Annotated in this window: 56 protein-coding genes (2 of these 56 running past the window's edge); 27 read left to right on the top strand and 29 right to left on the bottom strand. The window is 67.6% G+C overall.

Translation table 11 applies throughout. The annotated features are described in order from the left end of the window. The 6 genes from C6A86_RS26500 to C6A86_RS26475 all read right to left on the bottom strand — a co-directional run. Positions 1–614, bottom strand: partial view of an FAD-binding oxidoreductase gene (locus tag C6A86_RS26500; protein ID WP_105364103.1) — the 5' portion only. It extends 583 nt beyond the left edge of the window; only the first 614 of its 1197 coding nucleotides appear in the window; its start codon is at positions 612–614; its stop codon lies off the left edge, out of view. Beyond that, complete coding sequence (locus tag C6A86_RS26495) at positions 611–1954, bottom strand: FMN-binding glutamate synthase family protein (RefSeq protein ID WP_105364102.1); 1344 nt, start codon at positions 1952–1954, stop codon at positions 611–613. The genes C6A86_RS26500 and C6A86_RS26495 overlap by 4 nt, the downstream gene beginning before the upstream one ends. A 1-nt stretch (position 1955) precedes the next feature. Next, a complete protein-coding gene (locus C6A86_RS26490) occupies positions 1956–2639 on the bottom strand; it encodes a protein glxC (protein WP_105364101.1) in 684 nt (227 codons plus the stop codon). Next, complete coding sequence (locus tag C6A86_RS26485; RefSeq protein ID WP_105364100.1) at positions 2627–3496, bottom strand: glutamine amidotransferase; 870 nt, start codon at positions 3494–3496, stop codon at positions 2627–2629. Before C6A86_RS26485 ends, C6A86_RS26490 begins: the two co-directional genes overlap by 13 nt. 11 nt (positions 3497–3507) lie before the next feature. Beyond that, positions 3508–4812 carry a type III glutamate--ammonia ligase gene (gene glnT, locus C6A86_RS26480; protein WP_105364099.1) on the bottom strand — a complete coding sequence of 435 codons (1305 nt, stop codon included), beginning with the start codon at positions 4810–4812 and terminating at the stop codon, positions 3508–3510. Positions 4813–4939: 127 nt separating this feature from the next. Next, entirely contained in the window at positions 4940–6193 is a 1254-nt protein-coding gene (locus C6A86_RS26475) for an ammonium transporter (protein WP_105364098.1), read from the bottom strand. 201 nt (positions 6194–6394) lie between these two features. Here C6A86_RS26475 and C6A86_RS26470 point away from each other — a divergent pair, with 201 nt between their 5' ends. From C6A86_RS26470 to egtE, 11 genes are all read left to right on the top strand, one after another. After that, positions 6395–7660: an aspartate kinase gene (locus tag C6A86_RS26470; RefSeq protein WP_105364097.1), complete on the top strand. Its 1266-nt coding sequence runs from the start codon at positions 6395–6397 to the stop codon at positions 7658–7660. Between the two features lie 2 nt (positions 7661–7662). After that, positions 7663–8697: an aspartate-semialdehyde dehydrogenase gene (locus C6A86_RS26465; RefSeq protein WP_105364096.1), complete on the top strand. Its 1035-nt coding sequence runs from the start codon at positions 7663–7665 to the stop codon at positions 8695–8697. 70 nt (positions 8698–8767) lie between these two features. Further along, the gene (locus C6A86_RS26460) at positions 8768–9823 is read left to right on the top strand and encodes a DUF4185 domain-containing protein (RefSeq protein WP_105364095.1); all 1056 of its coding nucleotides are present in this window, start codon (positions 8768–8770) and stop codon (positions 9821–9823) included. Between the two features lie 52 nt (positions 9824–9875). Further along, positions 9876–10313, top strand: a complete 438-nt coding sequence (locus tag C6A86_RS26455) for a hypothetical protein (protein ID WP_158263278.1) — start codon at positions 9876–9878, stop codon at positions 10311–10313. A gap of 85 nt (positions 10314–10398) precedes the next feature. Further along, positions 10399–10929, top strand: a complete 531-nt coding sequence (locus C6A86_RS26450) for a hypothetical protein (RefSeq protein WP_233213061.1) — start codon at positions 10399–10401, stop codon at positions 10927–10929. 18 nt (positions 10930–10947) lie between these two features. After that, a complete protein-coding gene (locus C6A86_RS26445; RefSeq protein ID WP_105364094.1) occupies positions 10948–11586 on the top strand; it encodes a sensor domain-containing protein in 639 nt (212 codons plus the stop codon). A gap of 111 nt (positions 11587–11697) precedes the next feature. Next, positions 11698–12948 carry an ergothioneine biosynthesis glutamate--cysteine ligase EgtA gene (egtA, locus tag C6A86_RS26440; protein WP_311100932.1) on the top strand — a complete coding sequence of 417 codons (1251 nt, stop codon included), beginning with the start codon at positions 11698–11700 and terminating at the stop codon, positions 12946–12948. Next, positions 12945–14234, top strand: coding sequence for an ergothioneine biosynthesis protein EgtB (gene egtB / locus C6A86_RS26435; RefSeq protein ID WP_105363432.1), 1290 nt, complete (start codon positions 12945–12947; stop codon positions 14232–14234). Before egtA ends, egtB begins: the two co-directional genes overlap by 4 nt. Further along, positions 14234–14923, top strand: a complete 690-nt coding sequence (gene egtC / locus C6A86_RS26430) for an ergothioneine biosynthesis protein EgtC (protein WP_105363433.1) — start codon at positions 14234–14236, stop codon at positions 14921–14923. Before egtB ends, egtC begins: the two co-directional genes overlap by 1 nt. Then, positions 14920–15870 (top strand): L-histidine N(alpha)-methyltransferase, encoded by a 951-nt coding sequence (egtD, locus tag C6A86_RS26425; protein ID WP_105363434.1) that lies wholly within the window; start codon positions 14920–14922, stop codon positions 15868–15870. Before egtC ends, egtD begins: the two co-directional genes overlap by 4 nt. Next, positions 15867–16946 carry an ergothioneine biosynthesis PLP-dependent enzyme EgtE gene (gene egtE / locus C6A86_RS26420; protein WP_105363435.1) on the top strand — a complete coding sequence of 360 codons (1080 nt, stop codon included), beginning with the start codon at positions 15867–15869 and terminating at the stop codon, positions 16944–16946. The genes egtD and egtE overlap by 4 nt, the downstream gene beginning before the upstream one ends. Here the strand turns inward: egtE and xylB are convergent. Together xylB and C6A86_RS26410 are read right to left on the bottom strand one after the other, a co-directional pair. Then, entirely contained in the window at positions 16939–18333 is a 1395-nt protein-coding gene (gene xylB, locus C6A86_RS26415; RefSeq protein WP_105363436.1) for a xylulokinase, read from the bottom strand. The two genes, egtE and xylB, sit on opposite strands and share 8 nt — an antisense overlap. Positions 18334–18335: 2 nt before the next feature. Next, the gene (locus C6A86_RS26410; protein ID WP_105363446.1) at positions 18336–19511 is read right to left on the bottom strand and encodes an ROK family transcriptional regulator; all 1176 of its coding nucleotides are present in this window, start codon (positions 19509–19511) and stop codon (positions 18336–18338) included. Between the two features lie 131 nt (positions 19512–19642). On the opposite strand from C6A86_RS26410, the gene xylA reads away from it, so the two are divergent. From xylA to C6A86_RS26355, 11 genes are all read left to right on the top strand, one after another. Next, complete coding sequence (gene xylA, locus C6A86_RS26405; RefSeq protein ID WP_105363447.1) at positions 19643–20866, top strand: xylose isomerase; 1224 nt, start codon at positions 19643–19645, stop codon at positions 20864–20866. A gap of 103 nt (positions 20867–20969) precedes the next feature. After that, positions 20970–22040 (top strand): sugar ABC transporter substrate-binding protein, encoded by a 1071-nt coding sequence (locus C6A86_RS26400; RefSeq protein ID WP_105363437.1) that lies wholly within the window; start codon positions 20970–20972, stop codon positions 22038–22040. A gap of 5 nt (positions 22041–22045) precedes the next feature. Continuing rightward, entirely contained in the window at positions 22046–22840 is a 795-nt protein-coding gene (locus C6A86_RS26395; RefSeq protein ID WP_105363438.1) for an ATP-binding cassette domain-containing protein, read from the top strand. Between the two features lie 44 nt (positions 22841–22884). Further along, complete coding sequence (locus C6A86_RS26390) at positions 22885–24171, top strand: sugar ABC transporter permease (protein WP_105363448.1); 1287 nt, start codon at positions 22885–22887, stop codon at positions 24169–24171. 9 nt (positions 24172–24180) lie between these two features. Continuing rightward, positions 24181–25332, top strand: coding sequence for an acyl-CoA dehydrogenase family protein (locus C6A86_RS26385; protein WP_105363439.1), 1152 nt, complete (start codon positions 24181–24183; stop codon positions 25330–25332). A gap of 135 nt (positions 25333–25467) precedes the next feature. After that, positions 25468–26739, top strand: coding sequence for an NDMA-dependent methanol dehydrogenase (gene mdo, locus C6A86_RS26380; protein WP_105363440.1), 1272 nt, complete (start codon positions 25468–25470; stop codon positions 26737–26739). Positions 26740–26782: 43 nt separating this feature from the next. Next, complete coding sequence (locus tag C6A86_RS26375; protein ID WP_199196195.1) at positions 26783–27733, top strand: MoxR family ATPase; 951 nt, start codon at positions 26783–26785, stop codon at positions 27731–27733. Beyond that, positions 27730–29226 carry a MadC family VWA domain-containing protein gene (locus tag C6A86_RS26370; RefSeq protein ID WP_105363442.1) on the top strand — a complete coding sequence of 499 codons (1497 nt, stop codon included), beginning with the start codon at positions 27730–27732 and terminating at the stop codon, positions 29224–29226. The genes C6A86_RS26375 and C6A86_RS26370 overlap by 4 nt, the downstream gene beginning before the upstream one ends. Positions 29227–29402: 176 nt before the next feature. Beyond that, positions 29403–30500 (top strand): iron-containing alcohol dehydrogenase, encoded by a 1098-nt coding sequence (locus C6A86_RS26365; RefSeq protein ID WP_396835405.1) that lies wholly within the window; start codon positions 29403–29405, stop codon positions 30498–30500. Next, the gene (locus C6A86_RS26360; RefSeq protein WP_304466012.1) at positions 30497–31822 is read left to right on the top strand and encodes a MadS family sensor histidine kinase; all 1326 of its coding nucleotides are present in this window, start codon (positions 30497–30499) and stop codon (positions 31820–31822) included. The genes C6A86_RS26365 and C6A86_RS26360 overlap by 4 nt, the downstream gene beginning before the upstream one ends. Then, a complete protein-coding gene (locus C6A86_RS26355) occupies positions 31819–32454 on the top strand; it encodes a MadR family response regulator transcription factor (RefSeq protein ID WP_105363444.1) in 636 nt (211 codons plus the stop codon). The genes C6A86_RS26360 and C6A86_RS26355 overlap by 4 nt, the downstream gene beginning before the upstream one ends. Here the strand turns inward: C6A86_RS26355 and mftM are convergent. From mftM to C6A86_RS26315, 8 genes are all read right to left on the bottom strand, one after another. After that, entirely contained in the window at positions 32451–33311 is an 861-nt protein-coding gene (mftM, locus tag C6A86_RS26350; RefSeq protein ID WP_105363445.1) for a mycofactocin oligosaccharide methyltransferase MftM, read from the bottom strand. The two genes, C6A86_RS26355 and mftM, sit on opposite strands and share 4 nt — an antisense overlap. A gap of 91 nt (positions 33312–33402) precedes the next feature. After that, on the bottom strand, positions 33403–34074 hold the full coding sequence (locus C6A86_RS26345) for a class I SAM-dependent methyltransferase (protein WP_105363450.1): 672 nt from the start codon (positions 34072–34074) through the stop codon (positions 33403–33405). A gap of 20 nt (positions 34075–34094) precedes the next feature. Next, on the bottom strand, positions 34095–35576 hold the full coding sequence (locus C6A86_RS26340) for a glutamate--cysteine ligase (RefSeq protein WP_311100930.1): 1482 nt from the start codon (positions 35574–35576) through the stop codon (positions 34095–34097). 10 nt (positions 35577–35586) lie between these two features. Further along, positions 35587–36303: a class I SAM-dependent methyltransferase gene (locus C6A86_RS26335; RefSeq protein WP_105364823.1), complete on the bottom strand. Its 717-nt coding sequence runs from the start codon at positions 36301–36303 to the stop codon at positions 35587–35589. Between the two features lie 28 nt (positions 36304–36331). After that, positions 36332–37657 carry an MFS transporter gene (locus C6A86_RS26330; RefSeq protein WP_105364796.1) on the bottom strand — a complete coding sequence of 442 codons (1326 nt, stop codon included), beginning with the start codon at positions 37655–37657 and terminating at the stop codon, positions 36332–36334. A 61-nt stretch (positions 37658–37718) separates the two neighbouring features. After that, positions 37719–38279 carry a hypothetical protein gene (locus C6A86_RS26325; protein WP_311100929.1) on the bottom strand — a complete coding sequence of 187 codons (561 nt, stop codon included), beginning with the start codon at positions 38277–38279 and terminating at the stop codon, positions 37719–37721. A 143-nt stretch (positions 38280–38422) separates the two neighbouring features. Next, positions 38423–39097 carry a PadR family transcriptional regulator gene (locus C6A86_RS26320; RefSeq protein WP_105364798.1) on the bottom strand — a complete coding sequence of 225 codons (675 nt, stop codon included), beginning with the start codon at positions 39095–39097 and terminating at the stop codon, positions 38423–38425. 80 nt (positions 39098–39177) lie between these two features. Next, on the bottom strand, positions 39178–39705 hold the full coding sequence (locus C6A86_RS26315; protein WP_105364824.1) for a PadR family transcriptional regulator: 528 nt from the start codon (positions 39703–39705) through the stop codon (positions 39178–39180). A 58-nt stretch (positions 39706–39763) separates the two neighbouring features. On the opposite strand from C6A86_RS26315, the gene C6A86_RS26310 reads away from it, so the two are divergent. After that, positions 39764–41077, top strand: coding sequence for a carotenoid oxygenase family protein (locus C6A86_RS26310; RefSeq protein WP_105364799.1), 1314 nt, complete (start codon positions 39764–39766; stop codon positions 41075–41077). A gap of 502 nt (positions 41078–41579) precedes the next feature. Further along, positions 41580–42719, top strand: a complete 1140-nt coding sequence (locus tag C6A86_RS26305) for a hypothetical protein (protein WP_142407037.1) — start codon at positions 41580–41582, stop codon at positions 42717–42719. Between the two features lie 62 nt (positions 42720–42781). On the opposite strand, the gene lfrA is transcribed toward C6A86_RS26305, so the two are convergent. From lfrA to C6A86_RS26290, 3 genes are read right to left on the bottom strand one after another with little or no spacing between them, the layout of a single operon-like run. Next, positions 42782–44305 (bottom strand): efflux MFS transporter LfrA, encoded by a 1524-nt coding sequence (gene lfrA / locus C6A86_RS26300; protein WP_105364801.1) that lies wholly within the window; start codon positions 44303–44305, stop codon positions 42782–42784. Further along, positions 44302–44865, bottom strand: a complete 564-nt coding sequence (locus tag C6A86_RS26295; RefSeq protein WP_105364802.1) for a TetR/AcrR family transcriptional regulator — start codon at positions 44863–44865, stop codon at positions 44302–44304. Before C6A86_RS26295 ends, lfrA begins: the two co-directional genes overlap by 4 nt. 55 nt (positions 44866–44920) lie before the next feature. Further along, on the bottom strand, positions 44921–45685 hold the full coding sequence (locus C6A86_RS26290; RefSeq protein ID WP_105364803.1) for an RDD family protein: 765 nt from the start codon (positions 45683–45685) through the stop codon (positions 44921–44923). 27 nt (positions 45686–45712) lie between these two features. Here C6A86_RS26290 and C6A86_RS26285 point away from each other — a divergent pair, with 27 nt between their 5' ends. Beyond that, positions 45713–46705 carry a stage II sporulation protein M gene (locus C6A86_RS26285; protein ID WP_105364804.1) on the top strand — a complete coding sequence of 331 codons (993 nt, stop codon included), beginning with the start codon at positions 45713–45715 and terminating at the stop codon, positions 46703–46705. Here C6A86_RS26285 and C6A86_RS26280 read toward each other — a convergent pair. Genes C6A86_RS26280 through C6A86_RS26260 form a run of 5 tightly spaced genes read right to left on the bottom strand, consistent with a single transcriptional unit; the run spans position 46702 to position 51769 of the window. Continuing rightward, complete coding sequence (locus C6A86_RS26280; RefSeq protein WP_105364805.1) at positions 46702–48024, bottom strand: DUF58 domain-containing protein; 1323 nt, start codon at positions 48022–48024, stop codon at positions 46702–46704. The genes C6A86_RS26285 and C6A86_RS26280 overlap by 4 nt on opposite strands. Then, positions 48021–48986, bottom strand: a complete 966-nt coding sequence (locus C6A86_RS26275; protein ID WP_105364806.1) for a MoxR family ATPase — start codon at positions 48984–48986, stop codon at positions 48021–48023. Before C6A86_RS26275 ends, C6A86_RS26280 begins: the two co-directional genes overlap by 4 nt. After that, complete coding sequence (locus tag C6A86_RS26270; protein ID WP_105364807.1) at positions 48983–50086, bottom strand: DUF4350 domain-containing protein; 1104 nt, start codon at positions 50084–50086, stop codon at positions 48983–48985. Before C6A86_RS26270 ends, C6A86_RS26275 begins: the two co-directional genes overlap by 4 nt. Next, positions 50083–50682 (bottom strand): DUF4129 domain-containing protein, encoded by a 600-nt coding sequence (locus tag C6A86_RS26265; protein ID WP_105364808.1) that lies wholly within the window; start codon positions 50680–50682, stop codon positions 50083–50085. The genes C6A86_RS26270 and C6A86_RS26265 overlap by 4 nt, the downstream gene beginning before the upstream one ends. Before the next feature lies 1 nt (position 50683). After that, on the bottom strand, positions 50684–51769 hold the full coding sequence (locus C6A86_RS26260) for a hypothetical protein (protein WP_105364809.1): 1086 nt from the start codon (positions 51767–51769) through the stop codon (positions 50684–50686). A 34-nt stretch (positions 51770–51803) separates the two neighbouring features. On the opposite strand from C6A86_RS26260, the gene C6A86_RS26255 reads away from it, so the two are divergent. Further along, a complete protein-coding gene (locus tag C6A86_RS26255; protein WP_105364810.1) occupies positions 51804–52268 on the top strand; it encodes a GatB/YqeY domain-containing protein in 465 nt (154 codons plus the stop codon). Here C6A86_RS26255 and C6A86_RS26250 read toward each other — a convergent pair. The 4 genes from C6A86_RS26250 to C6A86_RS26235 all read right to left on the bottom strand — a co-directional run bounded on the left by C6A86_RS26250 (position 52239) and on the right by C6A86_RS26235 (position 55951). Beyond that, the gene (locus tag C6A86_RS26250) at positions 52239–52448 is read right to left on the bottom strand and encodes a three-helix bundle dimerization domain-containing protein (RefSeq protein WP_311100928.1); all 210 of its coding nucleotides are present in this window, start codon (positions 52446–52448) and stop codon (positions 52239–52241) included. The genes C6A86_RS26255 and C6A86_RS26250 overlap by 30 nt on opposite strands. A 57-nt stretch (positions 52449–52505) precedes the next feature. Further along, positions 52506–53336: an acyl-CoA thioesterase II gene (locus C6A86_RS26245; protein WP_105364812.1), complete on the bottom strand. Its 831-nt coding sequence runs from the start codon at positions 53334–53336 to the stop codon at positions 52506–52508. A gap of 45 nt (positions 53337–53381) precedes the next feature. Continuing rightward, positions 53382–54869, bottom strand: a complete 1488-nt coding sequence (locus tag C6A86_RS26240) for an amino acid permease (RefSeq protein ID WP_105364813.1) — start codon at positions 54867–54869, stop codon at positions 53382–53384. Positions 54870–55069: 200 nt separating this feature from the next. After that, a complete protein-coding gene (locus C6A86_RS26235; protein WP_105364814.1) occupies positions 55070–55951 on the bottom strand; it encodes a serine/threonine-protein kinase in 882 nt (293 codons plus the stop codon). A gap of 174 nt (positions 55952–56125) precedes the next feature. On the opposite strand from C6A86_RS26235, the gene C6A86_RS26230 reads away from it, so the two are divergent. Then, on the top strand, positions 56126–56806 hold the full coding sequence (locus C6A86_RS26230; RefSeq protein ID WP_105364825.1) for a DUF305 domain-containing protein: 681 nt from the start codon (positions 56126–56128) through the stop codon (positions 56804–56806). A 13-nt stretch (positions 56807–56819) separates the two neighbouring features. Here C6A86_RS26230 and C6A86_RS26225 read toward each other — a convergent pair whose 3' ends face one another. Then, on the bottom strand, positions 56820–57136 hold the end of the coding sequence (locus C6A86_RS26225; RefSeq protein ID WP_105364815.1) for a cell wall metabolism sensor histidine kinase WalK. Its footprint extends 832 nt past the window's final position; 317 of the gene's 1149 nt are visible here — the last part of the coding sequence; its start codon lies beyond the right edge, outside the window — the gene reads right to left on this strand; its stop codon occupies positions 56820–56822.

Below are 57136 nucleotides of genomic sequence, written 5' to 3'. Positions count from 1 at the left end.
GCGACCACGACGGTCCCGGCCGAGACCTCGGTGCCGTCGGCCAGCCGGATGCCGGTGACGCGATCACCGTCGGTGAGCAGATCGGTGACGTTGGCGCCCTGCCGGATTCGCACCCCGGCGGCACGCGCCGACACCGCGAACGCCTGTGCGGTCTGGTAGGCGTCCCCGTATCCACCGCGCGCCTCCCAACCGAACGCCGCGAACGGGCTCAGATCGGCGGTCGGCCACATCTTGGCGACCTCGTCGACACCGATCTCCTCGGTCTGCACCCCGACGGCGCGTTGCGCAGCAAGGCTTTTGCGCATCGACTCGACGTTGGGGGCGCCGACACCGACGACATAGCCGGTCTGCCGGAAGCCGATATCGGTGGCGTGATCACCCATGAACTGCTGAGGCTTCTCGAACACCTCCAGGCTGGACGCCGCCATCGCGGCCAGTGAGCTGACCCCGTAATGGCACCGCACGATGCCGCTGGACTTTCCGGTCATCCCCGAGCCGACGGTATTGCGCTCGGCGACAAAAACATCGGTGACACCGCGTTGACTCAATGCCCAGGCCGCCGCGGCACCCTCCAGGCCGCCACCGACGATGGCGACGTCCGCGGTCTCGTTCACAATCCGGCCCCGGGGCCCCGGCCAGGAATCCACTCAGTGCCGGCCAACGGCACCCGGGCCATGGCGGCCGCTTCGATGGTGACCGCGACCAGGTCCTCGGGCTCCAGATGGGTGACGTGGGCCTTGCCGCAGGCCCGGGCGATGGTCTGGGCCTCCATGGTGAGCACACGCAGATAGTTGGCCAGCCGGCGCCCACCCTCGACGGGGTCGAAGCGGGCGGCCAGTTCCGGGTCCTGGGTGCTGATCCCGGCGGGGTCACGCCCGTCCTGGAAATCGTCGTAGAAACCGGCTGCGCTGCCCAGCTTTTGGTACTCGGCCTCATAGCGGGGGTGATTGTCGCCGAGCGCGATCAGCGCCGCGGTGCCGATCGCGACGGCGTCGGCGCCCAGGGCGAGCGCCTTGGCCACATCGGCACCGTTGCGGATACCGCCGCTGACAATGAGTTGGACTTTTCTATGGACGTCGAGCTCCTGCAACGCCTGCACGGCCTGCGGCACCGCGGCCAGGGTGGGGATGCCGACGTGTTCGATGAACACGTCCTGGGTGGCGGCGGTGCCGCCCTGCATCCCGTCGACCACCACGACGTCGGCACCGGCGTGCACCGCGAGTTTCACGTCGTAGTAGGTGCGGGTGGCGCCGACCTTGACGTAGATCGGCTTTTCCCAGTCGGTGATCTCACGCAGCTCGTTGATCTTGATGGTCAGGTCATCGGGTCCGGTCCAGTCCGGGTGCCGGCAGGCGCTGCGCTGGTCGATGCCCTCGGGCAGGGTGCGCATCCCGGCGACGCGTGGGGAGATCTTCTGTCCCAGCAGCATTCCGCCGCCACCGGGCTTGGCGCCCTGTCCGAGCACGATCTCGATGGCGTCCGCCTTGCGCAGGTCGTCGGGGTTCATCCCGTAGCGCGACGGAAGATACTGGTAGACAAGGTGCTTGCTCTGGCCGCGTTCCTCGGGGGTCATGCCGCCGTCACCGGTGGTGGTCGAGGTGCCCGCCTCGCTCGCGCCGCGGCCCAGGGCCTCCTTGGCGGGCCCGGACAGCGCGCCGAAGCTCATCCCCGCGATCGTGACCGGAATATCCAGGTGCAGCGGATGTTTGGCGTGCCGGTCACCGAGCACCACATCGGTGCCGCAGCGCTCGCGGTAGCCCTCCAGCGGATACCGCGACATCGACGCGCCCAGGAACAGCAGATCGTCGAAGTGCGGCAGCGGCCGCTTGGCGCCCCAGCCGCGGATGTCGTATATGCCGGTCTCGGCGGCGCGCTGGATGGCGGCGATGGTGGGCCGGTCGAACGTGGCGGATTCGCGCAGGCCCAGCCGGGCCCGGTCATCGGTAGCAGACATTTCAGTAGCTCGCAGAGTTGTCGACGTGGAAGTGGTACAGGTTGCGGGCCGAGCCGTAGCGGGTGTACTCCGCGGTCTCATCGGTGAACCCGGCAGCGGCGAGAAGTTCGGCCAGCTCGGCGTGATGTTCGGGCCGCATCTCCTTCTTGACGCAGTCCGCGCCCAGCGAGGCGACCGCGCCACGCACGTAGATGCGAGCCTCGTAGATCGAGTCACCCAGTGCCTCACCGGCGTTGCCCCGCACCACCAGTCGCCCGGCCTGGGCCATGAATGCGCTCATGTGGCCGATATCGCCGCCCACCACGATGTCGACACCCTTCATGGAGATCCCGCAGCGCGCGGCCGCGTCTCCCTGAATGACCAGCAGGCCGCCGTGCGCGGTGGCCCCAGCGGATTGAGAGGCGTTGCCGTTGACCCGCACGGTGCCGCTCATCATGTTCTCGGCGACGCCGGTTCCGGCGTTGCCGTTGATGACGATCTCGGCGTGCTGGTTCATGCCGGCCGCGTAGTAGCCGACGTGACCGTTGACAGTGACGCGCACCGATGCGTTCACGCCGACCGCGACGTTGTGCGCGCCGTCGGGATGGTCGATGACGTATTCGCCGGTGATGCCGGTCTTGTGCAGCGCCGAGTTGACCTCGCGCAGGGGCGTTGTGGCCAAGTCGTATTGGACTAGCGGGTCCATGCGTACACCACCTCCGGTTCGGGTTCCCAGATCTTGGCCGATTCGACACCGGGCAACTCGGAGAGCGCGCGGTACTCGCTGGCCATGGCCACCCAGTCGGCGGTCTCGGCGATGACGGCCGGCTTGCAGGCGATGGCGTCGCGCACCACGGCGAACGAATCGTGGTTGGAGACCAGCAGGGTGTAGAAACCGTCGAAGGTGGCGCAGAGTTCCTTCAGCGCGGTTTCCACATCACGGCCGGCGGCCAGCTGCTGCGCGACGAACCGCGCACCCACCTCCGTGTCGTTCTCGCTGTCGAAGACCACCCCGGCCCGGCGCAGGTCGCGGCGGATGGTGGCGTGGTTGGCGAAGGACCCGTTGTGCACAAGGCACTGTTGCGGGCCGACGGTATAGGGATGGCAGCCCGACGGTGTCACCGCCGATTCGGTGGCCATCCGGGTGTGCCCGACGCCCTGCCATCCCTGAGCCTTGGCCAGGCCCCATGCGTCGGTCAGCGCCCGCGGATGCCCGACCCCCTTGAGCACCGCCAGGTCGGCGCCGAAACCGGCGATCAGCGCCTCCGGATAGGACAGCCGCACCCGTTCCAACAATTCCTCGGAGGACACGTCGGACGACAGCAGGTAGCTCGAATCCACCTGCACCACATCGACATCGGTTCCGAGATCCGGCACCACCTCGATATCGGTCACCGACACGCAACCCCGTCCCGGCGGCGACCACAGCGGGTCCCCGTAGACCGCAACCCCGGCAGAATCAGCCCCCCGGTCCGACATCTCACCGAGCATCCCGCTGAGCAGTTCCCCCAGCCGGGGATAGAGCTCAGGTGTGCGCAGGTGCAAACCCACGATCCCGCACATAGCGTTCCTTTCTAGAAGGCTGTCAGGTACTGGTCGACTTCCCACGGCGTGACGGTGCCGTGGTAGGCGAAGAACTCCTCGCGTTTGATGCCGGCGAAGTAGGTGGCCACACCGTCGCCGGCGGCGTCGAGCACCCCGGCCACCACCGGATCGGCGTCCAACTCATCGACCGCATGCAGCAGCGTGGGCGGCAGATTCGCGGGGCCTTGGGCGCCGACCGCGCCGGGGTCCAGGCTGCGTTTGATCCCGTCCAACCCGGCGCCCAGCGCGGCGGCGATTGCCAGATACGGGTTGGCCGATCCGTCCCCGCCGCGGAGCTCGATCCGCTGGTTGTCCGGAACCCGGATGTAGTGGGTGCGATCATTGCCGCCGTAGCTGGGCTTGCGGGGCGCCCAGGATGCGCCCGACGCCGTGGTGGTGGCACCGGTTCGCTTGTAGGAGTTGACGGTCGGGGCGATGACGGACTGCAGCGCGCAGGCATGCTCGAGGATCCCGGCGATGAAGGCGTACGCGGTGTCGGACAGTCCCAGGCCGCGGTCATCGGTGTCGGCGGGAAAGACCGGGTTGCCGGCGCTGGTGAGCGAGAGGTGGAAGTGCAGTCCGCTGCCGGTGCGGTCGGCGAACGGCTTGGGCATGAAGGTGGCCACCATGTCGCGTTCGGCGGCGATCATCGACAGCAGGTAGCGCAGCGTGATCACCCGGTCGGCGGTCACCAGTGCCTCGTCGAACTGAAAGTTCTGCTCGAACTGCCCGTTGCCGTCCTCGTGGTCGTTGGCGTAGTTGGACCAGCCCAACGTGTTCATCGCCGTGGAGATCGCGGTGAGGTGCTCATACATCCGGGTGACGCCGCGGGCGTCATAGCAGGGTTGGGCGGCGGTGTCAGCCGCATCGGCGGTGACCAGGGCGCCATCTTCGTTGCGGCGCAACAGGAAATACTCCACCTCGGCGCCGACCCACGGTTCGAAGCCGGCATCGGCGGCCTGGGCCACGAGGTTCTTGAGAATGACCCGCGGGGCGTACGGCCACGGCTTGCCCTCTACGTGCGGGTCGCAGTGCACCAGCGCCAGACCCTCTTTGATGAACGGGATGGGGGTGAACGAGGCCGGATCCGGCACGGCGATCAGGTCGGGGTCCTTGGGCTCCTGGCCCATGGCGCCCACTGCGTAGCCGGCGAAGCCGACGCCTTCGGTGGCCAGCTGGTCGACGGCTTCGACGGGAACCAGCTTGGCGCAGGGCTTTCCGCGCAGGTCGACGAACAGCGCGAGGATGAAACGGGTGCTGGACTTCTCGGCGAGGGTGGCGAGATCGGTGGTCATGGTTACCAGAACTTTCGTCATCTTGTTATGACTCGTCTCTTTGTAAGAAACAGAGTATCACTGTATGAAACTCGTGCAAGCCGAGGAAACCCCGGCGACCGATGGTCACCGGGGAATCATCGGTGGATCAGGAGTATTCGAGCTCGTACGCCGAATCGCGATGGAACTTGGCGTCGATACCCTTCTCTTCCTCATCCGGGGAGATGCGGATGCCCATCGTCTTCTTGATGGCGAAGGCGATCGCGAAGGCGATGACGAACGAATACGCCATCACCGCGCCGGCCGCCACGGCTTGCTTCCAGAGCAGGTCGATACCGCCCCCGTAGAGCAGGCCGTTGACGCCGTTGGGCATGCCCTCGCTGGCGAAGAAGCCGATCAGCAGGGTGCCCACGACGCCACCCACCAGGTGCACGCCGACCACATCCAGTGAGTCGTCGTAACCGAATTTGTCCTTGACGCCGACCGCGTACACGCAGATCGCCCCGGCGATACCACCGACGAAGATGGCGCCGATCGGCGTGACCGCGCCACAGGCCGGGGTGATGGCGACCAGGCCGGTGATGGCGCCGGAGGCCGCGCCGACGCCGGTGACGTGACCGGTCTTGATCTTCTCCACCGCCAGCCAGGCCAGGACCGCCGCGCAGGTCGCCACGAATGTGGTGACCATGACGATCGCGGCTGAATTGCCGGCCGCCAGTGCCGATCCGCCGTTGAAGGCGTACCAGCCGGCCCAGAGCATGCCCGCGCCCAGCAGCGTCAGCGGCACATTGTGCGGCTTGCGCAGCTGACCGAACATCGCGGACTTGCCGAGCACGATGGCCACCGCCAGAGCGGCCGCGCCCGCATTGATGTGCACCGCGGTCCCGCCGGCGAAGTCGACGGCGCCCAGCGTGTTGGCGATCCAGCCACCCACCGAGTTCTCGGTGACCACACCGTCGAACGCGAACACCCAGTGCGCGACCGGGAAGTAGACCAGCACCGCCCACACGGCCGCGAACACCATCCACGCGCCGAACTTCATCCGATCGGCGACCGCACCGGAGATCAGAGCGACGGTGATCACCGCGAACAACGCCTGGAACAGCGCGAACAGGCTGATCGGTAGGCCGTCGATGGTGGTCATCGGTTCGAGTAGGTCTGTCATACCGGCGAATTCGGTGATGTCGCCGACGAAGCCGCCCATCGAGGTCCCGAACACCATCGAGAAGCCGAAGAGCACCCAGAGCAGGCCGACGATCGCGACCGCGCCGAACGTCATCATCATCATGTTGGTCGAACTCTTGACCGAGACCATGCCGCCGTAGAAGAGCGCCAGGCCGGGAATCATCAGCGTGAGGCCGATGATGCAACAGAGTATGAAGGCCGTAGTACCTGTATCCATCAACGTCTCCTGAGGTGCGCGGCCCGAGCGGGCCGACCACTGGCAGTAACCTCCGTTTCTGTTACGTGGACGGCATCGTTGCGTTGCGGGCGGGTAAACGGTTTCACCGCAAGTCGAGCGCCTGGAAGGTGGAGCAGTAAAAGGCCGTGCATCGACCCCTTATCCTTGTCAGGACATCCCCGGCTGGTTGAGAGGTTTACAGTGGCGCTCGTCGTGCAGAAATACGGCGGATCATCGGTGGCAGACGCCGATCGGATCCGGCGCGTCGCCGAGCGCATCGTGGAGACCAAGAAGGCTGGCAACGACGTCGTCGTGGTCGTCTCGGCGATGGGCGACACCACCGACAACCTGCTGGATCTCGCTCGCCAGGTCTCCCCGGCGCCGCCCGCCCGTGAGATGGACATGCTGCTCACCGCCGGTGAGCGCATCTCCAACGCGCTCGTGGCGATGGCCATCGAGTCCCTCGGCGCGCAGGCCCGGTCCTTCACCGGATCGCAGGCCGGCGTGATCACCACCGGCACCCACGGCAACGCCAAGATCATCGACGTCACGCCGACCCGCCTGCGCGAGGCACTCGACGAGGGTCTGATCGTGCTGGTCGCCGGGTTCCAGGGCGTCAGCCAGGACAGCAAGGACGTCACCACGCTGGGCCGCGGCGGCTCGGACACCACCGCGGTCGCGCTCGCCGCCGCGCTCGACGCCGATGTCTGCGAGATCTACACCGACGTGGACGGCATCTTCACCGCCGACCCCCGCATCGTGCCCAACGCCAAGCACCTCGACAGCGTCTCCTTCGAGGAGATGCTGGAGATGGCGGCGTGCGGCGCCAAGGTGCTGATGCTGCGCTGCGTGGAATACGCCCGTCGGTACAACGTTCCGATACACGTCCGTTCGTCGTACTCGGACAAGCCAGGCACCATCGTCAAAGGATCGATCGAGGACATTCCCATGGAAGACGCCATCCTGACCGGAGTTGCACACGATCGCAGCGAGGCAAAGGTCACCGTCGTCGGCGTTCCCGACGTACCCGGATATGCCGCCAAGGTGTTCCGCGCGGTCGCCGATGCCGATGTGAACATCGACATGGTGCTGCAGAACATCAGCAAGATCGAGGACGGCAAGACCGACATCACCTTCACCTGCTCGCGGGAGAACGGCCCGTCCGCGGTCCAGAAGCTGGCCTCGCTGCAGGGTGAGATCGGTTTCACCCAGGTGCTTTACGACGATCACATCGGCAAGGTGTCGCTGGTCGGCGCCGGGATGCGCAGCCACCCGGGCGTCACCGCCACGTTCTGCGAGACGCTGGCCGACGCGGGCATCAACATCGACCTGATCTCCACCTCGGAGATCCGGATCTCGGTGCTGATCAAGGACACCGAACTCGACACCGCCGTCGCCGTGCTGCACGAGGCCTTCGGCCTCGGTGGTGATGAGGAAGCCGTCGTCTACGCGGGAAGCGGGATCTAGAGATGGTTTCCATCGGTGTGGTCGGCGCGACCGGTCAGGTCGGCCAGGTGATGCGCGCGCTGCTCGAGGAGCGCAACTTCCCGGCGAGTTCGGTGCGGTTCTTCGCCTCGGCGCGTTCCGAGGGTAAGAAGCTGACCTTCCGCGGCCAGGAGATCGAGGTCGAGAACAGCGAAACCGCCGACCCGTCCGGGCTCGACATCGCGTTGTTCTCCGCCGGCGCGACCATGTCGCGGGTGCAGGCGCCGCGGTTCGCCGCGGCCGGCGCCGTCGTCGTCGACAACTCCTCGGCGTGGCGCAAGGACCCCGAGGTGCCGCTGATCGTCAGCGAGGTCAACTTCGACCGGGACGCGGCGAATCGGCCGAAGGGCATCATCGCCAACCCGAACTGCACCACCATGGCCGCGATGCCGGTGCTCAAGCCGCTGCACGACGAGGCCGGCCTGACCCGGCTGATCGTGTCGAGCTACCAGGCCGTCTCCGGCAGTGGGCTGGCCGGGGTGGAAGAACTCGCGTCACAGGCGCGGGCGGTGATCGACGGGGTCGAGCAACTGGTGCATGACGGTTCGGCGCTGAACTACCCGGCCCCGGTGAAGTACGTCGCGCCGATCGCGTTCAACGTGGTGCCGCTGGCCGGTGCGCTCGTCGACGACGGCTCCGGAGAGACCGACGAAGACCAGAAGCTGCGCAACGAGAGTCGCAAGATCCTCGGCATCCCGGAGTTGCTGGTGTCGGGCACCTGCGTGCGGGTACCGGTGTTCACCGGGCACTCGCTGTCGATCAATGCCGAATTCGCCCGACCGCTTTCGCCTGCGCGGGCTCAGGAGCTGCTGGCCGACGCGCCGGGTGTGACGCTGGTGGACGTGCCGACGCCGCTGGCCGCCGCCGGAGCCGACGACTCGCTGGTCGGTCGGATCCGCCAGGATCCGGGCGCGCCAGAAGGTCGCGGCCTTGCGCTGTTCGTGTCCGGTGACAACCTGCGAAAAGGTGCCGCGCTGAACACCATTCAGATTGCCGAGTTGCTCGCAGCCCAGCTCTGATCCACGCCGAAACTGCATTCCAGAAGGAAAAGTGCGAGCAACCACCTTCCGGAACGCAGTCTCGGCAGCGATGGTGGCGGTGGTGGCGCTTGCCCCGTCCGCCTATGCGGACCTGAAGCTCTTGCCGGGCCAGGTCATCATGCTCGGTCCGGTGGCCGGAACAGGCACTGCGACAGGAGATTACGGGATCGGCGCGACCGATCTGTGTGAGTTCATGGAATTCCCCAGCCGGCTGCTGCAGGTGTGTGGTGACAGTTTCGCGGGGCAGGGCGTCGGCTACGGCGGCTGGTACTCGCCGATCGCGCTGCACGTGGACCCCGACTCGATCAACGCCCCGGCGGGTATCCGCATCACCGGGGTGACCGGTACCTCGACACGGCTGCTGGCCGACCCCACGCCCGCCGGCGCATCGCAGCTACCGGCGGGCATCGTGTCGATCAACCGCGAGAACTACATGCTGGTCACGACGACGCAAAACCTCCGCCCGTCGAGCTCGCGTCTGGTGAAAGCCGATGCCGCGAAGGGTGATTGGCCCACGATCATGGGATCGCAGCGCCCGGCAGATTTTGCCGGCGGTGGACAGTCCCAGATCAGCGGTTACTACGACCCCATCCCGACCTCGGATTCCGAACGTGGCTGGGTCTACATCGTGGCCGACAATTTCGACCGCAGTGCACCGGCGACGCTGTATCGGGTGGCGCCGCAGAACTTCACCGATCGCGGCGCCTGGCAGGGCTGGTCGGCGGTCGAGGGGTGGGGCAAGGCTCCGACCCCGCTGTGGCCCGATCGGGTGGGCGAGCTGAGTGTGCGCCAGATCGACGGCAAGACGGTGTTGTCCTACTTCAACGCCGCCACCGGCAACATGGAGGTCCGAGTAGCGGCGGACCCGACCCAGCTCGGCTCCGCGCCGGTGACGACGGTGGTGGTCGGCTCGCCCTGGCCCGATCGGCCCGAGGACCTGCCCGCGCCTCAGGACAACCGGCTGGCCCAGCCGTACGGCGGCTACATCTCACCGGCCTCGACGCTGGCCGAATTGCGGGTCTTCGTCAGCCAGTGGAACACCACACCCCGCGGTGGCACCCCCTACCGGGTGATCCAGTACGCGGTGTATCCGTTTCATAGCTGATTCACATGCTCTAACCAGCCGCCACATTGCCGCTCGTCGGCATCATGAATCCATGAGCGAAGAACCCGACAACTCGACCAGCACCACGGCGCCCGTGGCTGCAGCCGCAGCACCCCCGCCGCCGCCCGCGGTGGTGGTCCCGACCGAGGAGCACCCTCGACGTAACCGGGTCACCCAGGTGGCCGCCTGGGTGGGCATCGTCGCCGGCGTCACCTTCGTCGTCGCGGTGATCTTTTTCTCCGGCTTCATCCTGGGCAAGAGCTCCGACGGTGGCGGGCACCATCGCGGCGGGCCGGACCGCGAGAGCGGGATGTTCCACCGTGGCGGGCCGCCGATGGGACCGCCGCACATCTTCTTCCCTGGCGGACCGGGCGGACCCGGTGGACCGGGCGCCCAGGGTGGCCCCGGGTTCGGACCGGGATTCCAGGGCCCACAGCAGGGTCAGGGCGCGGGGCCCGGCAACGCTCCGGCCACGCCGCCGCGCCCCTGAAACATTAAGAGGACCCTCGCGGGCGAGTGAGGAATCATCCGTAACTCTTGGCACTCTGACCTCATCCGTGAGAGTGTCGCTAACCATGACACGCCGACCGCTGCGCATTGCCGCGTTTGTCGCGGCCCTCGTGGTATTGGCGGGTCTGCCGGGCTGCAGCCTGCGCGGGGCCGCTCCCGACGTCGCCGCCTCGACGGTATTCGCCGTCGGGGACTGCGTGGAAATCGACGCGGACGCGGCCCCGACGCCGGATCCGGTGCAGGCCAGCGAGGTGTCCTGCACCCAGGATCCGAGCTACACCGTCGGCGCCACCGCCGACGCCGCCGGTGACTGCCCCACCACCGAGTACCAGCACCTTCCGACCGACTACGCCGAACCGTCGACCGCCCGGCTGTGCCTGGTGCCCAACCTGGTGGCCAACCAGTGCTACCTGATGGAGATGCCGATCGGGCTGGTCGAGAAGGCCTCCTGCGATGACCGCGACGACGGCGTGCTGGTGCAGGTCACCCAGCGCCTGGACGTCCGGGATCAATCCGCGTGCCCGGCGATCGCCGGTTCCTACGCATGGCCATATCCCGCGCCGGCCCGGACGTACTGCACGCAGACGCTTTTCTGACTTTGGCATGATCGAGCCATGCGGCTGACTGCACTGGCCGCCGGTGTGGGAGTGGCTCTGGCCCTCGCCGCTCCGGCCTCGGCCCGACCGTCCGATCCCGGCGTCGTCAGTTACGCGGTCCTGCCGAAGGGCTCGGTCAGCAACATCGTCGGCGCACCGCTGGCCTGGGAAGCCGAGTTCGGCAACCCGGGCCAGGCGTTCTACGTCGACAACCCGGCCTGCAACAACTGGGCCGACATCGGTCTCCCCGACGTGTACGCCGATCCGGATCTGGCGTCGTTCAACGGCGCCGTCGCGCAGACCTCCGCAACGGATGCGACCCGCCTGGTCAAGCAGTCGGTCGGTGTCTTCGCCACCGACGACGCGGCCACCCGCGCGTACCACCGCGTCACCGACCGCACCACCGGATGCGCCGGCCAGACCACCACGATGCACCTGGACAACTTCGTCAACCAGGTGTGGACCTTCTCCGGCGGTACCGCGACGCCGACCGACGCGGTCTGGGTGAAACAGGAAGGCGGCACCGACCGCCGGTGTTTCATCCAGACCCGGTTGCGGGAAAACGTTCTGCTGCAGGCGAAAGTCTGTCAGCCCGGCAACGGTGGGCCCGCGGTCAACGTGCTGGCCGGGGCCATGCAGAACACCCTCGGGCAATAACGGCGAACAAAACCCTTGGGAATATGTCAGACCTGTCTGGAAGATTGAAATAACACGGGCTCATCGGGTTGAGGGCTCCCAGCGTCCAGGTCCTGGGGAGGAGTGGTTCGGATGACCACCGCTGCCGCGCGGGACATGGAGTGCGCGTCCGGGCGGGCTGCCGCCGCGATCGCGGCGAACTGTCTGCACGACGGGCCGATCGGCAAGGTTGGTCTGGAGATCGAGGCGCACTGCTTCGACATCACCGATCCCCTGCGTCGGCCCGGCTGGGATGAGCTCAGCGACGTCATCGCGACGGTGCCCACGTTGCCCGGCGGCAGTGCCATCACCGTCGAACCGGGCGGCGCCGTGGAACTGTCGGGCCCACCGGCCGACGGCGCCACCGACGCGATCATCGCCATGACCGCCGACCGCACGGTCCTCACGCACCATTTCGCCGCGCACGGCCTGGGCCTGGTGTTGCTCGGTGCCGATCCGCTGCGGCCCGCGCAGCGCATCAACCCCGGCGCCCGTTATCGGGCGATGGAGAGCTTCTTCACCGCAACGGGTACCCCCGCGGCCGGCGCGGCCATGATGACCTCGACCGCCTCGGTTCAGATCAACATCGAGGCCGGCCCGCGGGCGGGCTGGGCGGACCGGGTCCGGCTGGCGCACGCGCTGGGCCCGACCATGATCGCGTTGTCGGCGAACTCGCCCCTGCTGGGCGGACACTTCACCGGATGGCGCAGCTCCCGCCAACGCGTCTGGGGGCAGCTGGACTCGGCACGGTGCGGCCCGGTGCTGGGCGACAGCGGTGACGATCCCTCCGCCGACTGGGCGCGTTATGCACTGCACGCCCCGGTGATGCTGGTCCGCACGCCCGACGCGGTGCCGATGACCGAGTTCGTCTCCTACGCCGACTGGGCCGACGGCCGTATCCCGTTGGACGCCCGCCTTCCCGGCGACGAGGATCTCGAGTATCACCTGACCACGCTCTTCCCTCCGGTGCGGCCGCGGCGCTGGTTGGAAATCCGGTACCTCGACAGCGTGCCCGACTCCATCTGGCCGGCCGTGGTGTTCACCCTGGTCACGTTGTTGGACAATCCCGCAGCCGCTGAGATCGCCACCAGTGCCACCGAATCGGTCTCCGGTGAATGGGATCTGGCCGCACGGGCCGGCCTCGCGGACCCGGGCCTGCGGGCCGCGGCGGTGACATGTGTGGCCGCCGCCGCCGAGCATGCCCCGGCTGAACTGGCCGATGCGATGGCCCGGCTGCTCGCCGGCGTCGAGGCCGGCCGCTGCCCGGGCGATGACTTCTCCGATCTCGTTGTCGAACATGGGATACCGACGGCTCTGACCCAACTGGCGAGGAACGACTCGTGACATCACCGCAAGCGCTGGCCACCGAATTGACCCGGGCCCGGGAGCGCACCCTGGCCCTGGTCGACTTCGACGACGCCGAACTGCATCGCCAGTACGACCCGCTGATGAGCCCGTTGGTGTGGGACCTCGCCCATATCGGGCAGCAGGAGGAGTTCTGGCTGCTGCGCGATGGCGACCCCAACGCCCCTGGCATCCTGGCCCCCGAGGTCGACTCGCTCTATGACGCATTCGTGCATTCCCGCGCCAGCCGCGTCGACCTTCCGTTGCTCCCGCCCGCCGACGCGCGCACCTATTGCCGCACCGTCCGCGACCGCGCCCTCGACGTGCTGGACCGCACCGACGGTGACGAGTCGTTGTTCCGCTTCGGGTTGGTCGTCTCCCACGAGAACCAGCACGACGAGACCATGCTGCAGGCGCTCAACCTGCGCGCGGGCCCCGCACTGCTGAGCACGGGCGCGGCGCTGCCCCGCGGCCGCGCCGGTGTGGCCGGAACCTCGGTGCTCATCCCCGGGGGCCCGTTCACCCTGGGCGTCAACGCATCCGAGGAGCCGTACTCGCTGGACAACGAACGTCCCGGCCATGTGGTGCACGTCGAGCCGTTCCGGATCGGGCGGGTACCGGTCACCAACGCGCAATGGCGCGAGTTCGTCGACGACGGCGGCTACCGGACCCCGCAGTGGTGGTCCGAGCGCGGGTGGGCGCATCGCGAGCAGGCCGGTCTGAGCGCGCCCGCATTCTGGAACGCCGACGGCAGCCGCACCCGGTTCGGCCACCGCGAGACCATTCCGGGTGACGAACCGGTGCAGCACATCACCTACTTCGAGGCCGAGGCGTTCGCGGCGTGGTCGGGTGCCCGGTTGCCGACCGAGATCGAGTGGGAGAAGGCCTGCGCGTGGGACCCGGTGGCCGGTGCGCGCCGCCGATTCCCTTGGGGTGACGCACAACCCACATCCGAGCTGGCCAATCTCGGCGGCGATGCGCTGCGCCCGGCACCGGTGGGCGCCTACCCGGCGGGCGCGTCGGCCTACGGGGTGGAGCAGATGCTCGGCGAGGTGTGGGAGTGGACCACCTCGCCCCTGCGACCCTGGCCCGGGTTCACCCCGATGATCTACGACCAATACACGGTCCCTTTCTTCGAGGGACCTACGTCGACTGGCGCCTACCGGGTCCTGCGCGGCGGGTCCTGGGCGGTGGCTGCGGGCATCCTGCGGCCCAGCTTCCGCAACTGGGACCATCCGATCCGCCGGCAGATCTTCTCCGGTGTCCGCCTGGCCTGGGACGCCTGATGTGTCGCCACCTGGGCTGGCTCGGTGCACCGGTGCCGGTGTCCACGTTGGTGCTCGATCCGCCGAGTGGTCTGCTGGTGCAGTCATATTCGCCGCGTCGGCAAAAGCACGGCACCATCAATGCCGACGGTTGGGGCGTCGGGTTCTTCGATCGTGGTGTGCGGCGCTGGCGCAGCGACAAGCCGCTGTGGGGGGACGCATCGTTTGCGTCGGTGGCTCCCGCACTACGCAGTGACTGCTTCGTCGCCGCGGTGCGTTCGGCGACGGTCGGCATGCCCATCGAGCCCTCGGCCTCGGCGCCGTTCAGCGACGGCACCTGGCTGCTCTCGCACAACGGGATCGTCGACCGCGCCGTCCTTCCGGCCCCGACGACGGCCGAATCCACCGTCGACAGTGCGGTACTGGCCGCGCACATCTTCGAGCGCGGCATGGGCGCGCTCGGGGATACCGTCGCCCGCATCGGCACCCGAGACCCGGGTGCCCGTCTGAACATTCTGGCCGCCAACGGTTCCAGCCTGCTCGCCACCACCTGGGGAGACACCCTGTTCTGTCTGCAGCGCGATGACGGCATCGTGCTGGCCAGCGAACCCTACGACGACGACCCGTCCTGGCGTGATATCCCCGACCGGCACCTCGTCGAGGTGACCGGCACGAACCTCACGCTTACTCCCCTGGAAGGATCCTCATGACCACCGGCACGGCCTCGGACCTGTCCAAAGCTCTGCGTCGCGACGTTCGGCACGGACTGGCGCAATCACCGAAAACCCTGCCGCCCAAATGGTTCTACGACGCGAAGGGCAGTGATCTCTTCGATCAGATCACCCGGCTGCCCGAGTACTATCCCACCCGCACCGAGGCCTCGATCCTGCGGGACCGGGCAGCCGATATCGCAGAGGCCTCGGGTGCCGACACTCTGGTCGAGTTGGGCAGCGGCACATCGGAGAAGACACGGCTGCTGCTCGATGCCCTGCGGGACAGCGGTGCGCTGAAGCGCTTCATCCCGTTCGACGTCGACCCCAGCGTGCTGCGCGATGCCGCCCGTGCGCTGCATGTCGAATACCCCGACATCGAGATCGAGGTGGTGTGCGGCGATTTCGAGCGGGACCTGGGCACCGTGCCCAAGGTCGGCCGGCGGATGGTGGTCTTCCTCGGGTCCACGATCGGGAATCTCACTCCCGAACCCCGCGCCGAATTCCTTGCCGCGGTCGCCGACACCATGGAGCCCGGCGATTCGCTGCTGCTGGGCACCGACCTGGTCAAGGATGTCGGCCGGCTGGTGCGCGCCTATGACGACAGTGCCGGTGTCACGGCGGCGTTCAACCGCAATGTGCTGACCGTGGTGAACCGCGAACTCGACGCCGACTTCGACCTGGACGCCTTCGATCATGTCGCGCGGTGGAACCCCGATGAGGAGCGCATCGAGATGTGGCTGAGGTCGACCGCCGATCAACGGGTCCGCATCGCGCAGCTCGATCTCACCGTCGAGTTTGCGGCCGGCGAGGAGATGCTGACCGAGGTGTCCTGCAAATTCCGTCCCGAGGGTGTGGAAGCCGAATTGGCCGCCGCCGGGCTGCGCCGCACCCACTGGTGGTCCGACGGCGCCGGCGATTTCGGTCTCTCGCTGGCGGTGAAATGAGCCTCGCCGACACATGGCGGGCGGCCCGGGTGCCGGTGGCGGGCCTGCATCTGGACAGCGCGGCGTGCTCGCGGCAGAGCAATGCGGTGATCGATGCGGCAGCCACCCACGCCCGGCACGAGGCCGAGGTCGGTGGCTACGTCGCGGGCGAGGCCGCGGTGCCGGTGCTGGACGCCGGACGGGCCGCGGTGCGCGCCCTGGCCGGGATGCCCGATGCCGAGGTCATCTTCACCACCGGCTCCAATCACGCGCTGGATCTGTTGTTGAGCAGCTGGACCGGACCGCGCACCGTGGCATGCCCGCCCGGAGAGTACGGTCCGAACCTGGTCATCATGGCGGCCAATGGGTTCGAGGTGCGCCCCCTGCCCGTCGACGAGCTGGGCCGGCTGCGGGTCGACGAGGCCGCCGCGGTGTTGGAGGCCGATCCGCCGGCGCTGGTGCATCTGACCGTGCTCGGCAGCCACCGCGGGGTGGCGCAGCCGCTGGCCGAGTTGGCGCCGGTCTGCCGGTCGTTGGGTCTGCTCCTGGTGGTCGACGCGGCCCAAGGGCTCGGGCACGTGGACTGCGCGGTGGGCGCCGACGTGCTGTATTCGTCCTCACGCAAGTGGGTGGCCGGCCCGCGCGGTGTCGGCACGCTGGCGGTGCGGCCCGAGTTGTACGGCCGGTTGACGCCGCGATGGGCGCCGATGGAGTTGCACGAGGCAAATATCGGCTCGCGCCTTGGTTTTTCGCTGGCATTGGGGGAGCACCTTGCCACGGGCCCGGAGCTGGTGCGGGCCCGGCTGGCCGAGGTCGGCCGGCTCACCCGGACGGTGCTCGCCGACATCCCCGGGTGGGAGGTGGTCGAACCTGTGGACGAGCCGACCGCGATCACGACGCTGCGGCCCACCAATGGTGCCCAGCCGACACCGGTGCGCGCCAAGCTGATCGCCGAACACCGGATCGTCACCACGGCGTGCGAGGTGGCGCGGGCTCCCAGCGAGATGGCCGGGCCGGTGCTGCGGGTGTCTCCGCATGTGGACGTCGAGGCCGCGGATCTGGAGCTTTTTGCCGAGGCGCTCGTCGCCGTCACCTGAAGGTCAGTGGTTGTGCTGTCCGATACCGCGCCAGTACCCCGGGTGTCGCCTCGGCCTCATAGCGGGCGGATTCCCCGACCGACCACGACGGCGGCACATCCTGACCGGACAGCACCCATGCCGCCTGACGGGCCGCGCCGAGTGCGACGTACTCCGCCGGTGTCGGCACATGCACCTCGGTGTCAAAGATGGCGGGTGCGATGCGCCGCACGGCCTGCGATCGCGCGCCACCACCGACCAGGTTGATGCGCCCGACGTCGATGCCCTGTTCGGTGATCTTGTCGATGCAGTAGGCCATGGAGCTGAGCAGCCCCTCCACTGCGGCACGGGCGATGTTGGTGGAGTTCAGGTTTCGTGTCGTCATCCCCTGCAGTGCACCAGCTGCCGCTGGCAGGTTCGGCGACCGTTCCCCGTCGAAGTAGGGAACCAGCACCAGGCCTTCGGCCCCCACCGGCGCCGACAAGGCGAGCCGGTCGAATTCGTCGAAATCCACACCCAGCATCGCGGCGACCGCGGCCAGCACCGGTGCTCCGTTGAGGGTGCACACCAGCGGAAGGTGACGTCCGGTCGCATCGGCAAAGCCCGCCACGATGCCCTCCGGGTCGTGCGGGGCCGCCGATCCGACCGCGCTCACCACTCCCGAGGTCCCCAGCGACACGACACAGTCGCCGGCTCCGGCGCCCAGCCCCAGCGCGGCGGCGGCGTTGTCCCCGGCGCCGGCTCCCAGGAGAATGCCCTGCGGTGTCTCACCCGCCGGGTCGTGGGGTCCGAGCACCTTCGGCACCATCGGCCGCCGGCCTCTGAAGGCAAGCTCGAGCAGATCGGTCTGATAGCTGTCGCTGTCGGCCGAGTAGTAGCCGGTGCCGCTCGCATCGCTGCGGTCGGTACGCAGGTCCGCGATATCGGAGCAGCCGCCCAGCCGCCAGGTCAGCCAGTCGTGGGGAAGACAGACCGCCGCGGTCGCGTCGGCGTGATGGGGTTCGTGATCGGCCAGCCAGCGCAGCTTGGTGGCGGTGATCGACGCGACCGGCACGACGCCGACGCGCGCGGCCCACCGCGCGGCACCGCCCAGTTCACCGACAAGTTGTTCGGCGGCCGCACCGGAGCGAGTGTCGTTCCACAGCAGTACATCTCGTATGACCCGGCCGGTCGAGTCCAGGCACACCATTCCGTGTTGCTGGCCTCCCACCGCAATCGCCGACACGTCGTCGACTCCGCCCGCCATGGCGAGTGTGCGCTGCAGCGCCCGCCACCACAGCTCCGGGTCGACCTCGGTTCCGGCGGGGTGTGGCGATGACGCCGAACGCACGATGCTGCCGGTCTCGGCGTCGCAGATCACGACCTTGCAGGACTGGGTGGATGAGTCGATTCCCGCCACGAGTGTCACGCTCAGAACCTCCCGGGATCGGTGAGTACGGGTGCGAATGCCAACTCGGCCGCGCCGATCACCAACGTATCGGCGCCGAGGGTTGCGGGTACCACGCGGACCAGTTCGCGTGGGGCCCGCATGCTGCGGCGCGCCAATTCGGTACGCAGCACCGCCGCCGCGCAGGCGGGAAAGACCCGCAGGAATCCGCCGAGGACGATCAACCGGGGATTCAACATGTTGATGGCATTGCCGAGAGTGATGGCCAGCGCGCGTGCCTGGCGATCGAGCACATCGCGCTCCGCGGAGCTGGGGCGGGGCTCGGTGTCGCCGGGTGCGCCGTCGAGCTCGGCGAGCAGGCGGGCCAACGGCGGCTGGGTCACTTCGGTCTCCAGACAGCCGACACTGCCGCAGTGGCATTTTTCGCGCCCACCGACGTAGGTATGGCCCAGTTCGCCCGCGTAGCCCGCCACACCTTCGAGGAGTCCGCCGGCAACGATGACACCTGCCCCTATACCGCTGGGCCCGCCGTTGACATAGATCAGATGATCGGCATCGATGTGGTTGCCGAACAGGTGCTCGGCAATCGCGCCGACGTTGGCGTCGTTGGCCGCATAGACCGGCAATTCTGTTGCTGTGCTGAGCAGCTGGCCGATCTCGACATCATGCCAGTCGAGATTGGGCGCCAGTTGCACCGCCGATTCGCGACCGTGCACGAGCCCGGGCACCGCGACGCCGACCGCCGTCAGCACCTGACCGTCGTGTAGGCCGGCGCGGATCCGGCCGACCGCCTCGGCGGTGATGGCCACGGTGTCCGCCGCGGTCGGTATGCGCTCGGTCGGGTAGCGCACCATGTCGAGCACCGCACCCCCCATCGCCACGACCCCGACGGTCACAGCATCGACCTCCGGGCTGACGGTCACCGCGAGGGCCCGATTACCCGGGCGCACAATGGGGCTGGGCCGTCCCACCTGCGATACCGACGGCGCCGGTGTCTCGTCGACCAGGCCTCGCGTCACCAACTCCTCGACCAGATCCTTGGTGGTCGACCGGGACAGTCCGGTGTGGCGGGTCAACTCGGCGCGACTGAGCGCTCGGTGGCGGTGCACCAGGGTGAGAACGCTGGACAGATTTCGTCGCCGGACGTCGTCGGTACTCGTTCCCACCCGGACGGCTCGCTGGGCTTCCGATCCGGTCACCGACACATCAACCCCTCACTTTCAGCCTTGACAGTGTCCCAGGCCACATCTTATGTTCGCACAGAGAACAAATACAGGTTTCATCGCACCGACTCGCACCGACAGGTGCCATGATCCCCGAGGAGGACCCCATGACCGTCCTGGAGGCCGGCGCCCCGGCAGCGGAGGGTTTGATACCGAGCCCTTCCGACAAGTTCTCGTTCGGACTGTGGACCGTCGGCTGGCCGGGCGTCGACCCGTTCGGCGTCGCCACCCGGCCCGCGGTCGACGTCGTCGAGGTCGTCGAGCGACTGGCCGCGTTGGGGGCGTACGGACTGACCCTGCACGACGACGACCTGTTCGCGTTCGGCAGCTCCGATACCGAGCGACGGCGGATGATCGACAGATTGACCTCCGCGCTGAGCACCCACGGTCTGGTCGTGCCGATGGTCACCACCAACCTGTTCACACAGCCGGTGTTCAAGGACGGCGGGTTCACCAGCAACGACCGCGGCGTGCGCCGCTTCGCCCTGCGCAAGGTCCTGCGCAATATCGATCTGGCCGCCGAACTCGGTGCCGAGACCTTCGTGATGTGGGGTGGTAGGGAAGGTAGCGAGTACGACTCGGCCAAGGACGTCCAGGCCGCCCTGGAACGCTACCGCGAGGCGCTGGACATGTTGTGCCAGTACGTGATCGACCAGGGCAGTGGACTTCGGTTCGCGATCGAGCCCAAACCCAACGAACCGCGCGGTGACATCTTGCTACCCACGGTGGGGCATGCACTGGCGTTCATCGAGACCCTTGCCCATCCGGAGATGGTCGGCGTCAACCCCGAGACCGGCCACGAGCAGATGGCCGGGCTGAACTTCGTGCACGGCATCGCCCAAGCCCTCTACAGCGGCAAGCTGTTTCACATCGACCTGAACGGTCAGCGCGGCATCAAGTTCGACCAGGACCTGGTGTTCGGCCATGGTGATCTCGCCAACGCCTTCGCGTTGGTCGATCTGCTCGAACACGGCGGCCCCGGCGGCGGCCCGGCCTATGACGGACCGCGGCATTTCGACTACAAGCCCAGCCGAACCGAGGATGCCGACGGTGTGTGGGCGTCGGCGGCGGCCAACATGCGGATGTACCTGCTGCTGCGCCAGCGCGCCGCGGCGTTCCGCGCCGACCCGGCCGTGCAGGCGGCGATGGCGGCGGCCAAAGTGCCCGAGCTACGCGAACCCACCTTGGGCGCCGGCGAGACCTATGCCGAGCTACTGGCCGACCCGACCGCCTACGAACAGTTCGACACCGGTGCCTACTTCGGCGGAAAGGGTTGCGGTTTCGTGGCCCTCAACCAGTTGGCGATCGAGCATCTGATGGGCGCACGATGAGGCCCGCGCGCACCCAGATCCCGCAATGCCGCCCACAAAGTGATCTGGATCACGGAATATGTGACGACGGACAACAAATCCACGCCCCATTGGAGGGATCTTCGTGAAACGAATCAGCACCCTGCTCCTCGCGACCGTCGTCGGCGTCGGCCTGACGCTGACGGCCTGCGGATCGGATTCGGGTTCGGAGTCGACGAGCTCGGGGGCAGGCAAGGTCGGGGTGATCCTGCCTGACACCAAGTCGTCGGTTCGCTGGGAGACCAAGGACCGCCCCGCGCTGGAAGCCGCGTTCAAAGCGGCAGGGGTGGACTACACCATCCAGAACGCGGAAGGATCCGCCGACACGATGGCCACGATCGCCGACGGCATGATCGCCGATGGCGTCACCGTGCTGGCGATCGTGAACCTCGACTCCGACAGCGGCGCGTCGATTCAGCAGAAGGCCGCCACCCAGGGCGTCAAGACCATTGACTACGACCGCCTGACCCTGGGCGGTTCCGCCGACATCTACGTATCGTTCGACAACACCACGGTCGGTGAGCTCCAGGGGCAGGGGCTGGTCGACTGCCTCGGTGGCAGGCCCGCGAATGTGGTGTTCCTCAACGGTTCTCCGACCGACAACAACGCGACGTTGTTCAGCGCCGGGGCTCATTCGGCGATCGACGTGACGCCGACCATCACCGTCGTCGGTGAGCAAGCAGTGCCCGACTGGGACACCGACGCGGCGGTGACCATCTTCGAGCAGCTCTACACCGCGGCGGACGGACGTGTGGACGGGGTCTACGCGGCCAACGACGGTCTGGCCGGCTCGGTCATCTCGATCCTGGAGAAGAACCGGCGTGCCGGCCAGGTTCCGGTCACCGGCCAGGATGCCACCGTCGAGGGTCTGCAGAACATCCTCGCCGGAACACAGTGCATGACCGTCTACAAGTCGGCGACCGAAGAGGCGAACGCGCTCGCCGAAGTGGCGATCGCGCTGGCCAATGGTGAGGAGCCGAAGGCCACCAGCACGACGCGCGACGATACCGGCGAGCGCGACGTCCCGTCGGTGCTGTTGACGCCGAAGTCGATCACGAAGGACACCGTGGGCGTCGTCTTCGAGGACGGCGGCCAGTCCAGAGACGAGGTGTGCACGGGACAGTTTGCGCCCATGTGCACCGCCGCGGGGGCCTAGCGCCGATGACCCCTCCAGTGCCATCGGTGGAACCGATCCTCGAATTGCAGGGTGTCAACAAGAGTTTCGGTGTTGTCCACGTGCTCCATGACGTCGACTTCTGCATCTACCCCGGCCAGGTGACGGCTCTGGTCGGTGACAATGGCGCCGGAAAGTCGACTCTGGTCAAGGCGATCGCCGGAATCCACCCCATCGACACCGGCACCTACCTTTTCGAGGGCCGGCCGGTGACAGTGCACAGTCCGAACGAGGTTGCGGCACTCGGGGTCGAGGTGGTCTACCAGGATCTGGCGCTGTGCGACAACCTCGACATCGTCGAGAACATGTTCCTGGGGCGGGAACTCACGAGCCGAGGGCTGCTCGACGAGGCCCGCATGGAAACGATGGCCCGCGACGCCCTCACCTCGCTGTCGGTGCGGACGGTCAAATCCGTACGGCAGACGGTGTCGAGTCTGTCCGGGGGCCAGCGCCAGACCGTGGCGATCGCCAAATCGGTGCTGTGGAACTCGAAGGTGGTGCTGCTCGACGAACCGACCGCAGCGCTCGGTGTCGCCCAGACACGGCAGGTGATCGAGCTGGTGCGCCGACTTGCCGGTCAGGGCGTCGGGGTGGTGCTCATCTCGCACAATATGGTCGACGTCTTCGAGGTGGCCGACCGGATCTGCGCGCTGTACCTCGGGCGGGTGGCCGCCGATGTCAAGGCATCCGAGGTCACCCACGGCCAGATCGTCGAACTCATCACCGCCGGACGTTCCGGCGGCCTCGGACTGGCGCCGGCACAGGCCGCCGAGTCGATGTGAGCTCTGACGTGCACGACCGAAACGGAAACTTGAAGGACACCCCGATGGGCACCGAAACAAGCACCGCCACTTCTCGATCCGCTGGCGCACTCGCCGATGCCGACTTCGTCGGTGACATCAGTTCCGATCAGACGTTCGGCGAGGCGGTGCGCGGCTACCTGCAGCGCGTGCGCGGCGGCGACATGGGTTCGCTGCCCGCCATCCTCGGACTGGTCGTGCTGTTCGTGGTGTTCGGATTGGCGAACGACCGGTTCCTGTCGGCACTGAACCTTGCCAACCTGGTCACCCAGGCCGGATCCATCTGTGTGCTGGCGATGGGGCTGGTGTTCGTCCTGCTGCTCGGTGACATCGACCTGTCGGCGGGAGTCGCCGGCGGGGTGGCGGCCTGCGCGATGGGGTTGACCATCGTCAGCCTGAGCTGGCCGTGGTGGGCGGCCATCCTCACCGGAATCGCCTGCGGCGCATTGATCGGCCTCGCCATCGGCGTGCTGCGCGCCAAACTCGGGATTCCATCATTCGTGGTCACGTTGGCATTCTTCCTCGGACTGCAGGGTGTGACCCTGAAACTCATCGGCGAGGGTGGATCGGTCCGAGTCGATGACCCGGTGATCCGCGGACTGACGATCAGCAATCTGCCCGTCGCCGTCGGATGGGCGATTGCGCTGGTGGTGGTCGTCGGTTTCACCGGCCTCGAGGTCTACCAGCACCGGCGTAAGAAGTCCCTGCAGCTGTCGCACGCCCCGCTGGGCGTGGTGATCGCGCGGGTGGTCGCGGTGGCCGCCGTGATCCTCGGTGTCACGTTCGTGCTCAGCGTCAACCGCAGCGTCAACCCCAACGTGGATATCAGCGGCATTCCGTACGTGCTGCCGTTGATCCTGGTACTCCTCATCGCCATGACGCTGGTGCTCAGGCGCACGACGTACGGCAGGCACATCTATGCCGTCGGCGGCAACGCCGAGGCTGCGCGCCGCGCAGGGATCCCCGTGGACCGCATCCGGGTTTCGGTGTTCGTCGTCTGCTCGTCGCTGGCCGCGCTGAGCGGAATCATCGCGGCGTCCTACGCAGGAAAGGTGTCGGCGTCCTCCGGCGCGGGCAACGTGCTCCTGTACGCGGTCGGCGCGGCGGTGATCGGCGGCACCAGTCTTTTCGGCGGTAAAGGCCGGGCCATCGACGCCGTGATCGGTGGCGTGGTGGTCGCCACGATTGCGAACGGACTGGGCCTGCTGAATCAGTCGTCCTATATCAACTTCCTGGTCACAGGTGGGGTGCTGTTGCTCGCGGCCAGCGTGGACGCGATCTCGCGGCGGCGGCGCTCGTCGACCGGGCTCTAATGTGAGCGGGTGGCCACGCTCAACGACGAAGAGACCTTCCTGATCCAGACGGTGCGCGAGTTCGTCGACCGAGAGGTCAAGCCCCGCGTGCAGAAGGTCGAGCACGCCAACGAGTACCCCGAACGCTGGATCGAGCAGATGAAGCAGATCGGCATCTACGGGTTGGCGGTGCCGGAGTCCTACGGCGGTTCGCCGGTATCGATGCCCTGCTACGCGAGGGTCACCCAGGAACTCGCGCGCGGCTGGATGAGCCTGGCCGGCGCGATGGGCGGGCACACCGTGGTGGCCAAACTGCTCGCCCTGTTCGGTACCGATGAGCAGAAGCAGGCCTACCTGCCGCGGATGGCCACCGGCGAGGTGCGCGCCACCATGGCACTGACCGAGCCCGGCGGGGGCTCCGACCTACAGGCCATGACCACCGTCGCGAGAACCGACGGCGAGGACCTGGTGATCGCGGGCGCCAAAACGTGGATCTCCAACGCCCGGCGCTCGGATCTCATTGCGCTGCTGTGCAAAACCGACCCCGGCGCACAGCCCAAGCACAAGGGCATCTCCATCGTGCTCGTCGAACACGGCCCCGGCCTGACCGTCTCACGCGACCTGCCCAAGCTCGGCTACAAGGGTGTGGAATCCTGCGAGTTGTCCTTCGACGACTACCGCATCCCGGCCACCGCCATCCTGGGCGGCACCCCAGGGAAGGGCTTCGCGCAGATGATGAAGGGCCTGGAGACCGGCCGTATCCAGGTCGCCTCCCGGGCGCTGGGGGTGGCCACCGCCGCCCTCGAAGACTCGCTGGCCTACGCCCAGCAGCGCGAAAGCTTCGGCCAGCCGATCTGGCGCCACCAGTCCATCGGCAACTACCTCGCCGATATGGCCACCAAGCTCACCGCAGCCCGCCAACTCACCTGGTATGCCGCCGAGAAATACGACAGCGGTGAGCGCTGCGATATGGAAGCCGGCATGGCCAAACTGTTCGCCTCCGAGACCGCGATGGAGATCGCGCTGAACGCGGTGCGTATCCACGGTGGGTACGGCTACTCCACCGAGTACGACGTGGAACGCTACTTCCGTGACGCCCCGCTGATGATCGTCGGCGAGGGCACCAACGAGATCCAGCGCAACGTCATCGCTGCCCAGTTGGTGTCGCGCGGGGGGCTGTGACGCCTGCCCGATCGGGCAGTTTCCGCGTGCCAGACGGCGGGTAGTCGCAGAACATCATTGTGACGCGGGCCACGCAGGTCCACGGTGGTGTCCAGGAGGGTCTTCCGCCCGTCCGATACCACAAGGAGTCGACCGATGGCCATTGAGCTGAACCAGATTTGGGACTTTCCGATCAAGGAGTTCCACCCGTTTCCCCGCGCCCTGCTCGGTGTGGGCGCACACGACATCATCGGCGTGGAGGCCAAGAGCCTCGGCTTCAAGCGCACCCTGCTGATGACCACCGGCTTGCGTGGCTCGGGCATCATCGAGGAACTCACCGGCAAGATCGAGTACCAGGGCGTCGAGGTCGTGCTCTACGACAAGGTGGAGTCCAACCCCAAGGATTACAACGTCATGGAGGCCGCCGCGCTCTACCAGCAGGAGAAGTGCGACAGCATCATCTCCATCGGTGGTGGCTCCAGCCATGACGCCGCCAAGGGCGCCCGCGTGGTGATCGCGCACGACGGCCGCAACATCAACGAGTTCGAGGGCTTCGCCAAGTCCACCAACAAGGAGAACCCGCCGCACATCGCGGTATCCACTACGGCCGGAACGGGTTCGGAGACATCGTGGGCCTACGTCATCACCGACACCTCGGACATGGAACACCCGCACAAGTGGGTCGGCTTCGACGAGGCCACCATCGTCACGCTGGCCGTCGACGACCCGCTGCTCTACTACACCTGCCCGCAGCACTTCACCGCTTACTGCGGATTCGACGTGCTCGCGCACGGCAGCGAGCCGTTCGTGTCTCGGCTGGACTTCGCACCATCACTCGGAAATGCCTTGTACTCAGTCGAACTCGTCGCCAAGAACCTGCGGGAGGCGGTGTTCGAGCCACGTAACCTCAAGGCCCGCGAAGGCATGATGAACGCGCAGTACATCGCCGGGCAGGCATTCAACTCCGGTGGTCTGGGCATCGTGCACTCGATCAGCCATGCCGTCAGCGCCTTCTTCGACAGCCATCACGGGCTGAACAACGCCATCGCGCTGCCCCGGGTGTGGGAATACAACCTGCCCTCGCGCTACGAACGGTACGCGCAGCTGGCCACCGCGATGGGTGTCGACACCCGCAACATGACCACCGTGCAGGCCGCCGACGCCGCCGTCGAAGCCGCCATCCGGCTCTCCCAGGATGTCGGCATCCCGGACAATTTCTCCGCGGTCCGCACCGACTCGTACGAGAAGAACCGGATGAACACCGGCAAGTACGCCGGTCGCGGCGAGCAGATCTTGGGCGACGACAAGACCGTGCTGGCGATCTCGGAGCACATCCAGGACGACTGGTGCACCCCGGGCAACCCGCGTGAGGTCACCGTCGGGTCGATGATTCCCGTTGTCGGGCACGCGATCAACGAAACCTACTGATCCGCCGTGTGAGGAGCCCGCCGTGACCACTGCACACATACCCATGCGTGCTGATCCGATAACATTCGCCACCGCAACCGAAGTCGCCGATTCGCTGCGCGAGCAGGACTACATCGCCGACGACGATCTGGCCACCGTGGTGCATCTGGCCACCGCGCTGGACCGCCCGCTACTCCTGGAAGGACCGGCGGGGGTCGGCAAGACCGAGCTGGCCAAGGCGCTCGCCGCGGCGAGCGGCCGGCGACTGATCCGGCTGCAGTGCTATGAGGGCCTCGACGACAACCGGGTGCTCTACGAATGGGACTACGCCAAACAGCTGCTGCACGTGCAGATGATGCGGGACAAGGCCATCGAGGCGGCGGACCTCTACACCGAGGAGTTCCTGTCGGTGCGGCCGCTGCTGGAATCGGTGCTCTCCGAGCAACCGGTGGTGCTGCTCATCGACGAGGTGGATCGCACCGAGGAAGCCATGGAGGCCTTGCTGCTCGAGGTGCTGGCCGAGCGTCAGGTCACCATCCCCGAGATCGGTACCTTCGTGGCGCGGTCGGTGCCCTGGGTGGTGCTGACCTCCAACGACACCCGGGAACTGTCCGCCGCTCTCAAGCGCCGGTGCCTGCACTACCACCTGGGTTTTCCCACCCCGCAGCGGGAACGGGAGATCGTCGGGGTCCGCGCGCCGGACGTCGAGCCCGGGGTGGTCGCCACGGTCGTCGAACTCGCCCGCACGCTGCGTGAACTGCCGCTGCGCAAGAGTCCGTCGATATCCGAGGTGATCGACGGTGCCAGGGCGGCCGCGCTGCTCGGCCACGGCAGCACCGACACGGTGCTGCTCTCGGCGCTGGTGAAGTTCACCAGCGACCGGGATATCGCGCTGCGTCACCTCGGTGACGCGCCCGCACGCGCAGCAGAAACCGTTGTCCCGGAACGGGTGACGGTGGCATCGCGGCCGGCCAATACCACCACCTCGGTGTTCCGCGGGCGTGGTGGGCGGTGACTCCGTCGGAGATTCTGGACGCCGTGGCGGCGACGTTCGGGCAGCTGCTGCGCCGCGCCGGGGTGGCGACCTCGCCGGCGGAGGTCATCGAGGTGCGCCGCGTGTTGGGGCTGCTCGGCGCCGCCGACCGCCGCGGTCTGCGGGCGGCGCTGCGTGCCACCTGCGCGAAATATCAACGCGAACAACGCGGTTTCGACCGCGCCTTCGACGCCCTGTTCGGCCGGCCCGGCACGAAAGATGAGGAGCCGGTGGCGGGCCCGGGCCGTGCGCACACCGGCTCGGGCCTGCCCGACCAACTCGATGTCGACGAGGACCTCGAGGTGGGTCGGTACGCCGAGTACAACGAACGGGCCGCCGAGGTCGGCGACCACTTCGACACCCCGGATGCGGACCAGGGATTCAACCCGCACAAAGACGACGACGATTTCAGCGTGACCGGTGCCGATGACCAGCTGACAGTGTCCTCCGAGGCCGACGGTGGCCGCCGCGGCATGCGCTACACCGTCGAAGTGGATCGGGCCCTGTCCAGCGCGGCAGGCGATCTGGCCGATTCGGTGGCACCCGTGGTGGCCGGCTCGCTGAGTTTCGACGACCCGGACGCCATCCTGGCCTGGCTGGACGCCTACGACCCGACTCACACCTACGGTGGCGACGCCGGTGACGAACCGCTGACCGCCGAGCAGCTCGACCAGTTGACGCAGGCGGTCGAGGGGTTCGTCGCGGCACTGGCGCGGCGCAGCGGGCTGTCCGCCGAACCCGAGCACCCCGAAACCGATTCCGGCGCAGGACTGGCCGCCGATGTCGACCTGGCCTGCCACGAGGTGCTGCGCCGGATGCGCGGGGCACCGCGGGCGCGTCCCCGGGAGCGTGGCCGCGGCCGGCTCGATATGCGGCGCACGGTCCGGGCCAGCATGCGCACCGACGGCGTGCCCTTCCACCTCATGACCCGCACCCCGCTGCCGGACCGGATCCGGCTGCTGGTCATCGCGGACGTGTCGCTGTCGGTGCGCCCGGTCACCGCGTTCACACTGCGGCTGGCACAGGCCATGCACCGGCGGGCACACCGCTGCCGGGTGATGGCGTTCGTGGACCGCCCCGTGGACGTCACCGAGATCCTGCTGCGCGCCGGCGGCGATGACGCGCTGGCCGCGGTGCTGGCCGAACGGCACCTGGATCTGCAGGCCAGCAGCGATTACGGGCAGGTGTTCGAGGAGATGCTGCGCGGCCAGGCCGACGCCCTGGATTCCCGGACCGCGGTGCTGATCGTCGGCGACGGCCGCAGCGGCGGTCTGCCGCCCGGGGTCGACCGGCTGCGGGCGCTGCGCCGGCGGGTGCACCGGTTGGCGTGGGTGACGCCCGAGCCGCAGCGCTACTGGCGCCAGGCCACCTGCGCCATGCCGGACTACGCGCGGGTGTGCGATCGCGTGGTGGTGGCCAGCGATGCCGAGGCCCTGACGGCCAAGGCGGCGGAGCTCGCGCACGCCCTCTCCTGAACGTGACACCTGCCCGATCGGGTAGGTGAAAGCCTGCCCACCTGCACGTTGGTTGTCCCTGGTGGGGCACGTAGGCTGGTCGTGTTACGTGGATCACACAGCGGCAGGGAGGTCGTGCGGTGCCTTCTCGCCTGCTCAAATTTCACGCCCCCGAGATCGTGTTCGGTATCGACTCGATGGCCGAGGCGGCGCACGCCGCGCTCCGGCTCGGCGGCCAGCGTCCGCTCCTGGTCACCGATCCCGGCCTGATCGAGGCCGGTTGGGTGGACGAGCTCGTCGACCATCTGCGCGACCAGGGCGTCCAGGCCCAGGTGTGGAGCGCGCTCACCCCCAACCCCAAGGACCACGAGATCACCGCCGGACACGAGTTCTACCGGTCCCGCGGCTGCGATGTGCTGATCGCGCTGGGTGGCGGCTCGGTGATCGACGCCGCCAAGGGCATCGCGATCCTGGCCGCCAACGGCGGCGACATCCTCGACTACGCCGGCGTCGACAAGGCCACCATGCCGATCCCGCCGCTGGTGGTGCTGCCGTCGACCTCGGGCACCGGCGCCGACGTCTCGCAGTTCTGCATCGTCACCGACACCACCCGCAACACCAAGATCACCATCCTGGGACGTGCACTGGTCCCCGATATCACCGTGATCGACCCGCGCCTGCTCACCACGATGCCGGAATGGCTCAATGCCGCCACCGGATTGGATGCCCTGACCCACGGTATCGAGGCGTTCGTATCCCTCGGGCACAACCAGCTCACCGACCATCACGCGCTGCGAGCGGTGGTGATGGTGACCGAGAACCTGGTCACCACCATCGAACAACCACGCGAGATGAGCGCCCGGGTGTTGATGGCGCAGGCTGCGCTGGAGGCCGGGCTCGCGTTCACCAACGCCATCCTGGGCGCCGCCCATGCGATGAGTCATCAGGTCGGCGGGCTGCTCGATCTGCCACACGGTGTCATCAATGGCGTGTTGCTGCCGCATGTGGTGCGGTTCAACGCCGAGGCAGACCCGGCTCCGTTCGCCGTCATCGCGGCCAATCTCGGCATCGCCGACACACGCGCGCCCGAGCTGGAATCCGCCCTGGCTCTTGCCGATCACCTGCAACAGCTGGCGCAGAAAGTCGGTGTGCCACGCGGGCTTGCCGATCTCGGCGTGCATGACACCGACGTACCGGTGCTGGCTCGCAACGCCATGGCCGACGCGTGCATCACCACCAACCCCCGCGCGGCCGACGAGGCGCAGCTGCAGGCACTGTTCCGGGCCGCACTGTGAGGGCCCAGCCGGATCTGGAGCGGTTGACCGGAGTGCGCTCCGGCAAGCCGACGTTCTACCCGGAGTTCCGGGTCGCCGCACAGCGCACCGAACGCGTCATCGCCGCCCTCGACGCCATTTCGCGTGCCCTGGTGCAGACGGTGAACGGGCCGGAGAAGCTGGTCCGGGCGGCCGCCGAGGCTGCCCGGGTCCATCTCGGCGCCGAATGGGTGCTGCTCGCGTTGGCCGACGGTGCGTTGCCCGAGGCCCGCCCACGCCACCTCATCCTCGACGCCGACGGCAACCCGTATTCATTCGAAGGGCTCTCCGGGGCAAAGCATCCGGTTCCGCACCTGCCCGACGTGGTGCTCAACAGGCTCAACGACATCCTGCGCGGGCAGCTTGCCCAGTTTCGGCTGCCGGTGATCGAACCGCACCACGCCCATGTGCCCATCGAACTCGACGGCGGCGTGATCGGCGCCTTCGCGGCATGGACGCCCAGTCACCGCACGTTGGACGGCACTGACGAGACGGTGATGCGGATCCTGTCCAGCCAGACCGCCGTCGCGCTGCACAACTGCGAGCTGTTCCAGCGCTCGCAGGCGTTGCTGGCCCAGTCCGAGGCGCACAACGCCCAGCTGCTGGCCACCCAACGCGAGCTCGGCGCCGCCCAACGCCATCAGGTGCTCGACAACGAGCGGCATCGCATCGCCCGTGAGCTGCACGACAGCGTCACTCAGACGGTGTTGTCGGCAGGTATGCAGATCGAGGTGTGCCGCAGCGAGATCCGCTCTCACGCCGGCAACTCCGATCTCGCCGACCGCCTGGACATGGCCAAGACGCTGACCCGATCGGCGACCGAGCAGCTGCGCTCGGCGATCTATGCGCTCAACCATCCCGAGGACGCAGGCCGGTCCAGCCTTCCGGAACTGCTGGCGCAGTTGGCCACCGTCCATATGCCCGAGGATCTGCGGGTGACCCTGAAAGTCGAAGGGGCCGTGGCGGAATTACCCAGTGCCGTCGAGCACGCGCTGCTGCGGGTGGCCGGCGAGGCCCTGTTCAACGCGGCGATGCACGGCAAGGGCAGCCGGGCGATCCTGCGCTTGCAGTACCGGGCACAGGCGGTCACCTTGTCCATCGCCGACGATGGCTGCGGTGATCCGGAGAAGCTGCGCCTGATGCTGCGGATGGCCGATGTCACCGATGTCGACGGGCACCACCGCGGCCTGGCCAATATGCTCGCCCGCTGTCGTGAACACGGCGGATCGCTTGCGGTGCAGCGCTCCCGAATCGGCGGGGTGCGGCTGGTCGCGACCATTCCCAGGGAAAAGAGTTCACGATGACCATTCAGTTGGCACTGGTCGACGATCACGCCATCCTGCGGCAGGGGCTGCGGTCACTGCTGGAGCGAGAGGACGATCTGGTGGTCGTCGGAGAGGCCTCGACTGAGCCGGAGGCCGAGGCCATGGTGTCGGCGGTGCGGCCGGACGTCGTGCTGCTCGACCTGAAACTCTCGGCGGGTTCGGATTTCGAGGGTTTGTCGTTGTGCACGAAGCTTTCCGCCGCGTACCCCGCCCTGGGACTGCTGGTGCTGACGACCTTCCTGGACGAGGACCTGGTGGTGCGCGCCGTGCACGCCGGGGCCAGGGGGTATGTGGTCAAGGACGTCGACACCACCGAACTGGTCCGGGCGATCCGTGCCATCTCGGCGGGGGAGAGCGCCTTCGATTCACGCAGCGCCGCGGCGGTTGTGCGCTCGCTCAATGGTCGCACCGAACACCGTGAACAGCTCACCGACCGTGAGTTGGAAGTGCTGCGGTTACTGGCAACCGGGCTGTCCAACAGCAAGATCGGCGAGAAGTTGTTCATCTCCGCCACCACCGCGAAGTTCCACGTCAGCAACATCATGCGCAAGCTCCAGGTGAGCCGGCGCGCCGAGGCGGTATACGCGGCCAGCAAGCGCGGGCTGATCTAGATCCGGTCCAGTACCAGCCAGCCGCCGTGATGTTCGAAGACCCTGGCGCGCACACCGGTGAACCGCGCACCCAGATCGCGCAACGTCGCCAAGTCGAAGGTGCGGACGTGCCCGTAGCAGGCCTGCGGTTCATCCTCGAACGGCACCGCCACCACCACGCGGCGACGCGCCAGCCGCAACGCTTCGGCCAGCACCGCGTGGCCGGTGTCGGGATCGAGGTGCTCCAGCAGATGCAGCGCGGTGACGGTATCGGCCGCGCCGTCGGCACGCGGAACCTGCGCGGCGTCGCAGGCGATGGTGCGCAGCGGCCGGTCCAATCGAGAGCTCACGCGCGCAAGCAGATCCATCGTCGGTGCGCTCAGATCGGTTGCCGTCACCTCGTAGCCCAGCCGGCTCATCCGCAGTGCGAAGAAACCGAAGCATGATCCGAGGTCCAGGAGCCACGGCCCGGTCACCAGGCCGGCTGCCCGCCGGTGGATCGTCGCGAAGGCGGTCTGCCCGGATTCCAGCGCATCCAGCGAATTACGGTAGAACCGTGACCACGCGGCGATCCCGCCCGGCACGGTGGTGCGCACGACCCCGGTGAACACCGACTCGAAATCTTGGCGGCCCAGCAGAATTCCGTCCAGTTGTTCGGTCAGCAGAACCGCCAGGGTGTCGGACAGTTCATCGGGGGTGAGGTCGTGTTCGACGGTGAGGACGCCGCCGCGGCGGTCGGCACAGAACCGTGGCCTGTCGGGATGCTCCCTCCGGGTACCGGCCCGTCGCCGCACCCGTACACCGCTCCCGCGCCACACGCCATCGGGCACCGGGCTCAACGGGTCGACCTCGGCCGGCCGGACGGAAGTAATGCTCATGCTGGACAACGCTATTGGCCAACAGTGGCCGGCGCGCGAGCCGAATGGTCGGCCTTTACTGCCCGTTCGGGCAGTATTGGGGAGCTTGAGGTTACTTGTGCGCGGTCAGTAGGAAGGCCGGCAGCTTCATCCGGCCCTTGTCGTCGTGGTCATGCGGGGGCATGTCGAACGGCGCCCCCGGCCCTGATGGCATGTTGGCATGGATGAACGCCGGCCGGATGTCGTCCACGGTCCAGTGCGCCGCCACGATATCGCGCAGTTCGTACTCGTCGACCTCGTTGGGCTTGGTCTGCACCTCGGCGGGGAACGCCCCCTTGGCGAACACCAGCACGTAGTAGTTCGCGCCCGGGGCCGCGGCGCGCTGCACGGCGTGCAGATAGTTGTGCCTGCCGTCGACGGGCAGCGAATGGAACAACGTCGAATCGATGACGGTGTGGAATCGACCGTCGTAGCCGGTGAAGGAGGTGATATCGGCCTGGGCGAAGCTGGCGAAGCGCAGGTTGCGTTGCTGTGCTGCACGATTCGCCACGGCGATCGCGGTCGGCGAAATATCCAGGCCCACCACGGTGTAGCCGTCTGATGCCAGTGACAGTGAGAGCTCGGCATGCCCGCAGCCGGCGTCCAGGACGTCGCTACGCACCTTGCCCGCCGAGATCAGCGCTGCCAGTTCGGGTTGCGGTTCACCGATGCTCCACGGCGGTGGTCCCTGGAGCTCGCTGTCGTGGCGGTATGCGCTGTCCCAGTCCAGTACCTCAGATGCCATGACATCCAACGTACGCGCGCTCACGCGGTGGGTGTCTCCCACGTGTGTACCGGTGCATTGGTGTGCATGTGCTCGCAGTAGATGCGCAGCATCTCCGCCAGCGCCGCGGGCCGCGCCAGACCACGTTCCTGCAGCGCACGCACGGTGGCGGTCTGCCACGCTGCTCCGTTGCGACCGGTCTTGGCGCGTGCTTCGATGACCCCGAGGAAGCGTTCCCGCACATCCGTTGCGACGCCCCAGCGTCGTAGCCCGTCATGGGCCAGCGGCAGCAGCTCCCGCAACACGAGTTCGTCGGCCGTCACCTCGCCCAGGCCGGGCCAATACAGCCGGGCGTCCATTCCGTGCCGCGCCGATGCGAAGAAATTATGCTGTGCCGCAGCGAAACTCATCTTGCTCCACAGAGGGCGGTCCTCGTCGGTGAGGGCCCGCAGGGTGCCGTAGTAGAACGCCGAGTTGGCCAGCATGTCGAGTACCGTGGGTCCGGCGGGCAGCACCCGGTTCTCGACCCGCAGGTGCGGTTTGCCGTTCACCACGTCGTAGACAGGTCGGTTCCACCGGTAGATGGTGCCGTTGTGCAGACGCAACTCCGAGAGTTGCGGGGTGCGCCCGGCCGCGAGCTCGGCGACCGGGTCCTCCTCGGAGATCTCCGGCAGCAGTGCCGGGAAGTAGCGGACGTTCTCCTCGAACAGATCGAAGATCGAGGTGATCCATCGTTCACCGAACCAGACGCGTGGGCGCACACCCTGGGTCTTGAGTTCGTCGGGCCGGGTGTCGGTGGCCTGACCGAACAGTTCGATGCGGGTCTCGGCCCACAGCTCGTGGCCGAAGAAGTACGGCGAGTTGGCGCCCAGGGCGAGTTGCGGGCCGGCCAGCACCTGCGCGGCATTCCAGTTCTGCGCGAACTCCGCCGGCGACACCTGAAGATGCAGTTGCATACTGGTGCAAGCCGATTCGGGTGCGATATCGGCCGACTGCAGCGACAGGCGCTCGGGCCCGGTGATGTCGATGTCGATATCCTCGCCGCGCGCGGTGAAGATCGAGTCGTTGAGCGCCTGGTAGCGGGTCGACTGGCTCATCCACCCCGACTCCAGATGCTCGGGCATGAGCGTGGGCAGGATCCCGATCATGACGATGTGCGCGCCGTCCTCGGTCGCCTTGGCCTCGGCGGCGTTCAGGCTGGCCCGTACCTCGGCCTCCAGTTCCAGCGCGGACTGCCCGGGAAGAGGGCGGGGCGGAACATTGAATTCGATGTTGTAGGCCCCCAGTTCGGTCTGGTAGGCCGGGTCGGCGATGGAGGCCAGCACCTCCTGATTGCGCAGCGCCGGCTGGTAGTCGGCATCGACCAGGTTGCATTCGATCTCCATGCCGGTGAGCGGCCGGTCGAACTCGAAACTGGACTGGGACAGCATCGTCTCGAACACGTCCAGGCACAGCTGGACCTTGCGCCGGTATTCGCGACGCTGTGCGCGGCTGAATTCCGTGCGGGAAACCTCTTCGCCCACAGCGTCGACACTAGCGTCGAACGGCCACCGCGATCTGTGGACTGAGCAGACCGCCCCGTAATTCGATGTCGACACCGGCGTACTCGGCCAGTGCGCGCAACGCCGACGGACTGTAGCTGCGCAGCGAACTGATCACACCGTCGTGCACGAGCGGGATGAACGGGGCCAGTGGCAGCATCGTGGCCAGCCGTAGCAGATGCAACGGTGCCGGTGGTCGGGGCAGGTCGATGATCAGCAGCTTGTCCGCGACGCGGGTGCCCTCGGCGAGCACCGCGGCGGCCGTCGCGGGCGGCAGGTGATGAAAGGACAGGGCGAAGACCGCCAGCGCGAAATGGCCGTCGGGTGCGTCGACGGCGGAGGCGTCCATCTCCCGCACCAGGGCGCGCGGATGGCTGCCGAGTTCACCGGCGGCCATCGCGGCGACCGAGTCCGGCTCGACATCGGTCACCGTGACGTGGGCGGTGGGGTGTCCTTCGAGAATGACCGCCGACAGTGCCCCGTGACCGGCGCCCAGTTCGAGCACCTTCGGGTCCGGTACGTCGGCGATCTCGTCGAGCACCAGGTGTCCGAACTGCCGGTGGTTGCCGAACACCCGGCCGGTCCACTCCAGCGCATCCACCACGCTGCGCTTGACCGCGGGATCGACATCGGTGCGATCCAGATACTCGGTCCGGTCGGTCTGCAGCAGCCGGTCCAGACAGGACGCATCGGGGCCACCGCGGGGCATGCGATCCAGGTCGGTCACGTCCGTCAGGCTACAAGTCGGCGAGGTCCGCGGGCTTGAGCAGCAGCGTCGCCACCACGCTGATGATCGCCGTGGCCACCAGGTAGCCGCAGGCCAACCACGGTGCGTCACCGCCGAGCGCGATCAGTGTGGTCAGGATCAGCGGGGTCAGCCCCGAGGAGTAGACGCCGGAGAGCTGATAGACCGTGGACAGGCCGGTGTAACGGATCCGGGTCGGGAACAGCGAGGCGTACAGCGTGCCCTGCGCGCCGTAGAACCAGGCGTGGATGACGCCGAACACGATGACGATGCCGATCGCGAACGCCGTCAGACTCCCGGTGTCGAACAGCGCGAACACCGGGAACACCGCCACCGCGTAGGCGGCGATACCGGTCGCGTAGACGCGTTGGGGTCCGAAGCGGTCGGCGAGCAGGCCCGACACGGGCAGCAGCGCCGCCATCAGCAGGGCGGCCGCGGTCACCACGATCAGCACGTCGACCTTGTCCAGGTGCAGCGGGCCGGTCGCGCTGGTGGCGTAGGCGATGGCGAACACGCCCCAGGTGTTGAACGCCGCGCCCTCGCCCCAGCGGCTCAGCATGCCCAGCAGCGTGGGACGCAGCGACGGACCACCGAACAGCTCCCGCAGCGGCGTCGACGCCACGTTGTCGTCGGCTTTGAGCTTCTCGAAGGCCGGGGTCTCGGCGGCCTTGAGTCGCACCACGACGCCGAACACCACCAGCACGATGCTGAACAGGAAGGCGATGCGCCAGCCATGGGACAGGAATGCCTCGGCCGACATCACCGTCTGTAGCAGGGCGAAGACGCCGGTCCCCAGCGCCAGACCGAGCGCCAGCCCGACCTGCGGGATGCTGCCGGCGAAACCGCGCCGTTGCGGCGTGCTGTGCTCGACCGCGAGCAGCACCGCGCCGGCCCACTCACCGCCGAGTGCGAAGCCCTGCACGATGCGCAGCAGCAGCAACAGGATCGGTGCGGCGACACCGATCTGGGCGGCGGTGGGCAGCAGCCCCATGAGCGCGGTGGCGCCACCCATCAGGAACATCGTCAGCGCGAGGGTGCGTTTGCGTCCGATGCGGTCGCCGATGTGCCCGAAGACGAATCCGCCGATGGGCCGCACCAGGAATCCGACGGCGAAGGTGGCGAAGGCCAGCAGCGTGCCGACGAAGGAGCTCTGGTCGGGGAAGAACGCGGTGTTGAACACCAGGCTGGCCGCGGTGGCGTAGAGGAAGAAGTCGTACCACTCGATGGTGGTGCCGACCAGGCTGGCCAGCAGCGCCGTGCGGACGGTGGAACGATCCGCGGCGGTCTGGTCAGGCGGCGGGCTGTCGGTGATGGTCACCGATCGGAATATGGCGGGCCTGCGGCGCCGGCGCCAGGGTTGGACTTAGCGTGATCCGAAGCTAGCTACTCAGACCGATCCGGCACGTGCGCAGGATGGGCTTCAGTTCTTCGTAATACTGGGCGCCCAGCAAGGCGTGCTGGGCGGTGTCGTCGTTCCGGACCGCAAAGGCGATCTGGCCGGCCAGATCGGCCAGCCTGCCGGCGTGATCCGCGATTTTGCCGGGAGCGATCTGGCGTGCCTCATCGCGGATTGCCCGAGCGCGTTCGTCGAAATCGCCGGGCGTCGGTCCTGGCTCGTTCGTGAAGCTCGGCATCACGAACGATTGGGCGCTCAGCGCGACCAGTGGTTCGACCTGACGGCAGGCTCTGCCGTCGACGTAACTGAACGACACCGCCGCGATGATGACCACCACAGCCAGGCCGGTGGCGGCGGTGGCCTTCGTGGCGGTGCCCCGCTCGGCATCGAGAACAACTCTGCGCCAGAGCACATGGGCGCCGACGGCGGCGGCGACGGCCGCGGCTGCCAGCCCCGCAGCCTCAGTGCGCTCCCTCCCGCGGAGGTCGAATCGAGCGCGGCGTAGGTGGCGATCGCCGACACCGCGACCAACATCAGCAGCCACATGCCGCGGCGGCGGGTGTAGGAATCGGCGTCGCGGAACGGAATCCCGATCACGCTGCCGGCCGCGGCGAGAACCGCGACCAGCAGCGGGATCAGAACATCGAGAAAGTTACCGGTGATCATCGTCTGGCCATGCTACGGGCGTCACTCCTCGCCGAGAATTTGATAGATCTCGCGACGTGCGGTGTTGACGATGTCGAGGATGCGCCGCTGCTGATCGGCAGAGGCGGCGTGCGCCGACTGCCCGACGGCGCCGAACAGCTGGCCCAGCGCCGCCCGCAGGTTCACCGCGTTGGGATCGGCGTCCTCGGCGATCTCATCCCACGGGGCGGTCTCGATCTTGGCGGCCGCAGCGCGGCCTTCCTCGGTGAGCTCGAAGGTCTTCTTGCTGCCCTCGCTCTCGGTCGGGGTGATCAGACCCTCGTCGACCAGCAGTTGCAGGGTCGGGTAGACCGAGCCGGGGCTCGGCTTCCACAGATCGTTGCTGCGGGCGGCGATCTCCTGGGTCATCTCGTACCCGTGCATGGGACGTTCGGTGAGCAGGGTCAGGATCGCGGCGCGCACGTCACCGCGCTTGCCGCGGCCACGAGCGCCGCGACCGCGGGGGCCGCCGAAGCCTGGCCCGCCGAAGCCGGGGCCGAATCCTCTGCCGAAGCCGGGACCGAATCCCGGTCCGAACGGGCCCTGCTGGCCGGCGGCCTGCTCGCGGATGTGATCGCGGAACTCGCGCCGGGCGTGGCGTCGATCGAAACCGACGGGACCGAAGGCTGCCGGGCCGAAGCCGAATGCCGGGTTGGGGGGTGTGAAGGGGGTGTTCATGGGGTGCTTCTTTCTGGAGAGGGAAGCACGGTGTGCGCTTCCGATGCGTTAACGATATATCGGAAGCTATCGCGATGCAACTAGATTTGGGTGCGATCTTCGATGGCGGCCACCAGCCAGCGCGCCCATTCCGCCTGCATGGTCTCGAAACGCAGGCCGTATTCCAGGGCGGCGTTGCCGTAGAAGGAGTCGTCGGAATCATCGAAATGCAGACTCTCGCGCAGGGCTCGCAGGCGAATCAGTTCGGACTCGGCGTGCTCGACGAGCGCTTGGACGTGGGCGGCGGCGTCGCGGTCGGGGAGTTCGCCGAGTAGGAAGATGCGCAACAGTTCCGGGCTACGACCGGGCGGGTCGTCCTGCGGGTTGGTCACCCACCGCAATAGCTCGGAACGGCCGGATTCGGTCACCCGATACACCTTGCGCCCGCGCGGGCCGATCTCGGTGACCTCGATGAATCCGTTGTCCGCCAACCGGTTCAGCTCGCCGTAGAGCTGGCTCTGGGTGGCGGGCCAGACATTGGCCATCGACTTCTCGAAACGTTTGAGCAGGTCGTACCCGCTGCCCGGATGTTGGCTCAGCAGGCCGAGTGCCGCCATTCGCAAGCTCATGGCCGGCATCCTACATGTCACTCTTGACATGTCACTACTGGAATGTCATCGTGTTGTCATGACCACAGCCTCCGCATTGCCGGCCGAGGGTGACTTCTTCCGGCGCGGCAATTACGCGCCCGTCGCCGATGAACTCACCGAGTACGACCTGCCCGTCCGGGGCGTGATCCCGCCCGAGATCAACGGGTGGTACCTGCGCAACGGGCCCAACCCGCGCGAGGCCAATGCGCATTGGTTCACCGGAGACGGCATGATCCACGGCGTTCGGATCGAGAACGGGGCGGCCAAGTGGTACCGCAACCGGTGGGTCCGCACCGACAGCTTCGTCGAGGATTTCCCGCTCTACAACGCCGACGGATCTCGCAACCTGCGCTCCGCGGTCGCGAACACCCACGTGGTCAACCATGCCGGGAAGACCCTGGCGCTTGTCGAATCGTCGTTTCCCTACGAGATCAGCAATGAACTGGAAACGTTGGGCGCCTACGACTTCGGGGGCAAGCTCACCAATTCGATGACCGCCCACCCGAAAATCTGCCCGATCACCGGTGAGATGCACTTCTTCGGATACGGCAGCATCTTCGAACCTTACGTCACCTACCACCGGGTGGCCGCGGACGGCGAACTGATCATCAACCGGCCGGTGGATGTCAAGGCGCACACCATGATGCACGACTTCGCCATGACCGCCGACCACGTGGTCTTCATGGACCTGCCGGTCGTTTTCGACCTGGACATCGCAGGCAAGGGTGAGGGCGCCATGCCGTACCGCTGGAGCGATACCTACGGTGCCCGGTTCGGCGTGCTGCGCCGCGATGACCCATTCGGCCCAATCCGCTGGTTCGATATCGACCCGTGTTACATCTTCCATGTCGCGAACGCTTTAGATGCCGCGAATTCCGTTGTGCTGCAGGCGGCCCGATATCCGGAGCTGTGGCGCAACGACGGCGGTTTCGGCGAGCAGGCGGTGCTGTGGGAGTGGCGGATCGACCTGAACGCCGGCACGGTCACCGAACGCCAGCTCGATGATCGCAGCATCGAGTTCCCGCGAATCGACGATCGGTTGGCCGGACTGGCGGCGCGCTACTCGGTCTCGGTGGGGGATACCGATCTGGTGCGTCACGATCTGTCCACGGGTGCCGCCGAGACGCACTCCTTCGGGCCCGGGGTGTCCGGTGAGGCGGTGTTCGTGCCGGCGTCCGGACCGGCCGACGAGAGCAGCGGCTGGTACCTCAGCTACGTGTACGACCCGGTGCGTGACGGTAGTGATCTGGTGATCCTGGATGCGTCGGACTTCGGGGCAGCCGCGGTGGCGACCATCGCGCTGCCGCAGCGCGTGCCGTTCGGCTTCCACGGAAACTGGGTCAGCGAGTGAACACCGGCGTCTCACGATGTGGACGCCAGGAATCCGCACCTGCTGCGCGGTACCGGCGGTCCCGGCAACACGGGATCGACGGCCGCGCGCTGTTGCTGAAATGACCGTCCCGGGCGGGCCGCGAACTCGTGGTGCGGGCGCGGCGGGCTACCCGGCAAGAGTATGGCGCACACCACGCCACGGTCGGGTTGTGTGCTGAATCACGCAGGTCGTACCGGGCGGTAGTCTGCGGCTGGCAAACATTGGGGCGCCGCGCTCGATAGTTGCGCAGACAACTAGATCGTTTGCATAAGAAACTATGGGGCGGTCGAGTCCAATAGTTTGCCAAAATCGAAAACTACGACAAAAGTGCCTTTCAACAGCAACGTTACGAAACCGCAAGGTGCCATCCCGGAAAACGCGGCAGCGGGTGCCACTTTGTGCGCGTCTCTTGACGGCAACTTACCGGTGAGTAAGTTTTCTCCGGTCCGGGGGAACCGCCTGAAGGGATGGCAAAGAGAACATGTCCATGCAATTGACGATGAAGCCGTATGTGACGGTTGGCGTCGCGCTGGTGGGTGCCAGTGTCATCGCGGTAGCGCCGATCGCCCCGCGGGCCGATCTGCACATGCCGCCGGTCACTCTGGCGGCGTCCATCGAGAATCCCATCAAGGTCTTCACGCCGGTCGTCAATGCCGCCGGTGACCTGATCCGGGAGACGCTGCAGGCCGAGTTCGCCGATCCGTTTCCCATCCTGCGTCAGATCTTCGCCAACCAGCAGTACACCGTCTCGAAGCTGCTTGCGGCCATCAACGGCGGCGGGGCCGCGCTGACCGAACTGGTGCAAGGACTGCCGGCTGCGTTGAACGCCGCAGGTGCCATCCTGCGCACCGGCAATGTCAACGGCGCGATCGACAGCCTGGTCGCGAGCGGCCTCGGGCCGATCCTGAACTTCATCTCCGGTGTCACCGTGCCGCTGCAGGACGCGTTCGAACGTCCGTTTGCGGTCGGCCAGGAACTGGTTGCCGCAGCGTTCGAGAGCGGGCTCGCGCTCACGGTGGCGCTGGCACAGACGTTCATCGGCATCGGGTTTCCGGTGGGGACCACCCCGGTCCTGCAGAACCTCGTCACGGTCACCGAGTCGGTGCTCAAGTCGATCGGGACACTGAACCCGATCAATGTCATCAACGCCGTCCAGAACGGTGTCGCCGACGTGCTGCTGAACGCGATCACCCATGTCAGTGATTTCATGGTCCAGACGGTGCCCTACATCCGCGACGTGATCGTCAACGCGCTCAAAGCCGGTCAACCGGCGACGGCGGACACGACCGCGTCGGTGGCGACCGCACCGACGGCGGCCGCCCAGACCTTCACAATCGCCGTCCCCGGTGCCGAAACCGACGGCTCCGCAACGGAGGTAACCCCGGTGAGCGCCGGCGAGGAGTCGGCCGGGATGCCGACGCCGACGCCCGCCGAGGAAGCCGTGACCGAGGTGCCTGCCGAGGAGGCCGTGACCGAGACGCCGGCCGAAGAGGCCGAAGCGGTCGAAGAGGCGGAGGAACCGGAGGAGGCAGCCGAGCCCGCCGCCCGGCCCACCCTCAAGAAGGCCGGGTCCGGCAAAACCTCGCCCAAGCGGGCGGGTAACCCGCGCGCCGCGGCCTGACCGCACGACAATGAGTGGTCTCCCTCGCCGGTCCGGTGGGGGAGACCGTTCTCACGGCCTGGTCACCGGTCTGCCGGTGATCGCCGGAACGCGACAATGACGATCACGGCGGCCGCGAGGGCCAGCGTCGCCGCCAGGGTCGCGGTCGGTGCGATCCCCGAATCGAAGGCGGTATGCGCCGATTCCAGCAGCTTCTCGGCGGTCGACGCGGGCAACTCGCGCGCCACCGCGGTCGCGCCCCCGATGCTCTCTGCTGCGTCCCCGGCCTGAACCGGGGTCAGCCCGGCAGGTACCTCGACGTTGGCGCGGTAGAACGCCGTGAAGATGGTGCCGAGGGTCGCCGCCCCCACCACCGCGCCCAGCTCGTATGCCGTCTCCGAAACAGCAGATGCGGCACCGGCTTTCGCCGCCGGCACCGAGGCCACGATGGTGTCGTTCGAGATCGTCTGGGAAACACCGACACCGAGTTCGAGCACGACGAACGACACGATGATCGCGGCCACCGACAGATCGTGGCGGAACAGCAGGATCAAGATGAAGCCGGCCGCGACGAACACCAGGCCGAAGACGATCAGGGTCTGAGCGCTGAAGTGCTTGGCCGCCTTCACCACCGAGATGCCGGCGATCATGGACACCACGGCGCCGGGCAGGGTGACCAGACCGGCCTCCAGCGGGCTCAGCCCGAGTACCAGCTGCAGGTGCTGGGACACGAAGAAGATGAACCCGATCAGCCCGACGATCGACAGGAAATTCGCCAGCACCGACGAGGTGAACGGCCCCGAGCGGAACAGCTCCATGTCGAGCATCGGTATGGGCCTGCGGTTCTGGCGCCGCACGAACAGCACGCCTGCGCCGATGCCCACCACGACCGCGGCCGCGACGAGCAGCGACGGACCGTCGTGCGCGGCGGTCTTGATGGCCCAGACCAGCGGCAGCATCGCCACGAAGGACAGCACCACGCTGACCAGGTCCAGCGGGCCCGGATTCGGGTCACGGGACTCGGGCACCAGTTTCGGAGCCAGGATCAGCAGCGGCAGCAGGATCGGGATCGCAATCAAAAATACCGAGCCCCAATGGAAATGCTCGAGCAACGCGCCACCGACGATCGGCCCGAGGGTCGATCCGGCGGTGAAGCAGGAGGCCCAGATGGCGATGGCCAGCCGGCGCGCCGACGCCTCGGTGAAGATGTTGCGGATCAACGACAGCGTCGACGGCATCAGCATGGCGCCGAAGAAGCCCAGCACGGCACGGGCGAGCACCAGCATCTCGGCACTGGGCGCGAAGGCCGCGACGGCGGACACGATGGCAAAGCCGGCGGCACCGATCATCAACAGCCGCCGCCTGCCGATGCGGTCACCGAGGCTGCCCATGGCGACCAAGAGGGCGGCCAGCACCAGCGAGTACACATCGACGATCCACAACTGGGTGGACGCCGCGGGCCGGAAATCCTCGGCGATCGCCGGGAGCGCGAAGGCCAGGACGGTGTTGTCGATCGCGATCAACAACACCGGCAGGGTCAGGACCGCGAGCGCTATCCAGGACCGCCGTGGTGTGGTCGTCGGCGGTGTTGCCGACCGGGTGGTCATTTGATGGTTCCTTCGGTGAGGCTGTTCATGATGGCGTCGACGATCTGGTGTCGCGGTGTGCGGTCCTGCTTCATGGCTTCATAGCCCGACAGCAGCAGTGACCAGAACACCCGTCGCGACCAACCGGGCGGGTATTCCGGCTTGTCCGCGCTTGCGCGCGCCAGGATCTCGGCGATCGCCTCATCGCCGGTGTCGAGGTGGGCGGCCAGGTCGGGATCGGCCTGAATCGTCGGCTCGGTGTAGACGAAGAGCACGATCGGCCCCAGGTCGAGCTGGCTTTCCACCACCCGGCGCAGCGCGGCGTGCACGGGACCGCAGTTCGGGTCGGCGGCCTCGATGGCGGCATTGCTGGCGGCGTGCACCTGCAGGGCGACCGCGCGGAGCAGGTCGCTGCGCTCGGGGAAGTGCCGGTGCAGCGTGCTGCGCCCGACACCGGCGACCTCGGCGATATCGGTCAGGGTGGCCGCCGGATTGTCGGTGATGACCGAGATGGCGGCCTCGATGATGGCGCGCCGGGTGCGGCCACGCGCACCCGGTTCACCCATGTCCAGGACACTCATGCCGCCAACTGTAGCAACATTATCCCAAAATGGGACATTCGTGTCCCATTTTGGTTCAGGTGGGTGGCCTCACCTGGAGTCGGGCCAGTTCGCGGCGGTGCCGTTCGGCAAGCACGGCGGCCAGTACGTACTCCGGTGGCGCACCCGGCGGCGGCGGCGGAGCGATGCGCGCCACCACGTCACCGGCGATGCGGTGCGCCATCTGTTCGCGCATCCGGGGATCCAGTTGGCCGGCCCGGGACAGGAACTGCCGCGCCATATCGGCCTGCTCGCCACCGAGCCCGGACAGCTGCAGGCTCGCCGCCCACCACGCCAGTTCCGGCGGCATCAGCGGCGGCGGATTCAGCCTCGGGGCACGCTCGCTGATCACCATGGTGCCTGCGAACACGTCGCCGATCCGCTTCCCCCGCGGCGAGATCATGCTGCAGATGACCGCGGGCCCCCCGGTCAGCATCCAGATCTCGACGATGCTGGACAGGGCGCGAAAAACCGCCTGCCGCAACCGCTCTGGGCCGCCATCATCGGAGACCACCCGCAGTCCCAGGGCCATCTTGCCCAGCGATCTGCCGCGGGTGGCGGTTTCGAACACCACCGGATACCCGACGAGAACCAGCACCATGAAGATGAGCAGCACCGCCGCCGAGAGCGCCGGATCCAGCTCGGACAAGGTCAGCGCCCACAACATGGCCAGTACCCCATAACCGGTGGCCATCACCGCGACGTCGATCAGCGCCGCCGCGGCCCGCACCGGCAGCTGCGCGATCGACACCTCGAGCTGGACGGCATCACCGGTCACCACGGGTTCTGGCTGGAAGACCATGCAACAGACGCTACTAGGATCGCAGGAGTGGATGTCGACGCGTTCGTGCTCGCCCACACCCCGACATGGGACCGCCTCGAGCACTTGGTCAAGCGCCGCCGCAAGCTCACCGGAGCCGAGGTCGACGAACTCGTCGACCTGTATCAGCGGGTGTCGACCCATCTGTCGATGGCGCGCAGCGCGACCGGTGACGCGGTGCTGGTCGGCAGGCTCTCGGGTCTGGTGGCGCGGGCGCGCGCCGTGGTCACCGGCGCGCACGCACCGCTGGGCAGTGAGTTCGTCCGGTTCTGGACCGTCTCGTTCCCGGTCGTCGCCTACGACTGCCGGCGCTGGTGGCTGGCTTCGGCGCTGGGCTTTCTGGTCGTCGCGATCGTGATCGGATTCTGGGTCGCCGGTAGCCCGGAGGTGCGGGCCACCCTGGGTACGCCGGCCGAGCTCGAGCAGCTGATCAACCATGACTTCGAGTCGTATTACAGCGAGAACCCGGCAGGGTCGTTCGGGCTGCGGGTATGGGTGAACAACGCGTGGGTGGCCGCGCAGTGCATTGCCTTCGCCATCCTGCTGGGCTTGCCGATTCCCTGGGTGCTGTTCCAGAACGCCGCCAACGTCGGGGTGTCCGGCGGGCTGATGTTCGGTGCCGGGAAGGGCGATCTGTTCCTGGGGCTGCTGACCCCGCACGGTTTGCTGGAGTTGACGGCGGTGTTCCTGGCCGCCGCGGCCGGAATGCGGCTGGGCTGGTCGGTGATCGCACCGGGGGACCGGCCGCGCGGACAGGTGCTGGCCGAACGGGGCCGCGCCGTGGTCTCGGTGGCCGGCGGGCTGGTCGTGGTGCTGCTGATATCCGGGTTGATCGAGGCGCTGGTGACGCCGTCACCGCTGCCGACCTACGCCCGCATCGCGATCGGTGTCGGCGCCGAGATCACCTTCCTGGCCTATGTGTTCCATTTCGGGCGTAGGGCATCGCGAGCCGGGGAGACCGGCGATCTCGACGATGCGCCGGACGTGGTGCCCACCGGTTAGAGCTTCCCTGCCGCCTTCATGGCCAGGTAACGGTCCGCGAGCGCGGGTGCGAGTTGTTCCGGGAGCGCGTCGATGACGTCGACACCGTGGCTGCGTAGTCGGGTGGCGATCGTATGCCGCGCGGTGCGGGCGCGTTCGGCCGCCGCCGCGTCGTAGGCCTGCGCGGCGTCGGCGCGCCCGGCCGCCAGCGCATCCACCCGCGGGTCGGAGACGGCCGCCAGCAGCACCTGGTGCTTCGCGCACAGCTGCGGCAGCACGCTCATCAGACCCTCGTCGAGGGCCGAGGCGTTCAGATCGGTGAGCAGGACGACCAGCGCCCGGCGGCGCACCCGTCGGTGGACCGCGGCGACCATCGCCGCGGCATCGGATTCCACCAGCGCCGGCTGCAGGGGTGCCATCACCGTCACCAGCTGGGCGAGCAGTTCGCGGCGGGACGCGTTGAACAGGCCAGCTCGGGAGACCCGGTCGTGGGCAAGAAAATCCACGTGATCACCGGCCCGGGCCGCCAGCGCCGCCAGGAGCAGTGCCGCATCCATCGACCAGTCCAGCCGCGGCCAGCCCGCGGGATCCGAAGACAGCGGGTCCACCCCGATCCGCCCCGCCGATGTCCGACCGGTATCCAGCACGATGACCACCCGCCGGTCACGTTCGGGACGCCAGGTGCGCACCACCACGTCGGCTCGACGGGCCGTCGCGCGCCAGTCGATGGACCGCACATCGTCACCGACGACGTATTCACGCAACGAATCGAACTCGGTGCCCTGACCGCGGATCAGGATCGGCACCATGCCGTCGAGCTCGCGCAGTTTGGCCAGCCGCGAGGGCAGGTGCTTGCGGGACAGGAACGGCGGCAGGATGTGCACCCGCCAGGGCACGTCATGAGAGCGTTGCCGCCCGGCCAGTCCGAGCGGGCCGACGGTGCGCACGGTGACCTGTGCACCGTCCTGGTCACCGCGTCGCGCGGGTGTCAAGGTGGTGACCAGCCGCGCCCGCCCACCGGCCGGGATGACGACCGGCCGGGTCCGCGGATGTGCCCGGGCGCTGGGCGCCCACGCGTCGCGGATCTCACCGCGCACCCGCCGCGCCCCCGGATTGTGCACTTCCACGGTGATGTCCACCGGCTGTCCCAGCCGTGCCGAGGTGTCACCGGAGCGGGTCAGCGCCAGCTGTCCCGGGCTCGCTGCCAGGGCGGCGTCGGCGATCAGCACGATGGCGATCACCACCAGCATGGCGGCGAAAGTCGCAGCGGGCCAGGGCGATACCACGATCGGCAGGATGCCGAACAGCGCCAACAGGCCGGCCCGGCCGGTCAGGATCACCAGCGTGGCACCGGGACCGAGGCCAGGATGCCGTCCAGCACGCCGTCGGGGCTGGCGCCTTCGAGCTCGGCCTCCGGCCGCAGTGCGATCCGGTGGCGCAGAGTGGGCCTGGCCATCGCCTTGACATCGTCGGGTGTCACGTAGTCGCGGCCCGACAGCCAGGCCCAGGATCGTGCCGTGGCCAGCAGGGCGGTCGTGCCGCGCGGGGAGACCCCGAGTTGCAGGGCCGGGGAATGTCTGGTGGCACCGGCGATGTCGACGAGGTAGCCGAGGATCTCCTGGGCCACCAGGACCTTGCGCACCGCCGCGCGGCCGGCGGCCAGTTCGGCCGGCCCGGCGACCGCGGTGAGCCCGGACAGATCGCGGGGGTCGAATCCGGCGGCATGTCGGCCCAGGATGGCGATCTCCTGATCGCGTGGCGGCAGCGGCACATTCAGTTTCAGCAGGAAACGGTCCAGTTGGGCCTCGGGAAGCTGGTAGGTGCCCTCGTACTCGATGGGGTTCTGGGTGGCCGCCACAATGAACGGGTCCGGCAGCGGACGGGCCTGTCCGTCGACGGTGACCTGTCGCTCCTCCATCGCTTCCAGCAGCGCCGCTTGGGTTTTCGGCGGGGTGCGGTTGATCTCATCGGCCAGCAGCAGGTTGGCGAACACCGGGCCGGCCCGAAACTCGAACTCCGCGGTGCGGGCGTCGTACACCAGGGATCCGGTGACATCGCCGGGCATCAGGTCCGGGGTGAACTGGACCCGTTTGAAATCCAGCTGGAGCGTGGCGGCCAGGCTGCGTACCAGCAGCGTCTTCGCCACGCCCGGTACACCTTCGAGCAGCACGTGGCCGCGGCAGAGCAGCGCGATGACGAGTCCGCTGACCACGGCGTCCTGGCCGACCACGGCCTTGGAGATTTCGGTGCGCAGCGCGAGCAGCGCCTCCCTGGCGGCATCCGGGTGCGAAGGTGACGTCACGACTGTGCGACCTGCCTTTCGAGATCATCGAGTTGGTGGGCGAGTTCGAGAAGTTCGGCGTCGGTCTCGGGGGCCGGACCGAACAGCACGGAGCCGAAGTCCCGGCCGACACGTTGGGTGAGCGCCGCGGCCACGGCCGGTGGCGACGCGGAGCGCCCGAGGCCGAGTCGGGGAAGCAGGCGGGCGAGCGCCGCGGTACGTAGTGCGTCGGCCGCGCGGTCACGTGCGCGGTGGGAGCGGTACAGCCGGGCCCGGCCCTCCACCGTCTCCGACGCCCGCACCACGACGGGCAGTTGCTCGGCGACCAGCGGCCCCAGTCGGCGCCCGCGCCACCAGGCGACCAGCACCACCGCGAGGCACAACTGCAGGACCGCCCAACCGACCTGGCTGGGCGCCAGATCCAACAACGATGCCTCACCGGAGGATTCGCCCTGCAGGCGCTGCGGCGCATACCAGATCACCCGGTCGCGGGTGCCGGCCAGATTCATCGCCAGCGCCGCGCTGCCCTGCCCCAGCAGGCCGGCGTTGGTCATGAAGTCCGCGCTGCCGACCACGGTGGTGGTGCGTCCGGATTCTGTGAAGCGCACCAGCGCACCGTCATAGCAGCGCGTGACCGGCAGGTCGCCGTCGCTGCGGTAGCTGTCGCTGATGCCGAACTGCACGTCCCCCGATGTCACGGCTTCCCGCAGATCGCAACCGGGTTGGCCGCCGAACTGCACCGTACCGTCCAGCCGGATCGACGGTGCCAGTCGTTCCCGGGTGCGTGCGGCGGGGGCGACCAACAACCGGTCGCCGGGAAGGTCGGCCAGGGTGGCCAGATCGGCGTCGTCGAGCAGAAAGAAGGTCTGGGCGATGAGGATCAGCGTGTCCGGACGCGCCGCCGCGGCGACATCGTCGACGTCCTCGGCGACGACCACGTCGACCCCCTGGTCTTCCAGTAGCGTGACCAGAGCGTGCGCGCCGTCGGGGGAGGTGGAGCCGGCCTCCATCAGGCCACCCGGGCGCGGTGCGGTGAGATAGGCGCTGAGCGTGGACACCAGCGCAATCACCAACAGCGCGAGGAGAACCCAGCGTGCTGTCCGCCAACGTTGCTTGATCACGCTGTGCCCGCCCGCAGCAGGTTGCGATCCAGTGCGGCGATCTGCCGGTAGCCGGTTTCGGTGCCCTGCTTTGCCCCGTAGCTGACGCCGTTGAAGGTGTCTGCCGCGTAACCGAACTCGGCTGCCAGGTCGGGCCGCGCCGCCGCGGCGTCGTGGGCCAGCTCGGTCGCCGTGCGGCCGGGCACTGCATCCAGGAAGCCCGTCTCCTCCAGCCCACGCGCCACCGCGCGTAACCGGTGCCGGATGGCCAGCGCCCAATCGCCTTGTGCGGCAAACCTCTCAGCCTCGGTGCGATGTTGCGCGGCGCTGAGATCGTGATCACCGAACAGCGAGCGTGCCGATCCGCGATTCGTGCGCATGGTGCGCCGGGCGATCCGGATCGCCACGAAGACCGCCACGGCGAGGACGGTCAGCAGCAGCGCCAGGGTGATCCAACCACCGGGTAACCACGATCCGTTCGTGAAGACCTTGTAGAGGATCTCGTCGAGCCAGGCCAGCAGTTGTTCGGTCAGCGACGGTCGGGGATAGATCGGCTTGCCGAGTTCGCGCTGGGCAGCATCGTGCGCGGCGTCGCCGTCGATGTTGATACCGGTCACGTCAGGGCCGGCGGGTCAGCCACAGGTAGTCGGTGGAATCGGCGGGGGAGGCCGGACCGATACCGGCGCCGGTCTGCAGGACGAGGTCGAAGGCCTCGGCGCGGATGCGCCGATCGGTGTACTGCAGTACCACCACCCCGGCGGTGAACGGGGCGGTGAGGATCTGTCCGATCGCGCCGCCGATGGAGGCGAGAGCCAGACCGGCCAGCGCGGCGCCGGCCGAACCGCCCATGATGATGAGCGCCTGTGATCCGAGGCTGAACGGCATGGCGACCGCCCCGGAGATGAGCCCGGCGACCAGCACCGCCAGCAGCCGGATACCGAGAACTCGCCAGAAGTCGTGGCGCACCAGGGCAAAGGACCGCTCGATCGCGGCGATGACGGGCAGTCGCTCCAGCACGATCAGCGTGGGCGCGAAGCTGAGCTTGGTGAACAGGAACGCCAGCGCCACAATCGAACCGAGCACCAGCGGCACACCCACGGCGAATGCGAACCAGCCGTTCAGGGCGAACGCGACCGCGGTGATGACCCCGGCGACCGCCGCCACCAGCAGGACGGCGCCCAGCGATTCCAGCGCGGTGTAGACCAGCAGCGCGAGCAGTCTGCCCTTCACCCGCTGCCATGCCTCGGCGATGGTGATGGGCGAGCCGAACACCGCCCGGCCGACGATCACGGTGAGCAGTCCGCTGAGCAGGATCATCGAGATCCAGGTGGCCAGACCGCCGGCCAGCGCGCCGAGGACGGACCCGACCAGGATCGAGACGTCGGGATCCGGGCCGGTCAGATTCGGCGGCTCCAGGATCCCGCTGGTGGCCAACGGCCCGAACTGCAGCAGCAGGGCCAGCGACTGGGCGATGACGACAACGATGGCGGTGACGCCCAGGGTGGTCTTCGGGTTGGCCCGGATATAGCTGAACGCGCCGTTGAAGATGTCGGACAGGTTCAGCGGGCGCAGCGCGATGATGCCGGGCTTGATCGGCGGCTGGTAGTAGGGCGGCGGCTGGTTGTACGGCGGCGGTTGGTTGTACGCGGGGTAGGGAGGCGGTGGCGGGTAGTACGGGTGGTACCCGCCTGCGTCGCTACTCATGGTTCCATCCTGTCATTGGCGTAGCGTCGCAGCCATGTCGGAATTGAAGGCCAGGCTGCGGACCGATCTGACTGCGGCGATGAAGGCCCAGGACAAACTGCGCACCGCGACGTTGCGCATGTTGCTGGCATCGATCCAGTCCGAAGAGGTTTCGGGCAAGCAGGCCCGTGAGCTCTCGGACGAGGATGTGCTGAAGGTGCTGTCGCGGGAGGCGAAGAAACGCGGTGAGGCCGCCGAGATCTACACCCAGAACGGGCGCGGTGAGCTGGCGGCCAATGAGCACGCCGAGGCCCGTGTCATCGACGAGTACCTGCCCACACCGTTGACCGATGCCGAGTTGGCCGATGTGGTGGACACCGCGCTGGCCCAGGTCGCCGAGGAACTCGGTGAACGGCCCGGGGTCAGGCAGATGGGTCAGGTGATGAAGGCGGCCAATGTCATCGCCGCCGGCAAGGCCGACGGGGCCCGGTTATCCGCGGCGGTGAAGGCTCGCCTGTAGCTCCGCGTGGGCACGGCGCTCGACGAGCAGCGCGACGTAGTCGCGGACCGTGCTGGCGATGAAGTGCTTGTGGGCCTGCGCGACGGTGGCGCTGACCTGCTCCGCGGGCACGTCGGTGAAACGTTTCATGAGCCGGTCTTCGACATTCGCGATCTGTTCACCTTCATCGATCTTGAGCACGTCAAGATCTTTGTTGACCGTCGACTGGCCGGTCAAATCGGTGCGGCGCGTCTTTGCTCACACGCCGTCAGGAACACCTCCCGGGTCGCTGCGCTCCTGCCCGCCGAGCCGCCACAGGGCCTGCTGGCTGGTGTTGGCGATCAGTGAGCCGGTCTCGTCGTACAACCCGCCGACCACCAGTCCGCGGGAGTGGCTGTTGCCCAGCGAGTCGACCTCATACCGGTGCCAGGCATCGGGGCGGAACGGCCGGTGAAACCACACCGAGTGGTCCAGGCTGGCGGCGTAGCCGACGTCCTCACCGACCGGGGTGCCGGGTGGGCGGGCGGCGGGCACCGGGCCCAGGTCGGACATGTAGGTCAGGGTGCAGGCCTGGATCAGCGGATCGTCCTCGATCCGGTCGCGGGTGCGGATCCAGAACGGCGGGACCGCGAACGGCGAATCGTCGTCGGGATTGCAGCGCAGTTCGAACCGGTCGACCACGTCCAGGTCCGGGTTCTTCGCGAGGGCGTCGACGAGTTCGACGCTGGGCGCCCGCGGCGGGAACCAGTCCGCGCCAGGTTCGTCGACGTGGAAGGACGCGATCATCTCCAGGATGACTTTGCCCTGCTGGCGGGCGGTGACGCGGCGGGTGTCGAAGGATCGGCCATCGCGGGTGCGCTCGACCTGCAGTTCGACATCGACCCCGTGTTGTCCACCGCGGACGAAGTAGGCGTGCAGCGACTGCGGTCGCTTGTCGGGATCGACGGTCGCGCCCGCGGCACCCAGCGACTGGGCGGCGATGAGTCCGCCGAACAGCCGCGCCCCCGGCCCGCTCCACTGCGGGGCGATGAACACATCGCCGTCGCGGTCGAAGTCGAGCAGGCCGGCGATCCAGCTCTTGGTGGTCATACCCGGACCGTATCAACCGCTTGGTTGGGACCGGGCGGGGGTGGACTACGTGTCGTCGCCGTGCCCGCCACGCTCCGGGATGGGGGGTTGCGGGATGACGGGGTAGTCGCCCGTGTAGCCGATCCGTTGTTGGGCCATCGTCATCACCTTGCCGCGGACGACGTACCAACCACCCACCAGCATCGGGCCGATCACCAGGATGGCGATGAGGTTCCAATAGTTCTCGTAGCACATCAGCACCGTCACCGCGGCGAGGAACACCAGCGTCGCGTAGCTGGTGTACGGCGTGCCGGGTAGCCGGAACTTCGGACGTTGCAGGATGCCCTTCTGCTCCCAGCGCCAGAGCTGAAGCTGGCAGGCGACGATCATGGCCCAGGTGGCGATGATGCCCAGCGCCGAGAGATCGAGCGCAATGTTGAACGCCTCTTCCGGAACGAAGAGGTTCAGGATCACGCCGAGCAGGGTGAGCGCGCCTGTCAGCGCGATACCGCCGAATGGCACACCGTTGCGGTTCATCTTTCCGGTGAATGCCGGCGCGCTGCCGTTCATGGCCATCGACCGCAGGATGCGACCGGTGGAGTAGAGACCGGCGTTGAGGCTGGACATGGCGGCGGTGAGCACCACCAGATTCATGATGCCGCCCGCCGCGGGGACGCCGATCTTGGAGAAGAACGTGACGAACGGGCTCTCGCCGGCCCGGTAGGTGGTGTACGGCAGCAACAGCGCGAGCAGTATCAGCGATCCGACGTAGAACACGGCGATGCGCACGATCACCGAGTTGATGGCGCGCGGCATGACCTTGGCCGGTTCGGCCGTCTCGCCGGCGGCGATGCCGACGAGTTCCACTGCCGCATAAGCGAAGATGACACCGGAGGTGACGATCACCAGGGAGAACATGCCGGTGGGCAGTAGTCCGCCGTTGTCGCTGATGACACTGAAACCGGTTGATGCGCCTTCGATCTCGAATCTGCCGGCGAGGAACACGATGCCCACGACCAGGAACGTCACCAGTGCGGCGACCTTGATGATGGATGCCCAGAATTCCATCTCACCGAACAGTTTCACCGAGATGATGTTCATGGTCATCACGATGGCCAGCGCGACCAGGGCGATCAGCCATTGCGGAATGGCCTCGAACATCCCCCAGAAATGCACGTAGAGCGCCACCGCGGTGACGTCGACGATGGCGGTCGCCGCCCAGTTGAAGAAGTACAGCCAGCCGGTGACGTAAGCCGTTTTCTCGCCGAAGAATTCGCGCGCATAGGAGACGAAGGAGCCCGAGGACGGCCGGTGCAGCACGAGTTCGCCGAGCGCCCGCATGATGAAGAACACGAACACACCGCAGAACGCGTACACCAGGAACAAGCCGGGTCCGGCGTCGTGCAGTCGACTACCTGCACCCATGAACAGGCCGGTGCCGATCGCTCCGCCGATGGCGATCATCTGGATCTGCCGTGGCTTGAGCGACTTGTGGTAGCCCTCGTCTTCGTGTGTCAGTGCCGAATTGTCGTATGTTGATGCGTCGGTCGACATAACCGCCCCCGATGAATGTGCGCAGTGTCCAAGCACGCTCACCGTTGGGCGCGCACCATGGCTCTGGCCCGAGAGTATTCCTGGTTGACCAGACGCGATACTTGAGCGTGTAAACATTGCGCTAACAGAAATGGTGCGTCAAGGTCAGCCAACGGCTTTGTCCGGCAGGGTCATTCGACGAAAGTAAGTGGCAGCTACTGTCAGTTTCTGTCCCATGGCCATCGGTGGCCGGCGGAGCGGGCCGGTGGCACCGGAACGCCGCGCAGCAGACGCGACACGATGTCGACGAGCTCTGTACACGAGACATAGCGCGCTGCAGGATCTTTCGCCAGAGCCTTCGCGAATATCGAGTCGATGCCACTGGGAAGCCAACGGCGCCGCCTGCTCAGTGCGGGCGTCGGATCGTGCAGATGTGCGTAGGTGATCGCGAACGGTGTGCTGCGGGGATACGGCGGAAGCGCGGTGATCCACTCGACCATGGTGCAGGCCAGCCCGTAGAGATCTGTTGCGGGCGTCAATTGTTGGCCCTGAAGCAGTTCGGGTGCCGCGTAGGCGATGGAACCACGGACACGGCCGTTGCGTGCCAGCGGCGAGACATCGTCTATCAACTGGGCGATGCCGAAATCGTTGAGGAACGCGTTTTCGTGACCGATGTCGAGCAAGATGTTGGCGGGCTTGATATCTCGGTGCAGGACATCCATCGAGTGGGCATAGTCCACAGCATCGGCGATCTGGCCCGACGCTCGCAGGATCGCTGCGATGTCCGGTTCCTGGCCGGTCTTCGGAATCAGGACCGAGGATTCCGGGCCGTCGATGTACTGCATCGTCATCCACAGCGCCGGGCTGTCACCTTGCTCGTACATGGCCACGATGTGTGGATGATCCAGCATGGCGGCGATGGTGAATTCGCGCGCGAACCGCTCCCGCGTCCGGGGGTGGCCCGCCGGATCCGTGTGCAAGACCTTCAACGCCACCGCATCGGTGCTTCCGGTGTGATGCACGCGGTAGACATCGGCGCTTGCGCCACTGCCCAGCAGGGCGTCGATGGTGTAGTCGGAGATGACATCACCGGGTTCTAACACAGGGAAAGAGTAGTCAGCAGTCGTCGATGGTGCAGGACGGCGGGTCGCGCGTCTTCATCAGATCTTTATCGGACGTCGAACCGACCCATACTCGGCTGATTGATCCTGAGGGGGCGGCGAATTCGTGCCGCGCTGATACGTGTGGTCACCGAGTGTGCCCAGGAGGGATGTGCGATGCAGCGTCATCGATATGGATACGGGGTCGCGGCGCTCGCTGCGTCGGCTCTGTTCGTGAGCGCGTGTTCGGGCACGGCGGACACCGGCGAGGTGTCGTCGGTCACCACGTCGATGTCGACATCAGCCAGTGCTTCGGCCGACGCCGGCACGCACAACGACGCCGACGTGGCATTTGCGCAGGGCATGATCCCGCACCACGAGCAGGCGATCGAGATGAGCGACATGCTCCTCGGGAAGCAGGGAGTGGATCCTGCGGTGGTCTCACTGGCCGACACGATCAAGGGCGCTCAGGCGCCCGAGATCGAGACGATGCAGGGCTGGCTGCAACAGTGGGGCGTCCCGGCTGCACCGGCGACGAGCGGCGCCGACATGCCCGGCCACAACATGCCCGGTCATGACATGTCGGGCGAGGGCGGCATGGGCGATATGCCGGGTATGGGTGGCGGTGGTCACGGCATGATGTCCGACGCCGACATGGCGGCGCTGCAGAATGCGCAGGGCGCGGACGCCGGGCGGTTGTTCCTGGAGCAGATGATCGAGCACCACGAGGGCGCGATCGTCATGGCCCAGCAGGAGATCGACAACGGGCAGTTCCCGGCGGCGGTCGACATGGCGCGCAGCATCGTGTCGTCGCAGCAAGCGGAGATCGAGGAGATGCGGACCCTGCTCGCCGAGTAGGACGCCCGGCGGCTCAGCGGGCCGCGGCGGATATGGGCAAGTGGACCGTGAAGGTCGCGCCGGTTCCGGGTCCTGCGCTGGACACGGAGATGGTTCCGCCGTGCGCTTCGACGAGGGCTTTGGCAATGGCGAGGCCGAGGCCGGCCCCTCCGCGTTCACGGTCGCGGGCGGCATCCGCGCGGTAGAACCGTTCGAAGATCTTGGGCTGGTGTTCGGCGGCGATGCCTTCGCCGTTGTCGGCGACGGCGATCGTCACGCTGTCGCCGACACGGGCGCAACTCAGCTGGACCGAGCCTCCGGGCGGTGTGTGGAGCAGGGCGTTGTCGAGAA

Origin of the sequence: Mycobacterium sp. ITM-2016-00316, assembly GCF_002968335.2 — a bacterium.
Classification (GTDB): domain Bacteria; phylum Actinomycetota; class Actinomycetes; order Mycobacteriales; family Mycobacteriaceae; genus Mycobacterium.
This window is presented reverse-complemented; position numbering and strand designations above follow the sequence as displayed.

Excerpts from the sequence above, each read along its gene's own strand:
- C6A86_RS26495 (WP_105364102.1), bottom strand. The coding sequence starts at position 1,954 with ATGTCTGCTACCGATGACCGGGCCCGGCTGGGCCTGCGCGAATCCGCC.
- C6A86_RS26490 (WP_105364101.1), bottom strand. The coding sequence starts at position 2,639 with ATGGACCCGCTAGTCCAATACGACTTGGCCACAACGCCCCTGCGCGAG.
- C6A86_RS26485 (WP_105364100.1), bottom strand. The coding sequence starts at position 3,496 with ATGTGCGGGATCGTGGGTTTGCACCTGCGCACACCTGAGCTCTATCCC.
- glnT (WP_105364099.1), bottom strand. The coding sequence starts at position 4,812 with ATGACCACCGATCTCGCCACCCTCGCCGAGAAGTCCAGCACCCGTTTC.
- C6A86_RS26475 (WP_105364098.1), bottom strand. The coding sequence starts at position 6,193 with ATGGATACAGGTACTACGGCCTTCATACTCTGTTGCATCATCGGCCTC.
- C6A86_RS26465 (WP_105364096.1), top strand. The coding sequence starts at position 7,663 with ATGGTTTCCATCGGTGTGGTCGGCGCGACCGGTCAGGTCGGCCAGGTG.
- C6A86_RS26460 (WP_105364095.1), top strand. The coding sequence starts at position 8,768 with ATGGTGGCGGTGGTGGCGCTTGCCCCGTCCGCCTATGCGGACCTGAAG.
- C6A86_RS26455 (WP_158263278.1), top strand. The coding sequence starts at position 9,876 with ATGAGCGAAGAACCCGACAACTCGACCAGCACCACGGCGCCCGTGGCT.
- C6A86_RS26450 (WP_233213061.1), top strand. The coding sequence starts at position 10,399 with ATGACACGCCGACCGCTGCGCATTGCCGCGTTTGTCGCGGCCCTCGTG.
- C6A86_RS26445 (WP_105364094.1), top strand. The coding sequence starts at position 10,948 with ATGCGGCTGACTGCACTGGCCGCCGGTGTGGGAGTGGCTCTGGCCCTC.
- egtA (WP_311100932.1), top strand. The coding sequence starts at position 11,698 with ATGACCACCGCTGCCGCGCGGGACATGGAGTGCGCGTCCGGGCGGGCT.
- egtC (WP_105363433.1), top strand. The coding sequence starts at position 14,234 with ATGTGTCGCCACCTGGGCTGGCTCGGTGCACCGGTGCCGGTGTCCACG.
- egtD (WP_105363434.1), top strand. The coding sequence starts at position 14,920 with ATGACCACCGGCACGGCCTCGGACCTGTCCAAAGCTCTGCGTCGCGAC.
- egtE (WP_105363435.1), top strand. The coding sequence starts at position 15,867 with ATGAGCCTCGCCGACACATGGCGGGCGGCCCGGGTGCCGGTGGCGGGC.
- xylA (WP_105363447.1), top strand. The coding sequence starts at position 19,643 with ATGACCGTCCTGGAGGCCGGCGCCCCGGCAGCGGAGGGTTTGATACCG.
- C6A86_RS26395 (WP_105363438.1), top strand. The coding sequence starts at position 22,046 with ATGACCCCTCCAGTGCCATCGGTGGAACCGATCCTCGAATTGCAGGGT.
- C6A86_RS26390 (WP_105363448.1), top strand. The coding sequence starts at position 22,885 with ATGGGCACCGAAACAAGCACCGCCACTTCTCGATCCGCTGGCGCACTC.
- mdo (WP_105363440.1), top strand. The coding sequence starts at position 25,468 with ATGGCCATTGAGCTGAACCAGATTTGGGACTTTCCGATCAAGGAGTTC.
- C6A86_RS26375 (WP_199196195.1), top strand. The coding sequence starts at position 26,783 with ATGCGTGCTGATCCGATAACATTCGCCACCGCAACCGAAGTCGCCGAT.
- C6A86_RS26365 (WP_396835405.1), top strand. The coding sequence starts at position 29,403 with ATGGCCGAGGCGGCGCACGCCGCGCTCCGGCTCGGCGGCCAGCGTCCG.
- C6A86_RS26355 (WP_105363444.1), top strand. The coding sequence starts at position 31,819 with ATGACCATTCAGTTGGCACTGGTCGACGATCACGCCATCCTGCGGCAG.
- mftM (WP_105363445.1), bottom strand. The coding sequence starts at position 33,311 with ATGAGCATTACTTCCGTCCGGCCGGCCGAGGTCGACCCGTTGAGCCCG.
- C6A86_RS26345 (WP_105363450.1), bottom strand. The coding sequence starts at position 34,074 with ATGGCATCTGAGGTACTGGACTGGGACAGCGCATACCGCCACGACAGC.
- C6A86_RS26335 (WP_105364823.1), bottom strand. The coding sequence starts at position 36,303 with ATGCCCCGCGGTGGCCCCGATGCGTCCTGTCTGGACCGGCTGCTGCAG.
- C6A86_RS26320 (WP_105364798.1), bottom strand. The coding sequence starts at position 39,097 with ATGAACACCCCCTTCACACCCCCCAACCCGGCATTCGGCTTCGGCCCG.
- C6A86_RS26315 (WP_105364824.1), bottom strand. The coding sequence starts at position 39,705 with ATGAGCTTGCGAATGGCGGCACTCGGCCTGCTGAGCCAACATCCGGGC.
- C6A86_RS26310 (WP_105364799.1), top strand. The coding sequence starts at position 39,764 with ATGACCACAGCCTCCGCATTGCCGGCCGAGGGTGACTTCTTCCGGCGC.
- C6A86_RS26305 (WP_142407037.1), top strand. The coding sequence starts at position 41,580 with ATGTCCATGCAATTGACGATGAAGCCGTATGTGACGGTTGGCGTCGCG.
- lfrA (WP_105364801.1), bottom strand. The coding sequence starts at position 44,305 with ATGACCACCCGGTCGGCAACACCGCCGACGACCACACCACGGCGGTCC.
- C6A86_RS26295 (WP_105364802.1), bottom strand. The coding sequence starts at position 44,865 with ATGAGTGTCCTGGACATGGGTGAACCGGGTGCGCGTGGCCGCACCCGG.
- C6A86_RS26290 (WP_105364803.1), bottom strand. The coding sequence starts at position 45,685 with ATGGTCTTCCAGCCAGAACCCGTGGTGACCGGTGATGCCGTCCAGCTC.
- C6A86_RS26260 (WP_105364809.1), bottom strand. The coding sequence starts at position 51,769 with ATGAGTAGCGACGCAGGCGGGTACCACCCGTACTACCCGCCACCGCCT.
- C6A86_RS26255 (WP_105364810.1), top strand. The coding sequence starts at position 51,804 with ATGTCGGAATTGAAGGCCAGGCTGCGGACCGATCTGACTGCGGCGATG.
- C6A86_RS26245 (WP_105364812.1), bottom strand. The coding sequence starts at position 53,336 with ATGACCACCAAGAGCTGGATCGCCGGCCTGCTCGACTTCGACCGCGAC.
- C6A86_RS26240 (WP_105364813.1), bottom strand. The coding sequence starts at position 54,869 with ATGTCGACCGACGCATCAACATACGACAATTCGGCACTGACACACGAA.
- C6A86_RS26230 (WP_105364825.1), top strand. The coding sequence starts at position 56,126 with ATGCAGCGTCATCGATATGGATACGGGGTCGCGGCGCTCGCTGCGTCG.